This window comes from Cellulosimicrobium composti, assembly GCF_009711085.1.
Taxonomy (GTDB): domain Bacteria; phylum Actinomycetota; class Actinomycetes; order Actinomycetales; family Cellulomonadaceae; genus Cellulosimicrobium; species Cellulosimicrobium composti.
This window is the reverse complement of sequence record NZ_WMKA01000007.1, coordinates 55,052-112,722: the sequence shown is the minus strand read 5'-3', so window position 1 is coordinate 112,722 and position 57,671 is coordinate 55,052. Positions and strand designations below refer to the sequence as shown.

At 73.3% G+C, this 57,671-nt stretch carries 49 protein-coding genes, 2 tRNA genes and 1 pseudogene (2 of these 52 running past the window's edge); 35 read left to right on the top strand and 17 right to left on the bottom strand.

Annotated features, from left to right (window positions below):
- On the bottom strand, positions 1–1,067 hold the 5' portion of the coding sequence (locus tag GJV82_RS05225) for a CCA tRNA nucleotidyltransferase (RefSeq protein ID WP_115943435.1). Its footprint begins 517 nt before the window's first position; only the first 1,067 of its 1,584 coding nucleotides appear in the window; it begins with the start codon at positions 1,065–1,067; its stop codon lies off the left edge, out of view.
- Between GJV82_RS05225 and GJV82_RS05220 the strand changes: the two are divergent.
- The 8 genes and pseudogenes from GJV82_RS05220 to GJV82_RS05185 all read left to right on the top strand — a co-directional run.
- Positions 1,066–1,653, top strand: a pseudogene (locus GJV82_RS05220) (NUDIX hydrolase); the annotation flags it as partial. The gene GJV82_RS05225 and the pseudogene GJV82_RS05220 sit on opposite strands and share 2 nt — an antisense overlap.
- 128 nt (positions 1,654–1,781) lie before the next feature.
- Positions 1,782–4,253 carry a DUF6049 family protein gene (locus GJV82_RS05215; protein WP_155098467.1) on the top strand — a complete coding sequence of 824 codons (2,472 nt, stop codon included), beginning with the start codon at positions 1,782–1,784 and terminating at the stop codon, positions 4,251–4,253.
- Positions 4,250–6,169 carry a murein biosynthesis integral membrane protein MurJ gene (murJ, locus tag GJV82_RS05210; protein WP_318657300.1) on the top strand — a complete coding sequence of 640 codons (1,920 nt, stop codon included), beginning with the start codon at positions 4,250–4,252 and terminating at the stop codon, positions 6,167–6,169. Before GJV82_RS05215 ends, murJ begins: the two co-directional genes overlap by 4 nt.
- Before the next feature lie 109 nt (positions 6,170–6,278).
- The gene (locus GJV82_RS05205) at positions 6,279–8,177 is read left to right on the top strand and encodes a protein kinase family protein (protein WP_318657299.1); all 1,899 of its coding nucleotides are present in this window, start codon (positions 6,279–6,281) and stop codon (positions 8,175–8,177) included.
- A 676-nt stretch (positions 8,178–8,853) separates the two neighbouring features.
- Positions 8,854–9,882, top strand: coding sequence for a thioredoxin-disulfide reductase (gene trxB, locus GJV82_RS05200; protein ID WP_115943437.1), 1,029 nt, complete (start codon positions 8,854–8,856; stop codon positions 9,880–9,882).
- Between the two features lie 78 nt (positions 9,883–9,960).
- Positions 9,961–10,293 carry a thioredoxin gene (gene trxA, locus GJV82_RS05195; protein WP_024841569.1) on the top strand — a complete coding sequence of 111 codons (333 nt, stop codon included), beginning with the start codon at positions 9,961–9,963 and terminating at the stop codon, positions 10,291–10,293.
- Between the two features lie 134 nt (positions 10,294–10,427).
- The gene (locus GJV82_RS05190; RefSeq protein ID WP_318657298.1) at positions 10,428–11,756 is read left to right on the top strand and encodes an aminotransferase-like domain-containing protein; all 1,329 of its coding nucleotides are present in this window, start codon (positions 10,428–10,430) and stop codon (positions 11,754–11,756) included.
- Between the two features lie 191 nt (positions 11,757–11,947).
- Positions 11,948–12,892: a D-alanine--D-alanine ligase family protein gene (locus tag GJV82_RS05185; protein WP_115943438.1), complete on the top strand. Its 945-nt coding sequence runs from the start codon at positions 11,948–11,950 to the stop codon at positions 12,890–12,892.
- Positions 12,893–13,881: 989 nt separating this feature from the next.
- On the opposite strand, the gene GJV82_RS05180 is transcribed toward GJV82_RS05185, so the two are convergent.
- The 8 genes from GJV82_RS05180 to rpmH all read right to left on the bottom strand — a co-directional run bounded on the left by GJV82_RS05180 (position 13,882) and on the right by rpmH (position 20,176).
- Positions 13,882–15,252, bottom strand: coding sequence for a ParB/RepB/Spo0J family partition protein (locus GJV82_RS05180; RefSeq protein WP_024841572.1), 1,371 nt, complete (start codon positions 15,250–15,252; stop codon positions 13,882–13,884).
- Positions 15,249–16,418 carry a ParA family protein gene (locus GJV82_RS05175; RefSeq protein WP_455550360.1) on the bottom strand — a complete coding sequence of 390 codons (1,170 nt, stop codon included), beginning with the start codon at positions 16,416–16,418 and terminating at the stop codon, positions 15,249–15,251. Before GJV82_RS05175 ends, GJV82_RS05180 begins: the two co-directional genes overlap by 4 nt.
- Positions 16,419–16,541: 123 nt before the next feature.
- The gene (rsmG, locus tag GJV82_RS05170) at positions 16,542–17,195 is read right to left on the bottom strand and encodes a 16S rRNA (guanine(527)-N(7))-methyltransferase RsmG (protein WP_318657297.1); all 654 of its coding nucleotides are present in this window, start codon (positions 17,193–17,195) and stop codon (positions 16,542–16,544) included.
- Between the two features lie 411 nt (positions 17,196–17,606).
- The gene (locus tag GJV82_RS05165; protein ID WP_024841575.1) at positions 17,607–18,134 is read right to left on the bottom strand and encodes a Jag family protein; all 528 of its coding nucleotides are present in this window, start codon (positions 18,132–18,134) and stop codon (positions 17,607–17,609) included.
- Positions 18,135–18,173: 39 nt separating this feature from the next.
- Complete coding sequence (yidC, locus tag GJV82_RS05160) at positions 18,174–19,265, bottom strand: membrane protein insertase YidC (RefSeq protein ID WP_155098466.1); 1,092 nt, start codon at positions 19,263–19,265, stop codon at positions 18,174–18,176.
- A 66-nt stretch (positions 19,266–19,331) separates the two neighbouring features.
- On the bottom strand, positions 19,332–19,667 hold the full coding sequence (yidD, locus tag GJV82_RS20665) for a membrane protein insertion efficiency factor YidD (RefSeq protein WP_115941525.1): 336 nt from the start codon (positions 19,665–19,667) through the stop codon (positions 19,332–19,334).
- On the bottom strand, positions 19,664–20,032 hold the full coding sequence (gene rnpA / locus GJV82_RS05150; protein WP_318657296.1) for a ribonuclease P protein component: 369 nt from the start codon (positions 20,030–20,032) through the stop codon (positions 19,664–19,666). The genes yidD and rnpA overlap by 4 nt, the downstream gene beginning before the upstream one ends.
- Positions 20,033–20,038: 6 nt before the next feature.
- Positions 20,039–20,176: a 50S ribosomal protein L34 gene (gene rpmH / locus GJV82_RS05145; RefSeq protein WP_013885212.1), complete on the bottom strand. Its 138-nt coding sequence runs from the start codon at positions 20,174–20,176 to the stop codon at positions 20,039–20,041.
- 547 nt (positions 20,177–20,723) lie between these two features.
- On the opposite strand from rpmH, the gene dnaA reads away from it, so the two are divergent.
- The 5 genes from dnaA (at position 20,724) to GJV82_RS05120 (ending at position 27,564) form a co-directional block, all read left to right on the top strand.
- Positions 20,724–22,142, top strand: coding sequence for a chromosomal replication initiator protein DnaA (gene dnaA / locus GJV82_RS05140; RefSeq protein WP_024841577.1), 1,419 nt, complete (start codon positions 20,724–20,726; stop codon positions 22,140–22,142).
- Between the two features lie 1,324 nt (positions 22,143–23,466).
- Entirely contained in the window at positions 23,467–24,597 is a 1,131-nt protein-coding gene (gene dnaN / locus GJV82_RS05135) for a DNA polymerase III subunit beta (protein ID WP_024841578.1), read from the top strand.
- A gap of 55 nt (positions 24,598–24,652) precedes the next feature.
- Positions 24,653–25,591, top strand: coding sequence for a phosphogluconate dehydrogenase (NAD(+)-dependent, decarboxylating) (gene gnd, locus GJV82_RS05130; RefSeq protein WP_155098465.1), 939 nt, complete (start codon positions 24,653–24,655; stop codon positions 25,589–25,591).
- Positions 25,592–25,646: 55 nt separating this feature from the next.
- On the top strand, positions 25,647–26,951 hold the full coding sequence (gene recF, locus GJV82_RS05125) for a DNA replication/repair protein RecF (protein WP_155098464.1): 1,305 nt from the start codon (positions 25,647–25,649) through the stop codon (positions 26,949–26,951).
- Positions 26,938–27,564, top strand: coding sequence for a DUF721 domain-containing protein (locus GJV82_RS05120; RefSeq protein WP_024841581.1), 627 nt, complete (start codon positions 26,938–26,940; stop codon positions 27,562–27,564). Before recF ends, GJV82_RS05120 begins: the two co-directional genes overlap by 14 nt.
- A 156-nt stretch (positions 27,565–27,720) precedes the next feature.
- Here the strand turns inward: GJV82_RS05120 and GJV82_RS05115 are convergent, their stop codons facing one another.
- Positions 27,721–29,268 (bottom strand): hypothetical protein, encoded by a 1,548-nt coding sequence (locus GJV82_RS05115; RefSeq protein ID WP_155098463.1) that lies wholly within the window; start codon positions 29,266–29,268, stop codon positions 27,721–27,723.
- Between the two features lie 567 nt (positions 29,269–29,835).
- Between GJV82_RS05115 and gyrB the strand changes: the two genes are divergently transcribed.
- The 16 genes from gyrB (at position 29,836) to GJV82_RS05045 (ending at position 44,611) form a co-directional block, all read left to right on the top strand.
- Positions 29,836–31,914, top strand: a complete 2,079-nt coding sequence (gene gyrB / locus GJV82_RS05110; protein ID WP_312028501.1) for a DNA topoisomerase (ATP-hydrolyzing) subunit B — start codon at positions 29,836–29,838, stop codon at positions 31,912–31,914.
- 165 nt (positions 31,915–32,079) lie between these two features.
- The gene (gene gyrA / locus GJV82_RS05105) at positions 32,080–34,719 is read left to right on the top strand and encodes a DNA gyrase subunit A (protein WP_318657306.1); all 2,640 of its coding nucleotides are present in this window, start codon (positions 32,080–32,082) and stop codon (positions 34,717–34,719) included.
- Entirely contained in the window at positions 34,716–35,723 is a 1,008-nt protein-coding gene (locus GJV82_RS19915; RefSeq protein WP_225873101.1) for a DUF3566 domain-containing protein, read from the top strand. The genes gyrA and GJV82_RS19915 overlap by 4 nt, the downstream gene beginning before the upstream one ends.
- A 125-nt stretch (positions 35,724–35,848) precedes the next feature.
- Positions 35,849–35,922, top strand: a tRNA-Ile gene (locus tag GJV82_RS05095).
- A gap of 28 nt (positions 35,923–35,950) precedes the next feature.
- On the top strand, positions 35,951–36,070 hold the full coding sequence (locus GJV82_RS19910; RefSeq protein ID WP_216859231.1) for a DLW-39 family protein: 120 nt from the start codon (positions 35,951–35,953) through the stop codon (positions 36,068–36,070).
- A gap of 39 nt (positions 36,071–36,109) precedes the next feature.
- A tRNA-Ala gene (locus tag GJV82_RS05090) sits at positions 36,110–36,185 on the top strand.
- 217 nt (positions 36,186–36,402) lie between these two features.
- Positions 36,403–37,107, top strand: coding sequence for a thioesterase domain-containing protein (locus GJV82_RS05085; protein WP_155098461.1), 705 nt, complete (start codon positions 36,403–36,405; stop codon positions 37,105–37,107).
- Positions 37,104–37,946, top strand: coding sequence for a helix-turn-helix transcriptional regulator (locus GJV82_RS05080; RefSeq protein ID WP_024841587.1), 843 nt, complete (start codon positions 37,104–37,106; stop codon positions 37,944–37,946). Before GJV82_RS05085 ends, GJV82_RS05080 begins: the two co-directional genes overlap by 4 nt.
- Before the next feature lie 59 nt (positions 37,947–38,005).
- Complete coding sequence (locus tag GJV82_RS19390; protein WP_179151518.1) at positions 38,006–38,755, top strand: MBL fold metallo-hydrolase; 750 nt, start codon at positions 38,006–38,008, stop codon at positions 38,753–38,755.
- Positions 38,756–38,839: 84 nt separating this feature from the next.
- Positions 38,840–40,309 (top strand): MFS transporter, encoded by a 1,470-nt coding sequence (locus GJV82_RS05075; RefSeq protein WP_155098460.1) that lies wholly within the window; start codon positions 38,840–38,842, stop codon positions 40,307–40,309.
- The gene (locus GJV82_RS05070) at positions 40,306–41,322 is read left to right on the top strand and encodes an AvrD family protein (protein ID WP_155098459.1); all 1,017 of its coding nucleotides are present in this window, start codon (positions 40,306–40,308) and stop codon (positions 41,320–41,322) included. The genes GJV82_RS05075 and GJV82_RS05070 overlap by 4 nt, the downstream gene beginning before the upstream one ends.
- Positions 41,323–41,356: 34 nt before the next feature.
- Positions 41,357–42,058 (top strand): AAA family ATPase, encoded by a 702-nt coding sequence (locus GJV82_RS05065; protein ID WP_115941534.1) that lies wholly within the window; start codon positions 41,357–41,359, stop codon positions 42,056–42,058.
- Positions 42,051–43,187 (top strand): beta-ketoacyl-ACP synthase III, encoded by a 1,137-nt coding sequence (locus GJV82_RS05060; RefSeq protein ID WP_318657295.1) that lies wholly within the window; start codon positions 42,051–42,053, stop codon positions 43,185–43,187. The genes GJV82_RS05065 and GJV82_RS05060 overlap by 8 nt, the downstream gene beginning before the upstream one ends.
- Positions 43,138–43,419 carry a phosphopantetheine-binding protein gene (locus tag GJV82_RS05055; RefSeq protein ID WP_024841593.1) on the top strand — a complete coding sequence of 94 codons (282 nt, stop codon included), beginning with the start codon at positions 43,138–43,140 and terminating at the stop codon, positions 43,417–43,419. Before GJV82_RS05060 ends, GJV82_RS05055 begins: the two co-directional genes overlap by 50 nt.
- A complete protein-coding gene (locus tag GJV82_RS05050; protein WP_155098458.1) occupies positions 43,416–43,970 on the top strand; it encodes an ATP/GTP-binding protein in 555 nt (184 codons plus the stop codon). The genes GJV82_RS05055 and GJV82_RS05050 overlap by 4 nt, the downstream gene beginning before the upstream one ends.
- Positions 43,967–44,611, top strand: a complete 645-nt coding sequence (locus GJV82_RS05045; protein WP_155098457.1) for an HAD family hydrolase — start codon at positions 43,967–43,969, stop codon at positions 44,609–44,611. The genes GJV82_RS05050 and GJV82_RS05045 overlap by 4 nt, the downstream gene beginning before the upstream one ends.
- Positions 44,612–44,629: 18 nt before the next feature.
- Here the strand turns inward: GJV82_RS05045 and GJV82_RS05040 are convergent, their stop codons facing one another.
- Positions 44,630–45,793, bottom strand: coding sequence for a hypothetical protein (locus GJV82_RS05040; RefSeq protein WP_024841596.1), 1,164 nt, complete (start codon positions 45,791–45,793; stop codon positions 44,630–44,632).
- 141 nt (positions 45,794–45,934) lie between these two features.
- On the opposite strand from GJV82_RS05040, the gene GJV82_RS05035 reads away from it, so the two are divergent.
- Positions 45,935–46,474: a peptidylprolyl isomerase gene (locus GJV82_RS05035; protein WP_024841597.1), complete on the top strand. Its 540-nt coding sequence runs from the start codon at positions 45,935–45,937 to the stop codon at positions 46,472–46,474.
- A 107-nt stretch (positions 46,475–46,581) separates the two neighbouring features.
- Positions 46,582–47,394 carry a rhomboid family intramembrane serine protease gene (locus GJV82_RS05030; RefSeq protein WP_312028497.1) on the top strand — a complete coding sequence of 271 codons (813 nt, stop codon included), beginning with the start codon at positions 46,582–46,584 and terminating at the stop codon, positions 47,392–47,394.
- A 69-nt stretch (positions 47,395–47,463) separates the two neighbouring features.
- Here GJV82_RS05030 and GJV82_RS05025 read toward each other — a convergent pair whose 3' ends face one another.
- Positions 47,464–47,715, bottom strand: coding sequence for a cell division protein CrgA (locus GJV82_RS05025; RefSeq protein WP_115941538.1), 252 nt, complete (start codon positions 47,713–47,715; stop codon positions 47,464–47,466).
- Positions 47,716–48,012: 297 nt separating this feature from the next.
- On the opposite strand from GJV82_RS05025, the gene GJV82_RS05020 reads away from it, so the two are divergent.
- From GJV82_RS05020 to GJV82_RS05005, 4 genes are read left to right on the top strand one after another with little or no spacing between them, the layout of a single operon-like run.
- On the top strand, positions 48,013–48,810 hold the full coding sequence (locus GJV82_RS05020; protein WP_318657294.1) for a DUF881 domain-containing protein: 798 nt from the start codon (positions 48,013–48,015) through the stop codon (positions 48,808–48,810).
- The gene (locus GJV82_RS05015) at positions 48,807–49,586 is read left to right on the top strand and encodes a class E sortase (protein ID WP_162289157.1); all 780 of its coding nucleotides are present in this window, start codon (positions 48,807–48,809) and stop codon (positions 49,584–49,586) included. The genes GJV82_RS05020 and GJV82_RS05015 overlap by 4 nt, the downstream gene beginning before the upstream one ends.
- Complete coding sequence (locus GJV82_RS05010; RefSeq protein WP_115941539.1) at positions 49,586–49,780, top strand: hypothetical protein; 195 nt, start codon at positions 49,586–49,588, stop codon at positions 49,778–49,780. The genes GJV82_RS05015 and GJV82_RS05010 overlap by 1 nt, the downstream gene beginning before the upstream one ends.
- Positions 49,777–50,436, top strand: a complete 660-nt coding sequence (locus GJV82_RS05005; RefSeq protein WP_115941540.1) for an aminodeoxychorismate/anthranilate synthase component II — start codon at positions 49,777–49,779, stop codon at positions 50,434–50,436. The genes GJV82_RS05010 and GJV82_RS05005 overlap by 4 nt, the downstream gene beginning before the upstream one ends.
- Before the next feature lie 120 nt (positions 50,437–50,556).
- On the opposite strand, the gene pknB is transcribed toward GJV82_RS05005, so the two are convergent.
- The 5 genes from pknB to GJV82_RS04980 all read right to left on the bottom strand — a co-directional run.
- Positions 50,557–52,626 (bottom strand): Stk1 family PASTA domain-containing Ser/Thr kinase, encoded by a 2,070-nt coding sequence (gene pknB / locus GJV82_RS05000; protein WP_318657293.1) that lies wholly within the window; start codon positions 52,624–52,626, stop codon positions 50,557–50,559.
- A 110-nt stretch (positions 52,627–52,736) separates the two neighbouring features.
- Positions 52,737–54,416, bottom strand: coding sequence for a serine/threonine-protein kinase (locus GJV82_RS04995; protein ID WP_155098454.1), 1,680 nt, complete (start codon positions 54,414–54,416; stop codon positions 52,737–52,739).
- The gene (locus GJV82_RS04990; protein WP_318657292.1) at positions 54,413–55,873 is read right to left on the bottom strand and encodes a peptidoglycan D,D-transpeptidase FtsI family protein; all 1,461 of its coding nucleotides are present in this window, start codon (positions 55,871–55,873) and stop codon (positions 54,413–54,415) included. Before GJV82_RS04990 ends, GJV82_RS04995 begins: the two co-directional genes overlap by 4 nt.
- On the bottom strand, positions 55,870–57,519 hold the full coding sequence (locus GJV82_RS04985) for an FtsW/RodA/SpoVE family cell cycle protein (RefSeq protein ID WP_155098453.1): 1,650 nt from the start codon (positions 57,517–57,519) through the stop codon (positions 55,870–55,872). Before GJV82_RS04985 ends, GJV82_RS04990 begins: the two co-directional genes overlap by 4 nt.
- On the bottom strand, positions 57,519–57,671 hold the 3' portion of the coding sequence (locus tag GJV82_RS04980; RefSeq protein ID WP_318657291.1) for a Stp1/IreP family PP2C-type Ser/Thr phosphatase. The gene runs 1,254 nt beyond the window's last position; the window shows 153 of its 1,407 coding nt (coding positions 1,255–1,407); the start codon falls outside the window, past its right edge — the gene reads right to left on this strand; it ends in the stop codon at positions 57,519–57,521. Before GJV82_RS04980 ends, GJV82_RS04985 begins: the two co-directional genes overlap by 1 nt.

The following is a 57,671-nucleotide window of genomic DNA, read 5'->3' as shown; positions in this document are numbered from 1 at the left end:
CCGCCGTCCTCGAACCGGCGCGTCGGCGGCTTGCCGACGTCGTGCAGGAGCGCGGCGAGGCGGAGCACGAGGTCGGGGGCGGGGACCGCACCGTCGGGCCCGGTCTCCTGGGCGATGGCCTGGTCGAGCACGGTGAGGGAGTGCTCGTAGACGTCCTTGTGCCGGTGGTGCTCGTCGATCTCGAGCTTGAGCGCGGGGAGCTCGGGCAGCACGTGGTCGGCGAGGCCGGTGTCGACGAGCACCTCGAGGCCGCGGCGGGGCGACGCCGCGAGCAGGAGCTTGGAGAGCTCGTCGCGCACGCGCTCGGCGGACACGATCTCGATGCGCTCGGTCATGAGGACGAGCGCGGCGAGGGTGCCGCCGTCGACGTCGAACCCGAGCTGGGCGGCGAACCGCGCGGCGCGCATCATGCGCAGGGGGTCGTCGTCGAACGAGCGCTCGGGGGCGATCGGGGTGCGCAGCACGCGCCGGGCGAGGTCGCCGAGCCCGTCGAACGGGTCGACGAACGTCATGTCGGGGACGCGCACGGCCATCGCGTTGACGGTGAAGTCGCGGCGCGACAGGTCGCCCTCGAGCGTGTCGCCGAACGCGACGACGGGCTTGCGCGACGCGGGGTCGTACTCGTCGCTGCGGTACGTCGTGACCTCGACGACGAGCTCGTCGCCCGGCCCGCTGCGGCCGAACCGCTTGGCGCCGATGGTGCCGAACTCCTTGCCGATGTCCCAGTGCGCGTCGCCCCAGCGCGCGAGGATCGCCTCGCTCTCGTCGGGGGACGCGGACGTCGCGAAGTCGAGGTCGTTGCTGGCCCGGCCGAGGAACGCGTCGCGGACGGGTCCGCCGACGAGCGCGAGCTCGTGTCCGGCGGCGCGGAACGCCTCGCCGAGCTCGATCGCCGCGGGCGCCATCTCGGCGAGCACGGCGAGGGCCCGGCGCTGCAGCTCGAGCGCTGCAGGGGTCGGCTGGGGGGACGAAGGGTGGGGCACGGCAACCAAGCCTGCCAGATGCGCCGCCCGTGCCCGGGACGGGCTCCCAGGAGGGGCGTCCCGCACTCGGTAAAGTTGGGACATGTCCACCCCTGCGCGCGCCGACGACCCCCGGAGGGATCCGGTGGGCGGGAGCGGCAGCGGGCCCGGGCACTCCCCGCCGGTGCCGGCCCCGCCGGGCGGTCACGCCCTGCGCATCGACCCGCGCTCCCGACCGGCCCCCGCTCCGGCGCCGCTGCCGGTGGTGGACGAGGTCTCGGCCGGCGGGCTCGTCATCACCGTGCTGGGCGGCGAGCCGTGCGCGGCGGTCATCGCGCGGCGGAACCGCGGCGGTCGTCTCGAGTGGTGCCTGCCGAAGGGGCACCTCGAGGGCGAGGAGACGCCGGAGGAGGCGGCGGTCCGCGAGATCGCGGAGGAGACGGGCATCCGGGGCGCGGTGCAGGAGCCGCTCGGCGTCATCGACTACTGGTTCACCGGCGACGACCGCCGTGTGCACAAGGTCGTCCACCACTTCCTCCTGCGCGCGACGGGCGGCTACCTCACGGTGGAGGGCGACCCGGACGGCGAGGCGGAGGACGTCGCGTGGGTCCCGGTCGTGGATCTCCCGGACCGGCTCGCGTACCCCAACGAGCGGCGGATCGCGGCCGTCGCGCACAGCGTGCTCGAGGGCCGGCGGACGCGGTTCCACGGGGTGGTCGAGAGTAGGGTGACCCGGACGATCGTCCGCTCGCCCGGCCGTCCGCACGACGGCCGCGGCGGCCCGGCCCCGCCCGCCCCACGGAGCTCGACCGACCACTCATGACGCCCTCCCCCAGCAGCGGCGCGCGCCCTCGCGGCGCCGCGCCGGTCCCGCTCCTCGCCCCGCCCGCGCGACTCCTCGCCGTCCTGGTCGTGCTGCTGGTCGTGGTGGGAGGCGCGGTCCTCGGCGGCGTCGCGGCGGCGCCGGCCACGGCCGCCGTCCCACGTGCCGCGGAGGAGGCGGACGACGCGGTGACGGTCGAGGTGACCTCGCTGCAGCCGACCCGCCTCTCCCCGGGCGACACCCTGACCCTGGCGGCGCGCGTCACCAACGGGACGGCCGAGACGCTCGCGGCGCCCGCCGTCGCGCTCGGCATCGACGGGCGCGCGCTCGCGACCCGCTCGGCGCTCGAGAGCTGGGCGACGACGGGGGTCGACGGGCGCGTGGGCATCGGTGTCACGAGCGAGGACCTGGGCGGGCCGCTCGCCCCCGGCGCGAGCGCCGACGTCACGCTCTCCGTGCCGGTCGCGGAGCTCAACCTCAACGCGGGGAGCTCGTGGGGCCCGCGCGGCGTGTCCGTCACGGTGTCCGACGCCGGCGCGCGGCTCGCGGTCCAGCGCACGTTCGTCCTGTGGGCGCCGTCGGGCGACGTGACGCCCGTCCGGCTCAGCGTGGTCGCGGCGATGACGGGCCCGCCCGTCGACCCCGACCCGACGGCGTACGACGACGCGCTCGCCGCGGCGACCGGCGCCGAGGGCCGGCTCGGGCGCCTGCTCGCGGCGACCGCGGAGGCGACCGAGGTCGGGTGGGTCGCGGACCCCGCGCTGCTCGCCGCCGCGGCGGGCTCCGAGGACCCCGCGGTGACCGCGTGGGCCGACGACGTCCGGGCCGCCTCCGCGGGGCGCTCGACGTTCGCCCTGCGCGCCTACGACCCCGACGTCTCCGCGTTCGCGCACGCCGGCCTGCCCCTGCCCGAGGGGACGCCGCTCCCGGCGCCGCCGTCGGACCCCGCGTCCACGGACGCCGAGGACGGGTCCACGACAGGCTCCGGGGACGGCTCGGGCGACGAGGGCGGTGGCGACTCGGCGGGCGGGTCCGGCGAGGAGTCGGACGACGCGTCCGCGGGGGACGCGGGCAGCGGGGACGCGGACGCCGGGACGGACGGGTCCGCGACGGGCACGGGCGACACCACGGGCTCCGCGGTTCCCGGCGACCTGACGGCCGGGTGGCGCACCGACCTCGCCTGGCCCGGCGACGCGGTGCCGGACCTCGCGACGACGACCCTCGCCGCGGCGTCGGGCGCGACCTCGACGATCGTCGGCCCGGGCGGGCTCGTCCCCGACGAGTCGCTGACCTACACCCCCTCGGGCGTCGCGCAGGTGGCCACCGACGCGGGGCCGGTCACGGCGCTCGTCGCCGACCCGGTGCTCACGGCGCTGCTCTCGGCCGGCGACGGCTCGGGCGTGAGCGCGACGCAGCGCGTCCTCGCCGAGACCGCGGTGATCGCGCGCGAGCGCCCCGCCGAGCAGCGCCACGTCCTCGTCGCGCTGCCGCGCACGTGGGACCCCGAGCCCTCCCTCTTCACCGCGCGCCTCGACGCGCTGCGGTCGGCCCCCTGGGTCGACCTCGCCCCGGTCGACGACCTCCTCGCCTCCGTACCGCCCGACGTCGTGCGGACGCCCCTGCCGCGGGACGTGCCGGGCGCGGGCGAGATCACCGAGGCGCAGCTGCGCGCGCTCGACCGCTCGCGGGCGGACCTGGCGGCGTTCGCGACGGTCGTGGCCGACCCGGCGACGGTCACGAGCCCGCTCGAGCCCGGTTTCGTCACACCCACGGCGGTCGCGTTCCGCGCGGCCGAGCCCTTGCGCGTGCTCGCCGTCCAGCACGCCGAGCAGCGGTCGGGCGCGGTCCGGCAGAGCCTGTCGGTGCAGACGCGCGCGCCGTTCCTCTTCGTCGCGGAGCAGGAGGACCTCCCGGTCCGCGTGCGCAGCACCCTCGAGCAGGACGCGACCGTGCAGGTCGTGCTGCGCCCCGACGACCCCCGGCTGCGAGCGCCCGAGCGGCGGACCGTGACCATCCCCGCGGCGACGCGCGACGACGACGGCGACCTCGTGGCCACGGAGACGAGCGTCGGCGTCCCGGTCGAGGGGTTCGGGAGCGGGAACGTCACCGTCGAGGTCGAGCTCGTGAGCGCGGCGCAGCCGCAGGTGCGCGTCGCGGAGCCGCAGGAGTTCGTGGTGCGCGTCCGCGCCGACTGGGAGTCCGTGGGGACGGTCGTGGTGGCCGTGCTCCTCGGGATCGCCCTCGTCGCCGGGATCTGGCGCACCGTGCGGCGCGGGCGGTCGCCGCGCCGTCTGGCAGGTGCCACGGTGGACCAGCCCGCCGCGCCCGGGCAGGGTGGGACGTCGGCCACGCCCGGAGAGGCCGGCACGCCCGGGCAGGCTGCCGCGACGTCGCCCGAGCCCGGGCCGATGGCGACGGCCACCGCCCCCGACGGGCCCGCGCGTCGCGACGAGGGGCGCGCGGAGTGAGCCCGGACCAGCCGCGGCACGTGCGTCCCACCGGCGCGGGGCGCGGGCCCCGACCCGGGACCGCGCGCGACACGACCGTGCCCGCCGGTGCCTTCCCGGGCGACCCGGCCGCCCCCGGGACCCCCGACGAGACCGCGGAGGCGGGCGCGACCGACGCCCCGGCGCCGCGCAAGGGCGGGCTGGGCCGGTCGTCCGCGCTCATGGCGTCCGGCACGTTCGTCTCGCGCGGCCTCGGCCTCGTCCGCAACGTCCTGCTCGTCGCGGCGATCGGGACGACCGGCCTGGTCGCCGACGCGTTCGACGTCGCGAACAAGATCCCCAACGTCCTCTTCGCGATCCTCGCGGGCGGCGTCCTCAACGCGGTGCTCGTGCCGCAGATCGTCCGCGCGTACCGCGCCCACAACACGCAGGAGCGGCTCGACAAGCTGCTCACGCTGTCCGGCGTCATCCTCCTCGCGCTCTCGGCGCTGCTCACGGCGGGGTCGAGCATCCTCGTCGCGCTGTACACCGGGCCGGGATGGACGGGACCGCAGACGTCGCTGGCCGTCGCGTTCGCGTTCTGGTGCACGCCGCAGCTGTTCTTCTACGGGCTCTACACGCTGCTCGGGCAGGTGCTCAACGCGCGCGGGCAGTTCGGGCCGTTCATGTGGGCGCCGGTCCTCAACAACGTCGTGTCGATCGTCGGGTTCGGCGCGTTCATCGCGCTCTACGGCCCGGCGGCGGTGGGGAACGTCGACGACCTCACGCAGTGGGACGCCACGAAGATCACCCTCCTCGCCGGGACCGCGACGCTCGGCGTCGCCGCGCAGGCGCTCATCCTCGTCCTGCCGCTCTGGCGGGCCGGGTTCCGCTGGCACGTACGGTTCGGCCTGCGCGGCATCGGCCTGCGCTCCGCGGGCCAGGTCGCCCTGTGGACGTTCGCCGCCGTGCTGCTCGAGCAGGTCGGCGTCCTGTTCACCACGCGCTTCGCGAGCGAGGCGCCGCGCGCCGCGCTCGCCCGCACGTTCGGCCCCTACCGGGACGACCCCGGGACGCTCGGCGCCGTCACGGGCCTCGTCATCGGCGCGCCCGACGCGTTCTCGGGCTCCCTGGCCGTCGCCGGCAACGCGGCGTACACGCAGGCGCTCATGATCTACCTGCTGCCGCACTCCCTCGTCACCGTGTCGATCGCGACCGCGCTCTTCACCGGCATGAGCGCTGCGGCCCACGCGGGCGACCTCGCCCGGGTGCGCCACGACCTCTCGCGCGGCGTGCGGACCGTCGGCGTGTTCACGGTGTTCGCGACGGCGGTGCTCGTGGTCCTCGCGCTGCCCGTCACCAAGCTGCTCGTCCCGTCGGTGGACGCCGCGTCGGGCGAGGCCGTGTCCATGGTGCTGCGCGCCATGGCGCTCGGCCTCGTGCCGCTGGGCGGCATGGTGCTCATGAAGTGGGTCTACTACGCGTTCGAGGACGGCAGGACCGTCTTCTGGATCCAGGTCCCGGGCACGATCGTGCTCGTCGGCGTGTCGTGGCTCGCGACGCAGGTCCTCACGCCCCCCTTCTGGGTCGTGGGCATCGGCCTCGCGATGAGCCTGTCCAACGTCGTGGCCGTCGCCCTGCGGACCGTCGGCCTGCGCCGGACGCTCCAGGGGCTCGACGGCGCCCGCATCCTGCGCCTGCACGTCAAGGCCGTGCTCGCGGCCGCGGTGAGCGCGGTCGCCGGGTGGGGCGTGCTCCGTGCGTTCGTGGTCGTGACGGGCGACGCCGCCGACGGCATCTACGGGCTCTCCTGGTGGGAGTCGGTCGTGCTCGTGGGCGTCGCCGGCGTCGTCATGACCCTCGTGTACGCGGGCGGCCTCAAGCTCATGCGCGTGCGCGAGCTCGACCAGCTCGCCGGCCCGGTCGTACGCCGCGTCCGGCGACTCGTGCGCCGGTGAGCCCTCCCACGGGCCGCGCGGCGGCGCCCGGAGCAGATCGGGTGATACGAGGGCAATCAGGGCCCGCGTACCATGGTGTGTCGACCACGAGTCCCACGGAGGAGGTCCGGTGAACGGCGTGGCCCCAGGAACACTGCTCGTCGCGCGGTACCGGCTCGACGAGCAGCTCGCGTCAGACCTGTCCGACGTGACCGCGTGGTCGGCGCACGACCAGATCCTCGACCGGCCCGTCCGGGTCTCGCTCGTCAGCGGCGCCCACGTCGCCGAGGCGCTGGACTCCGCACGGCGCGCCGCGCTCGTCGTCGACCCGCGCCTCACGCGCGTCCTCGACGTCGGGTCGGAGGACGACGTCGCCTACGTCGTGACCGAGCGGTACACGGGCATCACGCTGAGCGAGGTCGTCGCGGGCGGCATCGTGGACCCGCAGCAGGCGCGCGCGATCGTCGGCGAGGCCGCCGCCGCCCTGGAGGTCGCCCGCCGCCGCGGGGTGCACCACCTGGCGCTGCGGCCCGACGCCATCCGGGTCGACGGGAGCCGCGTCCTCGTCACGGGCCTCGGGCTCGACGCGGGCGTGGCCGGGCACGACCAGCACGACGCCGACCGCACGTCGCGCGCCGACGCCGTCGGGCTCGTCGCGCTCCTCTACTACGCCATGACGGCCCGCTGGCCCGGGCCCTCGCTCGACGTCCCGTGGATCGCGCAGGACGCCATCCACCCGCTCCCCGCGCAGCGCGCCGGGGACGACGTGCTCCCGCTCTCGGCCGTGCGCCCCGACGTCCCTGCGGAGCTCGACGCGCTCTGCACCGCGACGTTCTCGGGCGCGCGAGGCACCGCGGGCGAGTGGACCGCAGCCGCACCGGGCGACGGCCCGGCGTCGCCCGCCGACGTCGTCGCGGCCGTCGAGCCGTGGGGCGAGGTCTCCGTCGTCGCCGCGCTCCCCGCGTTCGTCCAGCCCGCCGCGGCCGGCGTGAGCCGCCAGTCCGTGCGCAGCGCGTTCGACGGCGCGACGAGCGCCCCTCCCGGGACGCCGCCGCCCGCCCCGCCCGTCCGCCGTCCCACGACCGGACGCATCCACCGCGTGGGCGCGGTCCCCGGCTCGGCGGGGCCTGCGGCCTACACCGGCGCGACCCAGGCGGTCCCTCCGCCCGCGGCCTACACCGGCGCGACCCAGGCGGTCCCGCCGCCCGCGGTCCCGCCGCCGACGCCCGTCGCCGCACCGGGCGGCCACGCCGTGCCCCCGCCCCCGACGGGGTACGACGCCGGGACCGCGCCGCTCGCCTACGCGACGGGCGAGCCGACCCCGGCCGAAGCCCCGCAGGCGTGGAGCGAACCCGCTCCCCGGCGTCGCGGTCCGCGACGCTTCAACGCCACGCCGATCGTCCTCCTGCTCGTCCTCGGCCTCGTGGTGTGGGGCGTCGTGTGGGCCGTCAACACCGCGTTCGACGGGTTCGGCCCCGCCCTGCAGGCGGGCGAGGAGCAGACCGGTGAGGAACCGGGCGAGCCGTCCGCGGGCGAGGGCGGCGAAGGAACCGACGCCGGGCAGGAGGCTCCCCCCGTGACGGAGGTCCGGCCCGTCATCGCGTCCGGGCAGGCGCTCGACCCCGAGGGCGACGCCGGCGGCAACAACGACGGCGAGCACCCCGAGCTCGCCCCGCTCGCCTACGACCAGCAGCCCGACACGACCTGGATCTCGCGCCGGTACAACGCCGCGAACTTCGCCGGCCTGCGCACCGGCATCGGGTTCGCGGTCACGCTCGAGGAGAAGGCACCCGTCTCCACCGTCGTGCTCGACACCGCCGTGACCGGCGGGAACGTCGAGATCCGCGCGACGAGCCCCGACGCCCCGACCGACGGCGAGGTGCTCGCGTCCGGGCCCCTCGCGCCGGGCGTCGAGTTCTCGTTCGACCAGCCCGTCGAGGCGGAGTCCATCGTGCTGTGGTTCACCGAGCTGCCCCAGAACCCGTCCGGCGAGTACCGCGCGGAGATCAACGAGATCCTCGTCTCCTGAGCCCGGTCCCGGGTCGCGCGGGGTCTGATTCCGGGTCTGATTCCGGGTCTGAGTCTGGGTCCGGTCTGAGTCTGGACCCGGGTCCGGGTCCGGGTCCGGGTCCACGTCCGAGCTCCCGGTCTGGTCCGGGTCTGGGTCTCTGACGGGCTCTCCGTGTGCGGGTTCGCGTCGCGAGCGGGCCCGGACACGCTGAGCCACGCGTCGTCGTGCCGCGGAGTGGCGCGTGCGGGTGGTCGGCAGACGCCGTCGCTCGAGAAAGACGCCCGCCGTGGGACTCGGCGAGAAAGACGCCCGCCGTGGGACTCGGCGAGAAAGACGCCCGCCGTGGGACTCGGCGAGAATGACGCCCGCCGTGGGACTCGGCGAGGAGTGCGTCCGTCTCGGAGCTCACGGCGAGCCCGGCGAGGTCGGCACCGTCACGGGAGCCCACGGCGGGGAGCCGGCGGGAAGCGCCGTCTCGCGAGCCCTGACGTGTGAGCCGTTGCAGAAGCCCGACCGGGGGACCCGACGAGCACGCGGGACGGACTGGCCCGTCGCACCCGGTGGACGACGTACACGCCGGCCGCCCGGTGCCCGTAGCGTGACCGACACCCGTACCGTGGAACAGAAGCCGCCCCGGCGGCGTTCACACTCTCGCGTGGTCGGCCGCCACGCACCGAGCATCGAGGAGCAGCACGTGACCGAGCAGTCAGCCGTTCAGAACCTGATCGTCGTCGGGTCCGGTCCCGCGGGATACACCGCGGCGATCTACGCGGCGCGCGCGGGCCTGGCCCCGCTCGTGCTCGCGGGCTCCGTGACCGCCGGTGGCGCGCTCATGAACACGACCGAGGTCGAGAACTTCCCGGGCTTCCCTGACGGGATCATGGGTCCGGACCTCATGGAGAACATGCGCAAGCAGGCCGAGCGGTTCGGCGCGCGCATCGAGTGGGACGACGCCACGCTGCTCGACCTCGAGGGGCCCGTCAAGACGGTCGTCACCGGCAACGGGGAGACGTACCGGGCGCGCGCGATCATCCTCGCGACCGGATCCGCCTACCGTGAGCTCGGCCTCGACGACGAGAAGCGCCTGTCCGGCCGCGGCGTCTCGTGGTGCGCCACGTGCGACGGCTTCTTCTTCCGCGACCAGCACATCGCCGTCGTGGGCGGCGGCGACTCCGCGATGGAGGAGGCCACATTCCTCACGCGCTTCGCGGACAAGGTCACGCTGGTCCACCGTCGTGACGAGCTGCGCGCGTCGAAGATCATGGCCGACCGCGCGCTCAACGACCCGAAGATCGAGTTCGCGTGGAACAGCGAGGTCGCCGGAATCCGCGGCGAGAACAAGGTCGAGTCCCTGATGCTGCGCGACACCGTGACGGGTGAGGAGCGCGAGCTCGCCGCGACCGGCCTCTTCGTCGCGATCGGCCACGAGCCGCGCACCGAGCTCGTCAAGGGGCAGATCGACCTGGACGACGAGGGCTACATCCAGGTGGTCGGCCGTTCCACGGCGACCAACATCGAGGGCGTGTTCGCCTGCGGTGACGCGGTCGACCACACCTACCGCCAGGCCATCACCGCGGCCGGCTCCGGCTGCGCCGCCGCGCTCGACGCGCAGCGCTTCCTCACAGAGCTCGCCGACGCCGCCGGCCTGGAGGACCTCGCGGGTACCCCGCAGACCCCGAACCCGGACGAGCTGCCCGAGGCGCTCGCCGAGATCCAGGCCTGATCCACCGCCCGCGACGCCGCCGGGCTCCGCCCGCGCGCCGCTGGCGTCCGTCCCAGCCACATCTTCCAGGAGGTCACCATGCCGACCGTTCCGGTCACCGACGCCACCTTCCGCAGCGAGGTCCTCGAGTCTGACGTCCCCGTCCTCGTCGACTTCTGGGCCACGTGGTGCGGCCCGTGCCGCCAGGTCGCTCCCATCCTCGAGGAGCTCGCCGAGGAGTACGGCGACAAGATCAAGATCGCCAAGCTCGACACCGACGCCAACCCCGAGACCACGGGCGCCTACGGGATCGTGTCGATCCCCACGCTCAACGTCTACGTCGGCGGGGAGCTCCAGAAGTCGATCATCGGCGCTCGCCCCAAGCGTGCGCTGACGGAGGAGATCGACACGGTCCTGGCCACGACCGCCTGACCCGAGACCGCGCGTCGAGACACTCTCGCCCCCGTCGCGGGGGGCGCACCGCCGGAGGGCGGGCCACGGACGCCGTGGTCCGCCCTCCGGCGTCTTCACGGGATCCCCCGATCCCCCGTGCGACACTGGGAATCGTGACTGGTCCGACGACTCCCCCGCAGCAGCCCGCCCCCGGCGGCACCCGCCTCGACCCGTGGTTCGGTGCCTACGCAGAGCGAGCGCACGGGATGCGAGCGTCGGAGATCCGCGCGCTCTTCGCCGTCGCGAACCGTCCCGAGGTCGTGTCCCTGGCCGGCGGCATGCCGTACCTGGAGGGACTCCCCCTCGACCAGATCGCCGACACCATGCAGCGTCTCGTCGCGACGCGCGGTGCTACCGCGCTGCAGTACGGGTCCGGGCAGGGCGACGAGACGCTGCGAGAGCGGATCCTCGACGTCGTCCGTCTTGAGGGCATCGACTGCCACCCCGACGACGTGGTCGTGACCACCGGCTCCCAGCAGGCCCTCGACCTCGTGACGCGCATCTTCATCGATCCCGGCGACGTCGTCGTCGCCGAGGCTCCCAGCTACGTCGGAGCGCTCGGAGTCTTCCGCTCGTACCAGGCGGACGTCGTCCACGTGCCCCTCGACGAGCACGGCCTCGTCCCCGACGCGCTCGAGGAGACGCTCTCCCGCCTCGCCGCCGAGGGTCGGCGCGTCAAGCTTCTGTACACCGTGCCGAACTTCCACAACCCGGCCGGCGTCACGCTCACCGCGGAGCGCCGCCCGCGCGTCCTCGAGATCGCCCAGCGGTACGGCGTGCTCGTCATCGAGGACAACCCCTACGGCCTCCTCGGCTTCGACGGCCAGACGCTCCCCGCGCTGCGGTCGCTCGACGAGGACGGCGTGCTCTACCTCGGGTCATTCTCCAAGACGTTCGCGCCCGGGTATCGGGTCGGGTGGGTCGTCGCGCCCCACGCGGTGCGCGAGAAGCTCGTGCTGGCCAGCGAGTCCGCGATCCTGTGTCCCTCGAACGCGTCGCAGCTCGCCATCGCGTCGTACCTCGACACGTGCGACTGGAAGGGCCAGATCAAGCAGTTCCGCGAGCTCTACCGCGAGCGACGCGACGCGATGGTCGGGGCGCTCTCCGAGCACCTGCCGTCCGCGCGCTGGACCGTCCCGGACGGCGGCTTCTACACCTGGGTGCAGCTCCCCGAAGGGCTCGACGCGCGGTCCATGCTCCCCCGTGCCGTCACCGCGCGCGTCGCGTACGTCCCGGGCACCGCGTTCTACGCGGACGGCACCGGGTCGAGCCACGTGCGTCTCTCCTACTGCTTCCCGACCCCCGAGCGCATCCGCGAGGGCGTCCGCCGCCTGGCGGGTGTCGTGAACGCCGAGCAGGAGCTCGTCGAGATCTTCGGCACCAACGCCGAGCTCGACCCCGACGTCACCGACGTCGAGAACCCCTCGCCGAACCTGGCCTGAAGCACCCATCACGACGCCGGCTGGCACCCCACCGGGACGCGCCGGCACCGAACAGGAGTCCGTCAACAGTGGACACGACCACGGGTACCCCGACCACGGCGGCGACCGACGACGAGGGCGCCGAGATCTCTGCCCCCGACGCCGCACAGCGCGCTGACCAGCACCTTCACCTCCTCCGGCCCGACGACGACGTGCCGCCCGGCGGCCACGTCACCATCCTCGCGGGCGGGCTCTCGCACGAGCGGGACGTGTCGCTCCGGTCCGGGCGCCGCGTCGCGGAGAGCCTGCGGGCAGCCGGTCTCGAGGTCACGGTCCACGACGTCGACGCCGACCTGCTGCCCTTCCTCGACGCGAACCGTCCCGACGTCGTGTGGCCGCTCCTCCACGGCGCGAGCGGCGAGGACGGGTCGATCAGGGACGTGCTCGAGCTCGTCGGCGTCCCCTACGTCGGCACGGGACCGCGCGAGAGCCGTGCCGCGTGGAGCAAGCCCGTCGCCAAGAGCGTCGTGCTCGGCGCCGGCCTGTGCACCCCCGAGTACGTGACCCTCCCCCAGAGCCTGTTCCGCGAGCTCGGGGCACAGCCCGTGCTCGACGCCGTCGTCGCCCGCCTGGGCCTCCCTCTCGTCGTCAAGCCCACGCACGGCGGGTCGGCGCTCGGAGTCACGCTCGTCGAGCGCGCCGACCAGCTCCCTCGGGCGATGGTCGACTGCTTCGCCTACGGGGAGGTCGCGCTCATCGAGCGTGCCGTCCGCGGCGTCGAGCTCGCGGTGAGCGTCGTGGACCTCGGCCACGGTCCTGAGGCCCTCCCCCCGGTCGAGATCGTCACGAGCGGACCCTACGACTTCGACGCCCGGTACAACCCGGGCCGGACCGAGTACTTCGCCCCCGCGCGGCTCGACGAGGACGTGCTCTCGATCGTCCGCGCGGTCGCCGTCCGCGCACACGAGGCGCTCGGCCTTCGTGACCTCTCGCGCACCGACGTCATCCTCGATCCCGACGGCGTCGTGCAGTTCCTCGAGGTGAATGTCGCCCCGGGAATGACGGAGACATCCCTCCTCCCCCAGGCGGCCCGCGCCGCTGGTCTCGACCTCGGCCGCCTCTACCGGTCGATCGTCAACGCGCACGTGCGCCACTGACCGCGGTCTCGGCGACGCGCGGCGATCCACTTCGGTTCGGAACGTGTTCCCATCCCCGGTGTCAGGTACCCCACGTTCGTGACCGACACCGTCGCGACGACGGACACTCGATCTACCAGGACGACATCGCCCCTGCCTCCCACGTTTCACGTGAAACCTGACCCGCGCCAAACGCCCAGAGACCTCGGTGCGCCTCGCGGTGTCGAGGCAGCGCCGTGCAAGCACATGATTGAAGCTCGGTTTCGAGCCACCACGGTTGCCACGGCAGACGCGCACGTTTCACGTGAAACGGGTTGGCCCCGCCCGGCGCGGTTCCACGTGAAACACGGCCTCGGCCCGACCAGCACCCCCGCGACGAGCGCGAGAGCACCGCGGAGCGCACGGGTGTCTCCCCTGGAGGGGCCCTCTCACTGTGTTCACGCCGGGGCGGTCGACCTCTGGCTACTGGGCCCACGAGATCCCGGGCTTCTGTCGGGGCGCACACGGCGGCGGGGCTCTGTGTGTTTCACGTGAAACCTCCCGGCCGAGTTCTGTGCCCTTGCCCGACGGCACCACTCTTCCGTCCAGAGGTTTCGTGCCCCTGCTGCTGTCCTTCGCTCAGGCCCGAGACCTGCGTTCGGACCCGGCGGTCTCACGCTGTCCAGGCGTCGATCCCGCCCCGTGACCCATCTCGGCCTCGGTCCCGCGGCGGCTCGAGAGTGCGTGCCGAGGCGGGACCTTTGGGTCGAGCTGTTCCGCGCCATGGGCCGCGTCCCATCGCGCCCGGCTAGCCACACGAGGCCCCAATCCTGGAGGGGGCCCGCTCGAACCCGAGCGCCGTGTCGGGCGCCGCATCTCAGGCCGCTCCGTGCTCGCTCTGCGCACCTGAGGGAACGTCTTCCGCCCACCAAGGTCGCGCCGGACAAGACAGCTGCGGCCGGATCCAGCGCCATCGCGCACGGATCCGGCCGCATGCCGGTGCTCGACCGCCGACCACGGCGGGTGGGGTCTCAGTGCCGCAGGAGACCGGGGTCGTCGGGTGCCATCACGTCCAGGATCCGGTTGAGATCCTCAACGGACGCGAATTCCACGGTGAGGCGGCCCTTCTTGGCTCCGAGATCGACCTTGACGCGGGTCTCGAAGCGATCGGACAGTCGGTGCGCCAGCTCGTCGATCGCCGCCGAGCGCTGCCCGGCTCGCGGAGCCCGAGGCGCACGTCGCTGACCGTCGAGCCCGCCCATCGCGACGATCTCCTCCGTCGCTCGTACGGACAGCCCCTCGGCGACGATCCGCTGCGCGAGGCGCTCGATCTCCGCCCCGTCGGTGAGACCGAGCAGCGCTCGGGCATGCCCCGCCGAGAGCACTCCAGCGGCGACTCGCCGCTGGACGAGCGGAGGGAGTCGCAAGAGACGCAAGGTGTTGGAGATCTGCGGGCGGCTCCGGGAGATCCGATCGGCGAGCTCCTCGTGCGTGCATCCGAAGTCGTCGAGAAGCTGGCGGTACGCTGCGGCTTCCTCCAGCGGGTTGAGCGCGCTGCGGTGGAGGTTCTCCAGCAGTGCGTCGCGCAGGAGGTCGGCGTCGCCCGTCTCGCGGATGATTGCGGGGATCACATCGAGTCCCGCGGCCTGCGTCGCGCGCCAGCGCCGCTCCCCCATGATGAGCTCGTACGACCCATCCTCTCCCGCGACAGGACGCACGACGACCGGCTGCAGCACGCCGATCTCGCGAATCGACCCGATCAGCTCGTCCAGCTCGCCCTCGTCGAAGACGGTCCGCGGTTGACGCGGATTCGGGCGGATCGAACCCGTCGGAATCTCGGCGAAACGTGCGCCCGGGACGGGGACCAGATCGTCACCAGCGCCGCCCGCCCACTCCTCCGTCGCGTGTGCTGCCGCGGGGTCGCCGGCGGCGGGTGCCAGGGCGTCGTCGCTCGGTCCTGCCTCGTTCGGCGCGCTGGCCGCGGTTTCACGTGAAACATCCGTACCGGGAGCGTCGCGCTCCGGCGCGGTACCTTCGGGCTCGCTCGTCGAGGGTTCGGAGTCGACGGAAGGCGCCTCGTTCGCTCCCTCCGCGGCACCCGTACCGCTACTCACCGCGTCCAGCTCCGCCAGGTCCGACTCCGAGAGCGCGGTGAGAACGTCGACGTCGGACGGGCCGGACGGCGCATCGGCGACCAGCGTCACGACGGGCGTGACATCAGCGCTCGAAGGGTGCGCGTCTGCCGGCAAATCGGCGAGGTCGGCTCGAGTGTCGGCTTCGTCGCGCGGCGACTCCTCAGCCGGAGCGCTCGGAAAGAAGACGTCCACCGGACGCTTTCCCTCAGAACTGGTGGGAATGAGGGCACCGAGCCCACGTCCCAGCCCTCGACGCTTCTCGCTCATCGCTGCTCCTCCTGGCGCATGCCGGGACCACCGATGGTGCCGGCGAACTCGTGATCGGTACGTGCGGACGGCGCTGGCTCGTCTGCTGGCGACATCGGCGCGGCGCCGTCGGAGTGGTGGTTCTCGAGCCCGCGGTCCTCCGCGCGGTTCTCCGCACGCTGTGTCAGCTCGCGAGCCGCCTCAAGGTAGGCGAGCGCACCCGTCGACCCGGGGTCGTACGTCATGACCGTCTGGCCGTGGCTGGGCGCCTCCGAGATGCGCACCGAGCGTGGCACCGTGGTGCGCAACGTCTGGTCAGGGAAGTGCTCGCGCACTTCCGCAGCGACCTGCTGTGCCAGGTTCGTCCGGCCGTCGTACATGGTGAGGAGGATCGTCGAGACGTGCAGCCCCGGGTTGAGGTGCGACTTGATGAGCTCGATGGTCTTGAGGAGTTGGCTGAGGCCCTCGAGCGCGTAGTACTCGCACTGGATCGGGATCAGCACCTCGCGGCCGACCACGAAAGCGTTCACGGTGAGCAGGCCGAGGCTCGGAGGGCAGTCCACGAGGACGTAGTCGATCGGCTCAAGACCTTCACGCGCGCGCTCCGCCAGATACTCGTCTAACGCACGACGAAGCCGTGTTTCACGTGAAACAAGCGAGACGAGCTCGATCTCGGCGCCAGACAAGTCGATCGTCGCGGGGACGCACCAGAGCGTGGGGATGTCCGGACACTGCTGCACCGCGCTGGAGAGAGGGTCGCCGTCCACGAGGACTTCGTAGATCGACGGCGTCCCCGCTCGGTGCTCCACGCCGAGGGCCGTCGACGCGTTGCCCTGAGGATCGTTGTCGATCACGAGGACATTGAGACCTGCCTGGGCGAGTCCGGCGGCAAGGTTGACTGTCGTCGTGGTCTTTCCGACGCCGCCCTTCTGGTTGGCGACGGTGATGACTCGCGTGGACACAGGTCGGGGGAATCGTCGGCCCTGCAGATCGATGCGGCGACGGGCGTCCTCCGCGAGCTGGGCGGCCAGTGGCGTCGTCTCGTCAGTGGCCGGGAGGCTCGCCATCAGAGCTGCTCGGCGGTCGTCGTCCGTCTTCACCCCAGACATGTCTCCCCCGTCCAGCGAGATCGGCTGTGGGGTCGCCAGATCCTGACGTCCCTCCGGCTCGACAGGCCGTTCCGTCACGCGTCTCATCCTCTCGGTCGTCGCGTCCCCAGCATGCGTCGAAGCGTGCGCCGCACAGCGGAGGTCGAGAACTGTGTTCCTCCGTGTCGCGGTCGCAGCATGAGCGAACCTCGCTCGGTGGACTCAGCGAGCCCCAGTCTGCCGCACGATCCGCACCACGGTCGTCGTCTCCACACCCGGGAGCGTGGGCGCGTCGATGATCTCGGGCTCGGACCCCTTGAGGCGGCGCAGGACCTTACGTGCCGGCTCGACCTCGCGGCCCACGTTGCGCCCCTTGAGGACGATCATCTCGCCGCCCGCACGGACCAGCGGCAGGGACAGCCGAGCAAGCTTGTCCAACGCCGCGACAGCACGGGAGGTCACGGCGTCGCACTCGAACGCTCCGTGGTACTCCTCGGCACGCCCGCGCTTGATCTCGACGTTCGACAGGTCGAGATCCTCGGCGACCTCGGCGAGCCACGCGCAACGCCGCTCCATCGGCTCGATCAAGTAGATCTCTGCCTCGGGGCGCATGGCCGCGATGACGACACCGGGAAGGCCCGCACCGGAACCGATGTCCGCGATCAGACCCGTCGTCGGAAGAAAGGGCACCACGGCGGCGGAGTTCAGGATATGGCGGTCCCAGATGCGCGACACCTCACGCGGGCCGATGAGTCCCCGCAGTTCGCCCTCGTCACGGAGCCGCTCGGCGAAACGATCGACCGCGGGGAACGCGTCGCCGAAATACTCCGCCAGTTGCTCCCTGGAGATCTCCGGCTCGCTGTTCTCTTCCGACACTCGTGCATCCTCTCCTCGGTCTTCTCGCTGAACCGGAGCCATCGTTTCACGTGAAACACGGGCCAGCCGCTCGTCGACCACACGATGGTCGTGCCCACTTCACGCTCTGGAGCCGAGCGCGTCGTCCACCCTCGTCCTCCGTCTCGGCGCACGACGTCATGAGTACCGGCCGACACGCAGAGGGCAGCACGCCGGCGTGCTCAGCGGCGCGCACGGAGCGGACGCGCGCACGTCACCGTGCCCCACACCGCCGTCGCCCCGCCAGCCGAGCAGTCGGGGCACCGACAAGCGTCGGTGCGTTCTACCTCGCTGGGTCGTGGACGGCTCCACGGCTCGTGTCCGCAGCCCCGACACGACGACGCCCCCCGTTTCACGTGAAACGAGAGGCGCCGGCCCGTGCGACGGGTGCGATCAGTCTGCGGGGTGGATCACCACGTACCGCTGCGGCTCCACGCCCTCGGAGTCGCTGCGCAGGCCCGCCGCCGCGACGGCGTCGTGCACGACCTTCCGCTCGAACGCGTTGAGCGGCTCGAGCGAGACCTTCGTTCCCTCGGCACGGACACGAGCGATCGCGTCCTCCGCCAGTGCGGTGAGCTCACGACGACGGTCGGCACGGAACCCGGCGACGTCGAGCATGAGGCGGCTCCGCTCGCCGGTACGAGCCTGAACGGCCAGGCGGGTGAGCTCCTGGAGAGCATCGAGGACCTCGCCGTCGGTGCCGACGAGGGATCGGAGGTCAGCCGGGTCGTCGGCGACGATCTCGACGGCTGCACGATCGTGCTCGACGTCGATGTCGATGTCACCGTCGAGGTCGGCGATGTCGAGCAGTTCCTCGAGGTAGTCAGCCGCGATCTCGCCCTCCTCCTCGAGGCGGGTGGTGTCGGGCGTCGTCGCGGCGGCCGCGGCCTCTTCGGGCGCGGGGGTCTCGGTAGGCGTCATGGCGGTGCTCCTCACGGCAGGGTGCGCTCGGGCGCAGCTCTACTTCTGCTTCTTCTTCTTGGGCGCGGGCTTCGAGCCCCCGGACGCCGGCGCGCCGCTCGACGGACCGGTGCTGCCCGGCGCGGCGTCCTCGACGGGCGCGTCCTCGACCGGCGCATCATCACCGTGGGCGGCCGGTGACGAGGCTGCGGGGCGCGGGGTGCCCTTCTGGCGGTCCTTGCGCTTCGGCTGCTGGCGCTGCCCGCGGGGCTGCTCGATGACCGGCGTGGCGTCCTCGACGATGCCCTTCGCAGCGCGCTTGCGTGCCTGGCGCTCCTTGAGCTGGCGCTCGGCCTCGGATCCCGGGGCGGGCATGCGGCGGATGGTGTAGAACTGCTGACCCATCGACCAGAGGTTCGTCGTGGTCCAGTAGACGAGGACACCGACGGGGAAGTTGACGCCTGACACGGCGAAGATGAACGGGAAGACGTAGAGCATCATCTTCTGCGTCGACGCCATCGGGCCCTCGAGCGCGGCCTTCGGCATGTTCTTCATGGTGAGCTGGCGCTGCGTGAAGAACGTCGTCGCGCACATCGCGAGGATGAGCACGCCGATGACGATCCTGGTCTGCAGGTCGTCGGTGCGCAGGAAGATGTCGGACAGCTGGGCGCCGAAGACCGACGAGCTCTCGATGTCGCTCGCGACCGACGCGTCGATCGGGCCGATCGGGTTGTCCGTGCCGTTCGAGATCGGCACGAGGCCGTTGAGCACGCGGAAGAGGGCGAAGAAGATCGGCGACTGCAGCAGGATCGGCATGCACGACGCGAACGGGTTCGTCCCGTGCTTCCGGTACAGCTCCATGGTCTCGCGACTCATGGCCTCACGAGAGGCGGGGTCCGTCTTGCCCTTGTACTTCTTCTGGATCGCCTGCATCTCGGGCTGCAGCATCTGCATCCCGCGCGACGCCTTGATCTGCTTGAAGAACAGCGGGATCAGCAGGATGCGGATGATGATCACGAGCCCGACGATCGACAGGACCCACGCGGGCCCCGGACCGTCGGAGAACCCGAGGAACTCCAGCCCCTGGTGGCACAGATACATGATCCACGCCACGACCCACTCGATCGGGGCGAGGAACGCGAAGAAGTCCATCGGTGACTGCTCCCTCAGACGGATGACAAAGAAAAGATGGTGAACCGCCCGCGATCGGGCGCCGGACTAGTGCGTGTGTCGAGCCGGCGGAACGTCGTCGACCCCACCGAGGCTCCAGGGGTTGCAGCGCAGCAGCCGCCAGAGGGCGAGGCCCGTTCCGCGCAGGGCGCCGTGACGACGCACCGCCGTGAGGGCGTACTGGGAGCAGGACGGGTAGTACTTGCACGTCGGCCCCGTCATCGGCGAGATCACCGACTGGTAGGCACGGATCATGCCGATGAGCGTGAGCGCGGGGACCCGGCGGAGGACGTCGAGAAGTCGTCGCGCCGCGCTCGGCACCGCAGGTGCGTCGACCCCGGCGGGACGTGCGTCGTGCTCGGCGGCAGGGTGCGTGGTCGTCATCGACCCGCGCCGGTTCGCTCGTGCAGACGCTGCGCGGCGCGCTCGAGGCCGCGCGTGACGTCGGTGCTCAGCTGGTCGAACGTGGCGTCGGCGGACGCCGGGAGCGCCCGCACGACGGCGCGTGCGCGCGCGGGCAGCACCTCGAGGCGTGCCGCGGTGGCGGCGCGCAGACGACGCTTCACGAGGTTGCGGTGCACCGCGTTCCCCACCGCCTTGGAGACGACGAAGCCGACCTGCGGCTGCGCGGCGCCCTCGGAGTCCTCCGAGAGGTGCACGACCACGGTCGACCTACCAGCACGCACGCCGCGGCGCACCGCCCGCTCGAAATCGACGGAACGGCGCAGTCGGTGCGCCGCGGGGAGCACGTGGGATCAGGCAGAGAGCTCGCTGCGGCCCTTGCGACGGCGGGCAGCCAGGATGGCGCGGCCGGCGCGGGTCCGCATGCGCAGCCGGAAGCCGTGGGTCTTCGCCCGGCGCCGGTTGTTCGGCTGGAAGGTCCGCTTGCTCACGAGGTACTCCAAGAACGTCGGGGAGGTACACCGTCTATGTCCTCGACGATGCAATGACGGGCGCCGGATGGTGCCCGTCGGTGGTTCAGGTCGTGCGCCGGTCGGTCGCCCGTCCGGCTGCGCCCCAGGCGCACGGATCGGGTGGGCCATTGCTGGGGGCACCGGGTCCATGCAGGTCGTTCGCGACACAGGGCCTCGTGTGGAGCTTCCTCCACGCGGGCGCGCCAAGAACACCTGGAACGGCTGTCTGACGGTACGCTGCGCGACCCCTCCGGGTCAAACCAGCGCGGGTGAGGTTCACCGCACGGCGGCGCGGTCGCGGCGGCCGCCGACGGGAGGGCCGTCGAGCGGCCCGGGCGACCCCACCCTACAACCCACAGCCTGTGGACAACTATGTGGACGAGGGGTTCCCGTGGCACGATCGACCTCAGCATCACCACACCCGTGACCGTCTCTCGTCGGCGCACCCCGCCCCTGGCCCGTCAGCACGCGCTCGACGGCCTGGTCGCTCGTGCCCGGCGCCCCCTCGACCCGTGAGGAACTGCCCGTGGCCAACCCGGACGAGAACATCGCCGACGTCTGGTCGCAGACCCTGAGCATCCTCGAGGCGAGCCCGGACATCACGCCCCGGCAGATCGCGTTCATCCGCCTCGCCAAGCCCCTCGCGATCCTCGACGACACGGTGTTCATCGCGGTGCCGCACGAGCAGACCCGTACGTACCTCGAGACGCGTGTGCGCGACGAGCTCGTGACGGCGATGTCGTCGTGCCTCGGCCGTGACGTCCGCTTCGGGATCACGGTGGACCCGGAGCTGAGCTCCGACCCGGTCGTGGCGCCCGCGTCGCGGCCCGCCGTCGAGCGGCCGTACATCGAGCCCGACGACGGGCTGCCCGACCTCGTGCCGCCTCCCCCGCCGCGGCCGCAGGCCGAGCCGAGCAGGCTCAACCCGAAGTACGTCTTCGAGACGTTCGTCATCGGGTCGTCCAACCGCTTCGCGCACGCCGCGGCGGTCGCCGTCGCCGAGGCGCCGGCCAAGGCCTACAACCCGCTGTTCATCTACGGCGACTCCGGGCTCGGCAAGACGCACCTCCTGCACGCGATCGGGCACTACGCGCACAACCTCTACCCCAACGTGCGCGTGCGCTACGTGAACTCCGAGGAGTTCACGAACGACTTCATCAACTCCATCGGTGAGGGCAAGGCGGGCGCGTTCCAGCGCCGCTACCGCGACGTCGACGTCCTCCTCATCGACGACATCCAGTTCCTGCAGGGCAAGGAACAGACGATGGAGGAGTTCTTCCACACGTTCAACGCCCTCCACAACGCCAACAAGCAGGTCGTCATCACGTCCGACCTGCCGCCCAAGCAGCTCAACGGCTTCGAGGACCGCCTCCGGTCGAGGTTCGAGTGGGGGCTCATCACCGACGTCCAGCCGCCGGACCTCGAGACGCGCATCGCGATCCTCCGCAAGAAGGCGTCGAGCGAGCGTCTCGCGGCCCCCGACGACGTGCTGTCCTACATCGGCTCGCGCATCTCGACGAACATCCGCGAGCTCGAGGGCGCGCTGATCCGCGTCACGGCCTTCGCGAACCTCAACCGCCAGCAGGTCGACCTCCCGCTCGCGGAGATCGTGCTCAAGGACCTCATCACGGACGAGGACAGCGCGGAGATCACACCGGCGGCGATCATCGCCCAGACGGCCGCGTACTTCGGACTCACCATCGACGACCTGTGCGGAAGCTCGCGCTCGCGCGTCCTCGTGACGGCGCGGCAGATCGCGATGTACCTGTGCCGCGAGCTCACCGATCTCTCCCTGCCCAAGATCGGGCAGCAGTTCGGGGGCAGGGACCACACGACGGTCATGCACGCGAACCGCAAGATCACCGAGCAGATGGCCGAGCGCCGCTCGACCTACAACCAGGTCACCGAGCTCACGAGTCGCATCAAGCAGCAGCACCGCGGCTGACCTGCCCCATGGCCCGGACCGTGCACCGCGCCGATACCCCGGCTCGTGCGCGCCCGCGGCGACGCTCGCTCGCACGGTCCCTCCCCGGGCGTCGCGACGGAGCACCGCCGCGCACGGTGGTCCACGACCGCATGCTCGCGGCCGCGGCGCAGGGAGCCACGCACTCCGTCACGCTGCACGTGACGGTGCGCGAGGCCGTGATCGACCGCGCGGGGTCGCACCAGGAGCCTTCCCGCGACCCGTACCGACGACGGGTGTCCGGGTCCTTGCACGACCCCGTCCTCCGGCACCAGAGGCCCGGCGCGCTCCTGTCCGGTCCGCTCGCGCGACGCGACGGCGGCCCGACGACGTTCTCCGGACCGGTTCTCCACCCGCTCGTGCGAGGTCTTCGTCACGCGGCGGACGGCGACCGAGCACAGACCCGTCCGCGCCTCACGCACCGCCCCGACCATCCACAGAGTTCCCCACCTGGGTGCGCGAATCTGTGGATATCGGGCCACCGGCTCTGCCGAGCCCCGTCCCGAAGCCCACGAAGGTGGTTCGTACACAGCGTGTGGGCCGAGTTGTCCACAGTCATCCACAGGGTTGCTGTGGGTTGTGACATCCGCGTGATCCCGGGGCACGGCGCCCGGCCACAACCACGCACTCAGATCGAGGACCCGTGGATTCCTGCGCGGTTTTCCCGTGCTCGATGTGGACGGACATCCGCGTACACAGTCTGTGGACGCACCGGATTTCCCATCCCTGTGCGCCGTTCTGTGGATAACTGTGGACGACGGCCGTGTTCGTGTGGACGGAGCACCCCATCTCGGTGGACGACGTGTGGGGACAGAGCGGCCGCCCACAGGACGCGCGACTTTCCCACACAGCGACCACCAGCCCGTCCACACGGCATTTAGTGCTCTGACCTGCGGAAACGTCGGTTTTCCACGAGTTCCACAACCCCTATGACGATGACGACAGTGATCTAGCAGGGGGAATTCACACGCCTTCATCAGGCACCGGCGGCCGACCGTGACCTCCGCGCCGGCCGATCGACCGAGCATGCTCCGACGGCCGACCCCGTGCACGCGCACGGACCGTTCCACAGCGCCGTCCCCAGGGACGTCGTTCCAGTTCCTCCGGACCCGCACCTCGCGTAGGGTTCATGCACGACGCGTGTGCGCGGACCTGCGGACCGAGCTCGTCGCGTCCTGGAGGAACCGGGCTCGCCGCACGGTCGCCCGGGGCGCACCGCTCGACGACGAGCCGGGCACCGGGGCGCAGCCGGACGGCACATGTGAAGATCGAGTCCGATCAGGACGTTGGGACGAGAGGGTGTGGGATGAAGTTCCGGGTTGAGCGTGATGTCCTGGCCGACGCGGTGACCTGGACGGCGCGAACCCTGCCGACGCGCCCGCCGGCCCCTGTCCTCGCGGGCGTGCGGCTCGAGGCGGACGCGACCGGGACGATCGGCCTGTCGAGCTTCGACTACGAGGTCTCCGCCCGCTCCGAGATCCCCGCCGAGGTGAGCGAGCCGGGCACCGTGCTCGTGTCGGGCCGGCTCCTCGCGGAGATCTCCCGCGCGCTGCCCGCGAAGCCCGTCGACGTCGTCCTCGAGGGCAACAAGGTCATCGTCACGTGCGGGGCGAGCCGCTTCACGCTCCTCACCATGCCTGTGGACGAGTACCCGGCCCTGCCCGCGATGCCCGAGCTCTCGGGGACGGTCTCGGGCGACGAGCTGACGAACGCCGTCGCGCAGGTCACCGTCGCCGCGAGCCGCGACGACACGCTGCCCCTCCTCACGGGTGTAAGGGTCGAGATCGAGGGCGAGAAGATCACGCTGCTCGCGACGGACCGCTACCGCCTCGCGCTGCGCGAGCTCACCTGGACGCCGGTGACGCCGAGCTACTCGGCCGTCGCGCTCGTGCGCGCGCGCACGCTCAACGACGTCGCGAAGTCGCTCGGCGGATCGGGCCTCGTGAACATCGGCCTGAACACCGGCGTCGGGGTCGACCTCATCGGCTTCGAGGCGGGCGGCCGCCACACGACGTCGCAGCTCGTCGACGGCGACTACCCCGCGGTGCGCCGGCTCTTCCCGGACGAGACCCCGATCCACGCGGTCGTCCCCACCGCCCCCCTCATCGACGCGGCGAAGCGTGTCTCCCTGGTCGCGGAGCGCAACACGCCCATCCGGCTGTCGTTCACGGACGGCCAGGTCGTGCTGGACGCCGGGCAGGGTGACGACGCGCAGGCGTCCGAGGCGCTGGAGGCCGTGCTGGTCGGCGAGGACATCTCCGTGGCGTTCAACCCGCAGTTCCTGCTGGACGGCCTGGGTGCGCTGGGGACGGACTTCGTCCGCCTGAGCTTCACGCACCCGAACAAGCCGGTCGAGTTCACCGGTCAGGACTCGCTCGACGGCGAGGACTCGTCCCACTACCGCTACCTCCTCGTCCCGATCCGCTTCGCGGGCTGAACCGCCGAGGTCGCCCGTCCCGTACCCGCACGCCCGACCCCACCGGAGGACACGCATGGTCACGCGCATCGGACTCGTCGGTCTCGGCAAGATGGGCAACAACATGCGGGCGCGCATCCGCGCGGCCGGGATCGAGGTCGTCGGGTACGACCCGCGGCCCGAGGTCACGGACGTCGCGAGCCTCACCGAGCTCGTCGCGGCCCTGCCCGACGACGGCCCGCGGATCGTGTGGGTGATGGTCCCCGCGGGCGACCCGACCCGGAGCGTCGTCACCGAGCTCGGCGGACTGCTGGGTGAGGGCGACGTCGTCATCGAGGGCGGCAACTCCTACTACGCCGAGGACCAGGCGCGCGCCGGCGAGCTGGCCGAGAAGGGCGTGGGCTATCTCGACGTCGGCGTCTCGGGCGGCGTGTGGGGCCTCGAGAACGGGTACGGCCTCATGGTCGGCGGCGACCGCACCTACGTCGAGGCCGCGATGCCGATCTTCGACGCGCTGCGCCCGGAGGGCCCGCGCGAGGAGGGCTTCGTGCACGCGGGCGAGGTGGGCGCGGGTCACTTCGCGAAGATGGTCCACAACGGCATCGAGTACGGCCTCATGCAGGCGTACGCGGAGGGCTACGAGCTCCTCGCCGCGAAGAGCGAGCTCGTCAAGGACGTCCACGGCACGATGAAGGCGTGGACGCGCGGCACCGTGGTGCGCTCGTGGCTCCTCGACCTGTTCGTCAAGGCGCTCGAGGAGGACCCGCAGCTCGCCGCGATCGACGACTGGGTCGACGACTCCGGCGAGGGTCGGTGGACCGTCGACGAGGCGATCGACAACGCCGTGCCGCTCCCGGTGATCTCGGCGGCGCTGTTCGCCCGGTTCGCGTCGCGTCAGGAGCAGTCGCCGGCGCTCAAGGCCGTCGCGGCGCTGCGTCAGCAGTTCGGCGGGCACGCCGTGAAGGCGGCCGGACCGGCGTCCCCGGGCGCGGGGCCGCTCGAGCCTCCCGCCTGACGGCGGGCCGGCCCCCGCGCGTCCTCGTCCCTCGCCCCCGGACCTCCTCGCACCGATGTACGTCTCGCACCTGTCCCTCGTCGACTTCCGCTCGTACGAGTCCGTCGACGTCGAGCTCGTCCCCGGCGTGAACGCCCTCGTGGGGCAGAACGGCCAGGGCAAGACGAACCTCGTGGAGGCGATCGGCTACGTCGCGACCCTCGCCAGCCACCGCGTCGCGGGTGACGCGGCCCTCGTGCGAGCGGGCGCGACCCGCGCCGTCGTGCGCACGCGTGTGGTCCGCGGCGACCGCGCGAGCACGGTCGAGCTCGAGATCGCGTCGGGCCGCGCGAACCGGGCGCGCATCAACCGCTCGCCCGCGAAGCGGCCGCGCGACGTGCTCGGGATCGTCCGCACGGTCCTCTTCGCGCCGGAGGACCTCGCCCTCGTCAAGGGCGACCCGGACGGGCGACGCCGGTTCCTCGACCAGCTCGCCGTTCTCCTCGTGCCCCGCGTCGCCGCGCTGCTCGCCGACTACGACCGCGTCCTGCGCCAGCGCGGCGCGCTGCTCAAGTCGGCGACGGCGCTGCGGGGTCGCGGCCGCGGAGCCCGTCGTGCCGCCGTCGAGCCGCCGCCCGAGGACGACGCACCCGAGCAGGCGGCCTCCCCGCTCGCGACGCTCGAGGTGTGGGACGCGCGCCTCGCGAGCCTCGGCGCCGAGATCACAGCACTGCGGCTGCAGCTCGTCGCCGCCCTGATGCCGTACGTCGCGGAGGCGTACGAGCAGGTCAGCGCGGGGCAGGGCGAGGCGCGGATCGCGTACCGCTCGTCCGTCGACGAGGTGCTCGACGAGGACGCGCCGTCGTCCGCGACCCCGGCGGCAGGCACGGACCCGCAGGACGACGCCGACGCGCCCGCCCTTCCGGACGTCGCGACGCTGGAGAAGCGCATGCTGGATGCCATGCGGGTGGTGCGGGCGAAGGAGATCGAGCGCGGGGTGAACCTCGTGGGGCCGCACCGCGACGACGTCGTGCTCACGCTCGGAGGCCTGCCAGCGAAGGGGTACGCGAGCCACGGCGAGTCGTGGTCGTTCGCGCTCGCGCTGCGCCTCGCGTCCTACCGCCTGCTCAAGGACGGGGCGCCGGCGGGCCTCGACTCGCTGCTGTGGGCGGACCAGTGGGGTCCCGACGGCGAGCCGATCCTCGTGCTCGACGACGTGTTCGCCGAGCTCGACGTCCGCCGGCGCGAGCGTCTCGCGGAGCTCGTCGCCGGCGCGGGCCAGGTCATCATCACCGCGGCCGTGCCCGACGACGTCCCGGCGCTCCTCGAGGGTGCTCGCTTCTCCGTGCACGACGGGACGGTCAGCCGTGTCGAGGACTGAGGCCCGCCCGGGCGACGACGAGCCGGGTCGCCGGGCGCCGTCGTCGCGCGCGGACGCGGGGGACGTCGACGCGCCGGAGCCGCGGTCCACGGGCGTCCCCGTGGGGCACGTCGTGGACCTGACGCCGCCGGCGGAGGTCGCGCGGCAGGCGCTCAACCGCGCGAAGGCGGCGGCGCGGGCGAAGGGTCTGCGTCCGGGGCAGGAGCCGCGGCGCCGGATCCTGGCCGACACGCCGACGTCGGGAGCGCGCCCGGGCGGGCGCGACCCGCAGCTCCTGGGGGACGTCGTCGCGCACCTGCTGCGCGAGCGCGACTGGGTCGCCGACGTGTCCGTGGGAGGCGTCGTCGGGCGGTGGCGCGAGGTCGTCGGGGACCAGGTCGCGGACCACTGCGAGCCGGAGACGTTCGAGGACAAGGTCCTCGTGGTGCGCGCGGACTCGACGGCCTGGGCGACGCAGGTGCGCCTGCTCGCCCCGCAGCTGCTCGAACGGCTCGCGCGCGAGGTCGGCGAGGGCGTGGTCGAGACGGTGACGGTCCTGGGGCCGGCGGGTCCGAGCTTCCGGCGCGGCAAGCGGTCCGTCCGCGGACCCGGGCCGCGGGACACGTGGGGCTGAGGCCGCGCGAGACGCGGGGCTGAGCGCCCGACGGCGGACCCGCGCCTCCCGATGAGCGGCGGCGTCCCGCGCGCGGCGGGAGGACGAGGCCCGCCGCGACCGGGGACGCGGCGGGCCTCGTGGGGTGCAGGTGACCGCGAGGGTCACCTGGTCGGGTCAGGCGTGCGCGCGACGGCGCAGCCAGAGCACCAGGGCGCCTCCGCCCACCAGCAGCGCGGCGAACGCCGCGGCGCCGGCGACGGTCGCGCCGGTCGTCGCGAGCGCGGGTCCGCCCGGCTCGGCGGGGCCCGCGACGTCCTCGACCGCGACGGGCGCGACCGGCGGGTTGGCGCACGCGCTCGTCGCCGGCGGGTAGTCGACGACGGTCGAGTACGACGGGTTGACCTCGAAGAGGACGCTCACGCCGTCGCGCGTCCACGCGTAGTTGCCCTCGGTCTCGGTGTACGACCCGTCCTCGTTGCGCACGAACCCGGGCCACTGCTTCGGCTCCTCGGCGGACGCGCCCGGCCAGAGGATGGTCCCGCTGAGCGGCTGGTCGGTCAGGACGTAGTCCTCACCGCCGTTCGGGTGCAGGAACGTGATCGTCAGCGGGTTCTCCTCGTCGACGGTGACGCCCTCGGGTAGCGCGACCTCGTAGCCCAGGTAGGGCACGTCGCCCTCGCAGACCGCGGCGATCTCACCGGGGACGAGCGCGCACTCCTCCTCGGAGGGGACGAGGTCGGCGAGCGGGAACAGCGCGCTGCGCCCGTCCTCGGCGACCACGTAGCCGAGCCCGGCGGTCTCGTCGGAGAACGTGACGCTCGCGTCCTTGGGCTCGACCACGACGCCCTCGGCCGTCGCCGTGTAGCGGAACTCCTCGGACTCGGCGGGGACGTCCTGCGGGGTGAGCTCGGCGCCGCACACCTCGAGCGCGGTCGGGACGACCGGGGTCGAGGGGGCGGCGACGTCCTCCGCGGGGCGCTCGGGGGTGTCGCACTCGCCCTCGGGGAAGAGGTTCGCGAGGTCCTGGTGGTCCCAGGAGATCAGCGTGCCGTGCGGGAACTCGCCGAGGTGGTCGCCGTCGGGCGAGTAGCGGATGTCGGTGGGGAGGTCGTCGAGACCGCCCGGCAGGTCGACGAGGTCCTGCTGCACGGCCCACGCGGTGCACAGGTCGGCCGTCGTCACGTCCGGCTCGATCGTGCGGGCCACCTCGCGCACGGCCTCGAGGTCGAGCGGCGTGACGAGCCAGGTCTTGTCCCACGGGCGCTCGGGCAGCGGGAGCTCGCCGCTCGTGACGATCCGCTGCGGGCCCGAGTTCTCCCAGGCCGCGGGGCGGTCGGCGTCCAGCTTGGGGTACACGTAGACGCCGACCTGGACGGGGCTCTCCTCCTCGGGAGCCTCGCAGGCCGTTGTGGAGCCGTTCCAGGACCGGTCGTAGCGGTCGTGGTCGGCGGCGTCGACGGCGACGCTCCAGGTGTGGTCCTGGGTCGGGTCGAGCGGGTACGTCTTGCGGAAGCGCCCGTCGAAGCGGCGCGGCTCGAGGGTCTGGCCGTCGACGACGACGGTCAGACCGTTCCCGTTCGCGTACGCCCAGAGGTCGACGGTGAGGCTCTGGCAGTCGGCGATCGGCTCGCCGCTGTGGGCGGAGGCGGGGGTCGCGGTGGCGACCAGCAGTCCGCCGAGTGCGAGCGCTGTCGCTGTCGCGCTCGCGAGAAGTCTCTTCACGGGGTGAGGGTCCCTTCGTGGGTCGGGCCGCCCGCACGCCGATCACTCCTGCGCGGACGACGCGCGAATCATGATTGTGTGTGGTATTAGACCATCCTCTCCGCGAAATGCCGATTCCGGACTTGTCGCGTCAATCAACCATCGGCCGCAGGTGACGGCGCGCCCGCCCGAGGGGTCCACGGGGACCGCGTCGAGGGCCGGCCGGAGCGCCGCGCACTGGCCCTGTGGACAACCGTGTGGAGAACCTCTCGACGGCGGCGCGCGGATCGCGTCGGGAATGTCGCGCCGACCGCCCCGGAGAGGGCCACAATCCGCGGAATTCGGCTCGTGGCGGGTAGACTGGTGAGGTCATTCCGGGTCTTGTCACCACTCGCTCGCGCCGCCTCACGGAGGTGGTGCGACCAGTCCCCGACCGGTGGGTCGTCACCCCGCCACCGAGGGCTGGGGCCGACGGCGGTGCGGGCCCGGAACCTTTGAGCAGCAGCGACCCGATCCGCACGAACGCGGGCGCAGCGCGCACGACGACGAGGAGCAGTCCTGCCCGTGGCAGACCACACCGACACCGCCATCTCCGACCCGACGGCGTCCGCGGAGGCGGCACCCACGGCGGGCGGCGGCTACGACGCGAGCAACATCACCGTCCTCGAGGGCCTCGAGGCGGTCCGCAAGCGTCCCGGCATGTACATCGGCTCGACGGGTGAGCGCGGCCTCCACCACCTTGTGTACGAGGTTGTGGACAACTCTGTGGACGAGGCGCTCGCCGGGCACGCCGACTCGATCGACGTGACGCTCCTCGCCGACGGCGGGGTCCGCGTCGTCGACAACGGTCGCGGCATCCCCGTCGCCATCCACCCCACCGAGGGCCGCCCGACGGTCGAGGTCGTCATGACGATCCTCCACGCGGGCGGCAAGTTCGGCGGCGGCGGGTACGCCGTCTCCGGCGGTCTCCACGGCGTCGGCATCTCCGTCGTCAACGCGCTCTCGACGCGCGTCGTCACCGAGGTCCAGCGCGACGGCTACGCGTGGCGCCAGGAGTTCGCGGACGGTGGCAAGCCCGTCGGCGAGCTCCAGCGCGGCGAGGCGACCGACGCCACCGGGACGACGCAGACGTTCTGGGCCGACCCGGAGATCTTCGAGACCACCGAGTTCGACTTCGAGACGCTGCGCGCGCGCTTCCAGCAGATGGCGTTCCTCAACAAGGGCCTGCGCATCACCCTGACCGACGAGCGCCCGGCCCACCTCGACACCGGCGACGAGGTCACCGGCGGCGAGGACGCGGCGGCCGACGCCGACGGCGTCGCGGCCGCGGACGGCTCCCCCGCGTCCGGGGCGGCGACGCCGGCGCGCACGGTCACGTACAAGTACGACGGCGGCCTCGTCGACTACGTCAAGCACCTCAACGCGGCGAAGAAGGTCGAGCTCGTCCACCCGGACGTCATCGACTTCGAGTCCGAGGACACCGAGAAGCGCATCTCGGTCGAGATCGCGATGCAGTGGACGACCGCGTACTCCGAGTCCGTCCACACCTACGCGAACACGATCTCCACGACGGAGGGCGGCACGCACGAGGAGGGCTTCCGCGCCGCGATGACCTCCCTCGTCAACCGCTACGCGCGCGACAAGGGCATCCTCAAGGACAAGGACGACAACCTCACGGGCGACGACATCCGCGAGGGCCTCACCGCCGTCGTGTCCGTGAAGCTCGGCGAGCCGCAGTTCGAGGGCCAGACGAAGACCAAGCTCGGCAACACCGAGGCGAAGACGTTCGTCCAGCGCGTCGTCCACGAGCAGCTCACCGACTGGTTCGACGCGCACCCGAACGAGGGCCGCGACGTCATCCGCAAGGCGATCCAGGCGTCGCAGGCGCGCATCGCGGCCCGCAAGGCGCGCGAGGCCACCCGCCGCAAGGGGCTGCTCGAGTCCGGCGGCATGCCCGGCAAGCTCCGCGACTGCCAGTCGAACCGTGCCGAGGAGTGCGAGATCTTCATCGTCGAGGGCGACTCCGCCGGCGGCTCGGCCGTCCGCGGCCGCAACCCGCAGACGCAGGCGATCCTGCCGATCCGCGGCAAGATCCTCAACGTCGAGCGCGCGCGCCTCGACCGGGCCCTGTCCAACCAGGAGGTCCAGTCGATCATCACCGCGTTCGGCACCGGGATCGGCGAGGACTTCGACATCACGAAGCTCCGCTACCACAAGATCGTCCTCATGGCCGACGCCGACGTCGACGGCCAGCACATCGCGACGCTCCTGCTCACGCTCCTGTTCCGGTACATGCGGCCGCTCATCGAGAACGGGCACGTCTACCTCGCGCAGCCGCCGCTGTACCGGCTCAAGTGGTCGAACGCCCCGCACGACTACGTCTACTCGGACAAGGAGCGCGACGCGTTCCTCGCCGCCGGGCAGGCCGCGGGCAAGCGGATCCCCAAGGAGAACGGGATCCAGCGCTACAAGGGTCTGGGCGAGATGGACTACTCGGAGCTGTGGGACACGACGATGGACCCGGAGCACCGCACGCTCAACCAGGTCACGCTCGACGACGCCGCCGCGGCCGACGAGATCTTCTCGGTGCTCATGGGCGAGGACGTCGAGTCCCGGCGCAGCTTCATCCAGCGCAACGCGAAGGACGTGCGGTTCCTTGACATCTGAGCCGTCGCGCGGCTCCGCAAGGAGCCTGAGGACCGCCGGTACCGGGCTCCCCGGGGCGGCCGTGCGCACCACGATGCACGAAGAGACGAACGAACGAGGTAGAGCGTGACCGACGACCAGAACCCCGAGATCGAGCCCGCGGCTCCCGGCGACGCGGCCGACGAGATCGTGCACGCGGACGGGACGGCGGTCGCGGTGCACCACGGGCGCATCGAGCAGGTCGACCTGCAGCTCGAGATGCAGCGGTCGTACCTCGACTACGCGATGAGCGTCATCGTCGGCCGTGCGCTGCCGGACGTGCGCGACGGCCTCAAGCCGGTGCACCGGCGCGTGCTGTACGCGATGTACGACGGCGGTTACCGGCCGGACCGGTCGTACTCGAAGTGCTCGCGCGTCGTCGGCGACGTCATGGGCAAGTTCCACCCGCACGGCGACAGCGCCATCTACGACGCGCTCGTTCGCCTCGTGCAGGACTGGTCGCTGCGCTACCCGCTCGTCGCGGGCCAGGGGAACTTCGGCTCGCCGGGCAACGACCCGGCCGCCGCCCCCCGGTACACGGAGTGCCGCATGGCGCCGATCGCCATGGAGATGGTCCGGGACATCGACAAGGACACCGTCGACTTCCAGGACAACTACGACGGCCGCACGCAGGAGCCGTCGGTCCTGCCGTCGCGGTTCCCGAACCTGCTGGTCAACGGCTCGGCCGGCATCGCCGTCGGCATGGCCACGAACATCCCGCCGCACAACCTGCGCGAGGTCGCCGAGGGCGTCAGGTGGCACCTGGAGCACCCGGACGCGACCCGCGAGGAGCTCCTCGCGGCGCTCCTGCAGCGCATCAAGGGCCCCGACTTCCCGACGGGCGCGACGATCCTCGGCCACAAGGGCATCGAGGAGGCGTACCGGACCGGCCGCGGGTCGATCACGATGCGCGCGGTCGTCAACGTCGAGGAGATCCAGGGCCGCGTGTGCCTGGTCGTCACCGAGCTCCCGTACCAGGTGAACCCGGACAACCTCGCCGCGAAGATCGCCGACCTCGTCAAGGACGGCCGTGTCCAGGGGATCGCGGACATCCGCGACGAGACGTCCGGACGCACGGGCCAGCGCCTCGTGGTCGTGCTCAAGCGCGACGCCGTCGCGAAGGTCGTGCTCAACAACCTCTACAAGCACACGCAGCTCCAGGACACGTTCGGCGCGAACATGCTGGCGCTCGTCGACGGCGTGCCGCGCACGCTGAGCCTCGACGCGTTCGTGCGCCACTGGACGACGCACCAGCTCGACGTCGTCGTGCGCCGCACGCAGTACCTGCTCGCCGAGGCGGAGCGCAGCATCCACATCCTGCGCGGCTACCTCAAGGCGCTCGACGCGCTCGACGAGGTCATCGCGCTCATCCGTCGCTCTCCCGACGTCGACCAGGCGCGCGCGGGGCTCATGGAGCTGCTCGGCGTGGACGAGGTCCAGGCGACCGCGATCCTCAACCTCCAGCTCCGCCGTCTGGCGGCCCTCGAGCGGCAGAAGATCCTCGACGACCACGACGCGCTCGAGCGGCAGATCCTCGACTACCAGGACATCCTCGCCAAGCCCGAGCGCCAGCGCGCGATCGTCGGCGACGAGCTCGCCGAGATCGTCGCGCGGTACGGCGACGAGCGCCGCACGACGATCCTGCCGTTCGACGGCGAGGTCTCCGTGGAGGACCTCATCGCCGAGGAGGAGATGGTCGTCACCATCACGCGCGGCGGGTACGTCAAGCGGACCCGCAGCGACAGCTACCGCGCGCAGAAGCGCGGCGGCAAGGGCGTGCGTGGCGCGCAGCTGCGCGAGGACGACATCGTCGACCACTTCTTCGTCACGACGACGCACCACTGGCTGCTGTTCTTCACGAACCTCGGTCGCGTCTACCGCGCCAAGGCGTACGAGCTGCCCGAGGGCGGCCGCGACGCCAAGGGCCAGCACGTCGCGAACCTCCTCGCGTTCCAGCCGGGCGAGCGGATCGCGCAGGTGCTCGACCTGCGCGACTACGACGCCGCGCAGTACCTCGTGCTCGCGACGCGTCGTGGCCTCGTCAAGAAGACCCGCCTGGCCGAGTACGACTCGCCGCGCTCGGGCGGGCTCATCGCGATCAACCTCCGCGAGGACGAGTCGGGCACGCCCGACGAGCTCGTCGCGGCGCTGCTCGTGGACGCCGACGACGACCTCATCCTCGTCTCGCGCAAGGGCCAGTCGATCCGCTTCCACGCCGACGACGACACGATGCGCCCACTGGGCCGTGCGACGTCCGGCGTCACGGGCATGAAGTTCCGCGACGGCGACGAGCTGCTCTCGGCCGACGTGGTCGAGGAGGGATCCGACCTGTTCGTCGTGACCGAGGGCGGGTTCGCCAAGCGGACGCGGATCGACGAGTACCGCGTCCAGGGACGCGGCGGTCTGGGCATCAAGGTCGCCAACCTGGTCGAGGCTCGTGGAGATCTCGTGGGGGCTCTGGTGACAGAGGCCGACGACGAGGTGCTCGTCATCATGGAACGCGGGAAGATCGTGCGGTCCGCGGTCGACGAGGTGAACCTCACGGGCCGCAACACGCAGGGGGTGACGTTCGCGAAGCCCGACAAGGGCGACCGCATCATCGCGGTCGCGCGGAACGTCGAGCGTCGCCTCGGAGAGGATCGGGATACCGTGGAGGGCGAGGACGGGACCGGCACGGCCCCGGGCGGCACCGACACGAGCAGCGCACCGACCACCGACGCGGCCGCCTCGTCCGACGGGGCGAGCGCGACCGAGCCGGCCCCCGGAACCACCGAGGAAACCAGATGAGCAGCGAGAACAACGCCCCGCCGACGATCACGCCGCGGCTGACGGTGCCGCGTCCCGACACGGACGCGTCGTCGCGCACCGGCGCCCCGGCCCCGGCCCGGCACGGCGAAGCGGACGGCTCCTCCTCGAACGGGACCTCCGGCGGGTCGTCGAACGGTGCCTCGAAGGCGTCGTCGAACGGCGCGGCCGCCAGTGCGGTGCCGCCGCCGCCCCCGCCTCCCCCGGCGACCACGCGCGACGTCCCCGCGCCGGCCGTGGACGACGACGGCATGGAGCGCGCGTCGGGCGAGAGCCGGGTCGCGGTCGCGCGCGCGGGTGCCGTGAAGGCCGCCGCCGCCGCGATCGCCGCGGCCAAGAGCGCCGCGAAGAAGGTGTCGGCCGCGGTCCCCGCCGCGCCGGCGGAGACGGAGCCCGCTCCCGGGCACGACGAGATCGACGACGAGACGGTGAGGCGCGTGCCCACGACCACCTCGGCGGCCCCGGCCGGCTCCGCGGCGCCCGCCGCGACCGCCCGTGCCGCAGCAGGCTCCTCGATGCACTACTCCGCGGCGGGCGTGACCGGGACGGCGACCCACGTCACGGGCGCGACGCCGGCCGTCGGCACCGCGACGGGCGCGACGCCCGCGGTCCGGCACGACGGCGGTCCGCGCCGCGTGCGGCTCGCAGTGTCGCGGATCGACCCGTGGTCCGCGATGAAGCTCGGCTTCCTCCTCGCGGTCGCGATCGGGATCATGACCGTCGTCGCGACGGCCGTGGTCTGGTACGTGCTCGACGGCATGCAGGTGTTCTTCAAGATCGAGGAGCTCTTCACGCAGATCGTGGGGACGGAGACCGACGTCGACATCCAGCAGTACGTCGCGTTCGGCCGCGTCATCTCGATCGCCACGCTGCTCGGCGTCGTGAACGTCGTCATCATCACCGCGCTGTCGACGATCATGGCGTTCCTCTACAACATCGTCGCGGCGCTCGTGGGCGGCGTGCACCTCACGCTCACGGACGACTGACGAGAACGCTCCGCACCCGGGGCCGCGGACCTCTCGGTTTGGGTCTGCGGCGCCCGGTGGGGTAACCTCAAGCGCTGCCTGCGAGCGGAGCGGACCCCCGGGGCTGTCCGGCGCGAGGCACGAACGGGCCTATAGCTCAGACGGTTAGAGCGCTTCCCTGATAAGGAAGAGGTCAGAGGTTCAAGTCCTCTTAGGCCCACTGCCGAACCCACTCGAGGGGGAACGTCATGAAGAAGCTTCTCGTCCTGCTCCTCGCCGCCGGCGCCGGATACGTCCTGTGGCGCAAGTACACGGAGGACAACGCCGAGCGCGACCTCTGGGCAGAGGTCACCGACACCTTCGAGTGAGCACGACTCGCTCATGACCGGCCCCAGGCCGCGTCGCCCGGGGCCATGGCGCAATTGGTAGCGCACCTGCTTTGCAAGCAGGGGGTTGGGGGTTCGAGTCCCCCTGGCTCCACCACCGCAAGACCAGGACCGATCCGTCGGGCCTGGTCTTCGTCGTTCCCGGGACCGTCTCGCCTCGTCGGAGAGCCGTGGCGGTCCGGGCCGTTACGTCGTCTCGCGCTCTGAGCGCCCGGGGGTGAGGCTCCTCACCCGCCTTGTCGCACCCGTGCCGCCCGCATAGTCTCCGAGTCGTCGTCCCTGGTCGGGACGGTCGTCGCGAAGGGGGTCACGACGTGGGCAGCACCGGTGTGCAGGGCACCATGCTCCATTGTTTCCATCACGCGGGCGGGGACCGCCGTGCCTTCCGGCACTGGGCGCGCCTGGGCCCGCAGGTCCGGGTCGTCGCGTACGACGACGACGCGAGCGGTCCGGAGCCGATCGTGGCCACGGCGCGCCGATGGTGGCGCGGCGTGCCCGACCCGTCAGGCGTGTACTACGGCCACAGCATGGGCGCGCTCGTGGCGTACGAGGCGGCAGCCGCGGCGGAGTCGCTCGGCGGGGTCGGTCCGCGCGCGGTCGTGCTGGGCGCGCCACCCGGCCGCCACGCGCGGCGGTGCCTGGACCGCGTGGGTGGGCGACCGACCGACCGGCTGACGCGCGACCTCGCACGGGTCCGCCGGTACGTGCCGTCGCGCGCCGCGCTGCGCGTGCCGGTCCACGTGGTGCGCGGCACGCTCGACGACGTGGTCGGCGAGGCCGACGCGCTCGAGTGGACGGCGCGCGGCGGCCCCGGTTCGCGCCATCACCGGCTGCCCGGCGCGGGTCACCTCTTCCACCACGTGCCCGACGACGTGCTCACGGACCTCGTCCGCGCTGTCGCCGCGACGCCGACCGGACCCGACGCCCTCGTCGGACCGGACGCGTCCGACGGACCGGACGCGCTCGCCGGTCTCGACGCGCTCGTCACGGACCGCGGGTCGGCCGGAGCGGTCGCGTGACCGCCGTCGCGACGGACCGCGCGCGGGCGGAGTCGTTCCGCCGCACCGAGCTCGCGAGCTTCCTGCGGCGCCGGCGCGAGGCGACGCGGCCCGAGGACGTCGGCCTTCCCGCGGGCGGCCGCCGTCGTACGCCCGGGCTGCGGCGCGAGGAGGTCGCGGTCCTCGCCCACGTCGGCGTGTCCTGGTACACGTGGATCGAGCAGGGCCGGGAGCTCTCGGTGTCCCCGGCGGTGCTGGAGGCGATCGCCGGGGCGCTGCGCCTCACGCCGCCCGAGCGCCGCTACCTCTTCGAGCTCGCCGGGCTCGGGGGCCCGGTCGACGACCACGGCGACGACGACGCCACGGGCTCGGCCTCGCGCCTCCAGGCGCTCGTCGACGCGGTCGAACGACGCCCGGCGTACGGCGTCGACCGCTACTGGAACGTGCTCGCGACGAACGCGCTCGCGCGCTACGTGTTCGGGATCGAGCCGGGCAGCAACTGCCTCGTCGACTTCTTCGTGGACGCGTCGACGGCGGGGCGGTTCCCGCTGCGCGACGTCGTCGGCCCGATGCTCGTCGCCCAGCTCCGCGAGCAGGCGGCGCGGTACGCGGGGGACGACGGGTTCACCACGATCGTGCGCGACCTGTCGGCGGTCTCGGAGGACTTCCGCTCGCTGTGGGACGCGCACGTCGTCGGCGTCGTGCCGCACGTCGACCTCGTGTACGACCACCCGAGCCTCGGGCGGCTGAGCTTCGAGCCGTCGGTCCTCACGCCGTTCCAGGGCGGCGACCAGCGCGTGTTCGTCTACATCCCCAAGGCGGCGACGTCGACGGCGGACGCCCTGGCGCGGGTCGTGTGAGCGCCGACGTGCACCGGTGGGCGAGGCCGGGCCGGCGGCGCACGCTCACCGCGGGGGGCGTGCGCGCCACGTACCTCCCGGACGGTCACGTCGGGCTCCACCCGCGGCGGTGGTTCTCGCTCGACGACCGGCCCGACGCCCCGGACCTCGCGTGCACGCGGCCGGACCTGCTCGACGCGGACGGCCTCCTCGTCGCCTCGATCGGCGCGCTCCTCCTGGAGGGCCCGGACTGGCGCGTCCTCGTCGACGCCGGGCTCGGCCCGGTCCACGTGCCCGCGGACGCGACGCACGCGTCGATCGGCGCGATGGTCGGCGGGGGGCTCGTCGAGCACGCCGACGTCGTGGGCACCGTCGACGCGGTCGTGCTCACCCACGCGCACGACGACCACGCGGGGTGGGCGCTGCGCGGGTGGCCCGGGTTCGCCGGCCTGGACGACGTGCCGCACCTCGTGGGCGCGGGCGAGCGCGCACCGGCGGGCTGGCGCCGCGTCAGGGAGGGCGACGAGGTCGTGCCGGGCGTCCGCGTCCTCGCGACGCCGGGCCACACCGCGGGCCACGTGAGTCTCGAGGTGACGCACGCGCAGGGCCGGATCCTCGTCGTCGGCGACGTCCTGCACAGCGTCGTCCAGCTCGAGCACCCGGGGTGGGGGTCGTGCTTCGACGTGGACCCCGTCGCGTCCGAGCGGTCGCGGCGGCGCGTCCTCGACGCGCTCTCCGTCCCCGGCACGACGGCCGTGGCGACCCACCTCGCGGACGTGCCGTTCGGCGTCGTGCGGGACGGGCGCTGGGAACCGGTCGGCGACGACTGACCCTGGTGGTCCGACCACCAGCATCCGCGCACCTACGTCCGCGCGAGTCTGGATGGGGCCCCCGCCCGCCGGGAGGGTGGCCGCATGGCCCTCCACTCCCCGACCGTCTCGCGCCGCGACACCGGCGTCCTCGTCGTCCTGCTCGCCGCCCAGTTCATGTTCGCGCTCGACTTCTCCATCGTCACGGTCGCGCTGCCCGTCATCGGCGCCGACCTCGACATGGGACCGAGCCAGCTCTCCTGGATCGTCACGCTCTTCGCGCTCTCCGCCGCGGGGCTCATGCTGCTCATGGGCCGCGTGGGCGACTACTACGGGCGCAAGAAGCTGTTCCTCCTGGGGATGGCGCTCCTCACCCTCGGGTCGCTCGTGGGCGGCCTCGCGCAGGATGCGTCGGTGATCTACGCGGCGCGCGTCGTCCAGGGCGTGGCGACGGCGATCACGACGCCGTCCGCGCTCGCGCTCCTCACGACCTCGTTCCCCGAGGGCCCGGCGCGCAACCGGGCGCTCGGGCTCAACGGCGCCCTGCTCTCGCTCGGGTTCGCGGCGGGGTCCGTGCTCGGTGGCGTGCTCACCGAGCTGCTCGGGTGGCGCTTCACGTTCTTCATCAACGTCCCGGTCGGCATCGCCGTCCTCCTCGTCGCGCCGTTCCTCATCCGCGAGTCGTCGGAGCCGTCGCGGCGCCGCCTGGACGTCCCCGGGGCGGTGACCATCACGCTCGCGCTGCTCGCGCTCGTCCTCGGCCTCACGACGGCGGAGGACGCGGGCTGGGCGTCCCCGACGACGATCGGCCTCCTCGCGGCGTCGGCCGCGCTGTTCGTCGTCTTCTGGGTCATCGAGTCGCGCTCGTCGCACCCGCTCGCCGCGGTGACGATCCTGCGCCGACCGTCCGTCGCGCTCGGCAACCTCGCGGGGCTCGCGACGTTCGCGATGGAGAGCGGCAAGGTGTTCCTGCTGACGATCTACCTCCAGCAGGTGCTCGGCGCGTCGGCGCTGCAGACGGGCGTCGCGTTCACCGTCCTCGGCGCGGGCGCGTTCACGGGAGGCGTCGTCGCCGCGCGCATCATCAACCGCGTCGGGGCCCGCGCGACGCTCGTGCTCGGGCTCGTGCTCCAGGGCGCGACGGCGCTGAGCTTCCTCGCGCTGGGCCACGGGTTCGCCTCGGGGTACGCGACGATCCTCGCCGCGACGGCCGTCGGCGGGTTCGGCCACGTGCTCGTCATCGTCTCCTACACCGTCGCGGTGACGTCCGGCCTGCCGGACGAGGAGCAGGGCCTCGCGACGGGACTGACCGCGATGACGCAGCAGGTCGCCTTCACGCTCGGGACGCCGGTCCTCGCGGCGGTGGCGATCGCGGCGGGGGTCTCCGTCACGGCGACGCCGGACCAGTACCTCGCCGGCGTCAAGACGGGGCTCGTCGTGGACGCGCTCGTGCTCCTCGTCGTGGCCGGGCTCGTGCTCGCGCTGTACCGGGTGCCGCGGCCCGCCGCGGCGAGCGCGTCCGCCGCACCGCAAGACGCCGCTGCGGCTCACGACTCGGAGGTGGGGGCGCGGTGACCGCACCGACCCCGGTCGTCGCGCGCTCGTCGGGCGCGTGGGCGCACGTCGACGACGTCCTCGGCCCGTCGCGGACCCGGTTCTTCGGCTCGGGCTACCGGCGCACGACGCCGCGCCTGCGGGACCTGCGCGTGACGCACCGGGGCGATCGCTCGACGCTCGAGGCGCTCGGCTCGCTCGACGTCGAGGGCACGTGGTCGCGCAAGGACGGGCGCGAGCAGCGTCAGCACCTCGCCACGACCGACGCCCTCGCCCTCGCGGCGCAGAGCGTGACGGCGCTGCTCGCGACACGGTTCGCCCCGGAGACGGCCGCCGCCGCCGCGGTGACGGAGGTCGAGGTCCGCGCGTCCGACACCCCGCTCGAGGACGCGCTCGACGCGTTCACGGTGACGGCGGGGATCGACGCCGGGGACGGCGCCGCCACGCACGCGTTCGACGCCGCCGTCGGGCCGCTCGCCGTGCGGGGCCGCGTCCGCCGCCCGCTCGCGGTCGAGAGCCTGGCCGACCTCTCGTCGGTCGGTGCGCTCGCGGCCCTGTGCGGCGAGGGCCAGACGTACGGGTCGGGCATCGTGGACCACGCGGTCGAGCTGCGCGACGGCCGACGGGACGGGGACGACCTCGTCGCGCGGTGCGACGTGCACGCGGACGAGGACGCCGTCCGCCTACGCGGCCTGGAGGCCGACCGCCAGCCGACCCTCACGCTGCTCGACGCGTTCGTCGCGGCGCTCCAGCTCGGCCAGGTGCTCCTGTACGACCTCGACGACCTCGACCGCGCGCGGTCGAGCACGCTGTGGATGCGCCGCACGACGGTCCGGGCGTCCACCGCGCCGCGCGGCACGGGCCCGTTCACCGCCCGTGCGCGGCTCGCGCGCGCCCGCGTCGTCGAGCGCGACGGCGTCCCGTGGCGCCTCGCGGACGTCGTCGCCGGGGTCGGGCCCTACGAGGTCGTGTGCGCGGTCGCGCACGCGCTCCCCGTCGCACCTGCCACGGGCGACCCCGTCCCCGCCCCCTGATCGACCCCTCCCCGACCGTCACGAAAGGACCGTCATGCGCCTCGCCGTCTCCGGCACCTACTCCACCGGCAAGACCCTCACGACCCTCGCGCTGTCGCACTACACCGGGATCCCGCGCAGCGCGGCGAAGACCATGCGTGAGCTGCTCCCCCTCTCCGTCCCGGGCAAGACTCTCGAGGAGTGCACGGGCGCGGAGATCCTCATGCTCATCACGCGCCGCAACACCGAGCGCGCGGTGAACGAGTCGCACCTCGGCGACACGTTCATCTCGGACGGCTCGTCGCTGCACGAGTGGATCTACGGCACGGTGCGCGTGCTCGTCGGCATCAACCCGACCGCGACCGCGACGCTCGACACCGTGGAGCGCACGCCGGAGCTCGCGTTCTTCGAGGAGGTCATCACGCAGCTCGGTGTCCCGGCCAAGCAGCACGCGAAGGCCGGGTACGACGCGTTCGTGCGCCTGCCCGTCGAGTTCCCGATGGTCGCCGACGGGCACCGCCCCGTGAACGAGCGGTTCCGCGTGCTCGCCGACACGATGATCCAGGACGAGGTCGACGCCCTCGGGATCCCCACGCTCACCGCGGGCGGGACCGTCGCGGAGCGGCTCCGGACCATCACCGCGCACTTCGACCTCCCGCGCGTGATCCCGCTCGACGAGGCGCTGCGCCGGGCCGAGGCCGACTACGCCGCGATCGACACGCGGTCCGAGCTCGAGCGCGAGCCCGTCGGTGTCTGAGCGCGCCGCGCTGGTCGCGGGCTGGGGCGCGTACGTCCCCGAGCGGGTCGTCACCAACGCGGACCTCGAGCGCGCGCTCGTCACGACCGACGAGTGGATCACGACCCGGACCGGCATCCGGGAGCGCCGCTGGGCCGACCCGGGGACGTCCACCGGGGACATGGCGGTGCACGCCGGCCGCGCCGCGCTGCGCACCGCGGGTCTCGACCGGGTGGACCGCGTGGTCCTCGCGACGACGACGCCGGACCACCCGTGCCCGGCGACGGCCCCGTGGGTCGCGCACCGCCTCGGCCTCGGGACCGTCCCGGCGCACGACGTGGGCGCCGTCTGCTCGGGCTTCGTGTACGCCCTCGCGAGCGCGCGCGACGCGATCCTCGCGGGGTCCGCGGAGTCGGTGCTCGTCGTCGGCGCGGACCGCTTCAGCGGCATCGTCGACCCGTCCGACCGCACGACGGCCGTGATCTTCGGAGACGGCGCGGGCGCGGTCGTGCTCGTCGCGGGGACGCCCGGCGCGCCCGGGACGGTCGACCGGGTGCTCCTGGGGTCGGACGGGTCGTGCGCCGACCACATCGTGGTGCGCGCCGGCGGGTCCCGGCTCCCCGTCGACGCCGCGACGCCGACGGCTGACCGCTACTTCACGATGCGCGGCGGCGAGGTGTTCACCGCGGCGGTCTCGCGGCTCGCCGAGGTCGCGGCGAGCGCGCTCGCGCACGCGGGGTGGTCCGCGGACGACTGCGACTGGCTCGTCGCGCACCAGGCGAACCGCCGCATCCTCACGGCGGTGGCCCGAGCGCTCGGCCTGCCCGACGCCAAGGTGGTCGACGACCTCGGGCGGTTCGGGAACACGTCGGCCGCGTCCGTGCCGCTCGCGCTCGCCCACCACGCCGACCGGTTCGACCGCGGGGACCGGATCGTCGTCGCCGCGTTCGGCGGGGGCACGACGTGGGGCGCCACGACCCTGACCTGGCCGGGCGACCCGGCCGCCCGCACGACGCACGCCCGCGCGACCCGCGACCGGCACGTGCCCGCACGCCACCACCACGGCTCGCCGACGGCGGGCCCCGCGAGAGGAGACCACCATGCCGACCTCGTCACCCCGGCTCCCGCCGGCCGACCTCGGCACGCCTGAGATCGTCCGCTCCATCACGGACGTCGTGCTCGAGATCCCGGCGGACCTCCCGCACGACGCGCGCTTCGACGACCACGACGTCGACTCGCTGGTGCTCGCCGAGGCGGCGGTCGTCGTGACGCGCCTCTACGGCGTCGAGGTCCACGAGTGGGAGCTCCGCGACGCCGGGACGCTGCAGGGCGTGGCGGACGTGGTGCGCGAGCGCGTCGCCGCGCACCGGGCCGGGCGGTGAGCCGCGGGTCGCGTGTCGCGGTCGTCGGTGCCTACGGCGCGGGGAAGACGACGCTCGTCCGGGCGCTGTCCGCGCGGCTCGGTCTCCCGGTCGCGGCGACGACCGCGATGCGCGACCCCGTGCCGGGAGTGCCCCGGGCGCTGGAGGACTGCTCCCCGGAGGAGGTCTTCCAGCTCGTGCTGCGGCGCTTCGACGAGCGCGTGCGGGGCGAGACCGCCCTCGGGGACGGGCTCCTCTCCGACGGCTCCGTGCTCCACGAGTGGGTCTACCTCGCGGGCGTCGCGGCGGCGCGCCGGGAGGGTGCCGACCTCGGGCCGCTCGCGCGCCGCGCGACGTGTGAGCTCGCGCGGGGCCTCGGCAGACGGTACGACCTCGTGGTGCACGTGGCGCCCGAGGTGCCGCTGCCGCCGGACGCGCCGATCGACGCCACGTTCCAGGCGGCGCTCGACCGCCGCACGCGCGCTGCTCTCCGGCTCTCCGGCGTCCGGGCGGTCACGGTCACGGGCGACGTCGAGGAGCGTGTCGCGGGCGTCGTGGGACGGCTCACGTGACGGCCGTCGCGGTCTACACGGACGTCGACGGCACGCTGCGCCGCGGGAGCACGATCTTCGACCTCCTGCGGTACGACGCGGACCGGTCCGGGCGCGTCGCGGAGGGCGAGCGGTTCCTGCGGTCGCTGCGCGAGGCCGCGGCCGCCGGGACGCCGCGCGAGGTGACGAACCGGCGGTACTTCGCGTGGTGGCGCGGTCGTGCCGTCGACGACGTCGTCCGGGTCGCGCGGGACTGGGCGGCCGCCGGGGGGCCGTGGGCCGAGCAGCCGGTGCCGCCGGTGCTCGCCGCGGTCGAGCGGTACCGGCGTGCGGGCGCGCGCGTGGTCGCGGTGTCCGCCGCGTTCGAGCCCGCGCTCGTCGGCGTCCGGGAGCGGTGGGTCGAGGCGGACGTCCTGGCGACCCGGGCCGTCGTGCGGGACGGCCGCTACACGGGCGACGTCGTCGAGCCGCTCGTCGGCGAGGCGAAGGCCCGGGCGGTGCGCGCCCACGCGGCGACGCACGGGATACCCCTGGAGCGCTGCGCCGGGTTCGGCGACCACGCGTCCGACCTGCCGTTCCTGCGCGCCGTCGGCACGGGGACACGGGTCGGCCCGGGTGACCGGCTCGTGCCCGTCACCCGGGCCGTGACCCGGACGCTCTGACGCGTCAGCGCGGACCGCTCACTCGCCGCCCGCGTCCTTCGACTTCTCGACGGCCTCCTGCGCGGCCTCCTCGGCGGCGTCCCGGGCCTTGCGGCCGGCGTCGCCGAGGTCGTCGGCCGCGTCCTTGGCCGCGTCCTTCGCCGCAGCGGCGTCCTTCGACGCCGCGGACGACCCGCCCCGCGCGGACCCGCGGGAGCGGCTCGACGCCTTCTTCGCCGCGTCCTTCGCCTCGGAGACCGCCTCGCTCACGCGGTCGCTGACGTCCTCGCGCACCTCGGCGGCGCGCTCGGCGAGCTTGTCCGTGGCCTCACGGCCCTTCGCGACGGCGGCGCCGGCGGCCTCTCCGAGGGTCTCGGCGGCGTCGCCGACGGCGTGCCGCGCCTCGCCGACGACGTCGTCGAAGTGCACCTGCTGCTGCTCCTGCTCCCAGGGCTCGGCCCACGGGTCCGTCGCGGGCTGCGCGCGGCGGTAGAGCACGTAGCCGACGCCGGCGGCGGTCATCCCTCCGGCGATCCACCACATCGTGCGGCCCTTGCCCTTCGAGGCGTCGGCCTCGGCGGCCTTCGCGGCGGCCTTGTCCGCGGCGGCCGCGAGGCGAGCCGCCGCCTTCTCCGCCGCCTTGTCGGCGTGCTTCGCGGCCTTCTTGCCGGCCTTGTCCGCCGACTTCTTCGCGTGCTTGGCCGCCTCGGTCGCGGCCTTCTCGGCCTGCTTCGCGAGCTTGCGCGCCTTCTTGCCGGTCGCCGCGGCGGCGGCGACGGACGCGGCCGCCGTCGCCTTCGCCGCGTCGTCGGCCGCGCGCGTGGCGGACTCCGCCGCGCTCGCCGCTGCCGCGTTGAAGCTCGCGACGATCTTCGGCAGAACCTCGTCGACGAGCTTGTCGTGCGCGGTGTCGATCGCCGGAGCGGCCTTGACGGCGGCCTTCTCGACGCGCGGCGCGGCCGCCTGGATGCTGTCCTGCCACGCCTTCTCGACGCGCGGCTGGAGCCACTCCAGGAAGGCCTCGACCTTGGGCGTGCCCCACTCCTTGGCCTGCACCGCCGCGTCCTTGGCCTGGTCCGCGAGCTGGGTCGCCGCGTGCTGGGCGGTCGCGGCGGCCTGCGCGGCCTGTTCCTTGAGCTTCTCGGTGTCGATCGACTCGAGCGTGTCCTTGACGGAGTCGCTCGCTGAGCGGGTACGGGTCATGCGTGCTCCCCGGGGTCGTCGTCCGACGGGACGATATGGCGGATGCGTGGGCGTTTCCGACCACTCTGCCACCACCCCGCCCGCCCCGCGAGACATCCCGTCGGACGGGTCGCGAGCGGGTCTCGTGGGAGGATAGTGCCCATGTTCGCAACCCTCCACACGACCGCAGGTGACATCCGGATCGAGCTCCTGCCGAACCACGCCCCGAAGACGGTGGCGAACTTCGTCGGGCTGGCGAAGGGCACCACGACGTGGTCCGACCCGCGCACGGGCGCTGAGCGCACCGAGCCGTTCTACGACGGCCTGATCTTCCACCGGGTCATCCAGGACTTCATGATCCAGGGCGGCTGCCCGCTGGGCACCGGCACCGGCGGCCCCGGCTACACGTTCGACGACGAGATCCACCCCGAGCTCCAGTTCGACCGCCCGTACCTCCTCGCCATGGCGAACGCGGGCCTGCGCCGCAACCCCGTCACGGGCGAGGCCGAGGGCACGAACGGGTCGCAGTTCTTCATCTCGACGGTCCCGACGCCGTGGCTCAACGGCAAGCACACGATCTTCGGCGAGGTCGCGGACGACGAGTCCCGTGCCGTCGTCGACGCGATCAACGCGACGCCGACGCGCCCGGGCGACCGCCCGCAGGAGGACATCGTCATCACGTCCGTGACGATCGAGGACTGACCATCTCGACGACGCCTCCCGGGCCTCCTGGTCCGCCCGCGTACGGGACGGCCGGGCCGCACGACGGCCCCGCCGTCCCGCCCGTGTGCCCGCGGCACCCGGACCGGGTGTCGTACGTGCGGTGCCAGCGCTGCGGCCGTCCCGCGTGCCCGGAGTGCCAGCGCCCGGCCGCGGTCGGCGTCCAGTGCGTCGACTGCGTGCGCGAGGCGGCCCGGCAGGCGCCTGCGCAGCGCACCGCGTTCGGCGGGAGGGCACGCGGCGGCCCGCCCGTCGTGACGTTCACGATCATCGGGCTGTGCGTCGCGAGCTGGATCCTCCAGCTCGTCACGGGCGGCACGTGGACGAGCATGCTCGCGTTCGCGCCGTGGATCGGGGAGCTCCAGCCCTACCGGTTCCTCACGGCCGCGTTCCTGCACTCGACGAGCCCCGTCCACATCCTGTTCAACATGTACGCCCTGTGGGTCACGGGCCCGTTCCTCGAACAGCAGCTCGGGCGCCTGCGGTTCGCGGCGCTGTACCTGCTGTCCGCGCTCGGCGGCTCGGTCGGGTACCTCGTCCTCGCGGGCGGCCCGACGTCGGACGCGTGGGTGACCCCGGTCGTGGGCGCCTCCGGTGCGGTGTTCGGGCTCTTCGGCGCGATCCTGCTCGTCCTGCGTCGCACGGGCCGCAACGCGATGCAGATCGTCGTGCTCATCGGCATCAACTTCGCGATCGGCCTCTTCTTCGCGAACATCGCCTGGCAGGCGCACCTCGGCGGGCTCGTCGTGGGCCTCGCGCTGGGCGCCGCGTACGCCTACGCGCCCCGGGAGCGCCGCACGGCGGTGTCCGTGGGCGCGACGGTGCTCGTGGCCGTCGCGCTCGTCGCGGCCGCGTGGCTCACGTACGCCCAGGCGGACCAGTTCGGCCACCTCGTCGGATGACCCCGAGGAGTTATCCCCAGGGTTACTCACAGGTGTGGAACTACACCTGTGTGCTTCCCTCCGCCCGGGTCACTTCCAGCGCGTCGTGAGGGCGAAGCCCGCGATGATGAAGGCGAAGCCGACGGCGAGGTTCCACGCGCCGAGCGGCGGGACCGGGAGCTGCTTGGGGCCGCTGAGGTAGAAGAGCACGATCCAGGCGAGGCCGAGGAGCATGAGCCCGAGCATCGTGGGCACGAGCCAGCGCGGGTTGCCCGCCTCGGGCTTGGGCACGCTCGGCTGACGCTGCGGCTTGGGCTTCTTGCGCGACTTCGACTCGGGCACGAGGGAAGGCTCCTGTCCTGGTGGGGTCCGCTGCCGACGGCGCCGGGGCGCGCCGCGGGTGCGGACGCCTGCCGTCGTCGTGCAGGAACCGTGCATGGCTCGGGCGAAGGTCGTCGACGCGCCGCAAGGGCTCCGCGAGAGCACGGGTCCGTCACGATCGTGGACGACGTTCGTCGACTAGCGTAGTGGGCGCACACAATAGGCGCGGACACCGCGCGCGGGCAACGCCCGCCGCGCACCGCGGAAGACGGCACCGGCACGGTCGACGGACCTCGCCGCCAGGAAGGAGACGGTCGCGTGGACGACGCCACCCCCGCCTCCGTGACGTCCGGCGACCAGCCCGTCGCCGCCCCGGCGCAGCCCCCCGCGCCGCGCTCGCGCCGCCTCCGCTCCGCGGTGACGGTCGCGCTCGTCCTCGCGCTGTCCGGCCTCATGTTCACCGCGAACGCGCGCCTCGCGCGCGGCGACGACTCGCGCCACCCCGAGAACCTCGTCCAGCTCGTCGACCGCGAGTCGGACCGCGTCGCGGACCTCGCCGAGCAGGTCGACGCGCTCACCGCGGAGGTCGCGCGGCTGTCGAGCACGGGCGACGCGCCTGCGGGCGTGGACCCCGACCTCGCGGCGCGGACCGCGGTCGCGGCCGGCACGACGCCGGTCACCGGGCGCGGGGTGTCCGTGACGCTCGACGACGCTCCCCCCGAGGGGAACTACCCGCCGCAGATCCGCCCCGACGACCTCGTGGTGCACCAGCAGGACATCCAGTCCGTCGTCAACGCCCTGTGGGCGGGTGGCGCCGAGGCGATGACCCTGCAGGGCCAGCGCGTGACCGCGACGTCCGCGTTCCGCTGCGCGGGCAACATCCTCCTGCTGCACGGGCGTGTGTACTCCCCGCCCTACGTCGTCGAGGCCGTGGGTGACCCCGAGGCGCTGCGCGACGCGCTCGACCGCTCCCCCGGCGTCCAGGTGTACAAGGAGTACGTCGACGCGGTGAACCTCGGCTGGTCCGTCGAGGACGAGCCCGAGATCGAGATGCCCGGCTACCAGGGCGCGCTCGAGCTGCGCTACGCGCGCCCGGCCGGGGCGGTGGCGTCGTGACGGCCACGGCACCCGCCCCGGTGCGCCACGCCGGGCGTCGCGGCTCCGGGCGCGGCGCGGTCTCGGCGGTCGTCGGAGTCCTCGGCGAGCTGCTCATCACGCTCGGCGTGTTGCTCGGCCTCTACGTCGTGTGGCAGCTCTGGTGGACCGACGTCCAGGCGGACCGCGTCCAGGCCGAGGTGCTCGAGGAGATCGCCGCGCCCGTGCCCGACGCCGAGGACGTCGGCACGACCGTCCGCCGCGACGAGCCGCCCGTCATGGCGGCGCCCGGGCCCGGCGAGGTGTGGGGCACGCTCTACGTCCCGCGCTGGGACGGCAAGATGATGCCGATCGCCGAGGGCACGGACAAGCGCGCGATCCTCGACCAGGCGATGGCCGGGCACTACCCGGAGACCGTCATGCCGGGCGCGGTCGGCAACTTCTCGCTCGCCGGCCACCGGCAGACGTACGGCAAGATCTTCCACGACGTCGAGGAGCTGCAGGTCGGCGACCCCATCGTCGTCGAGGCCGGCGGGACCTGGTACGTCTACCGCGTGGACCACATGCAGGCGGTCCGGCCCGACCAGGTCGAGGCGATCGCCCCGGTGCCCTGGCAGCCGGGCGTCGAGCCCACCGAGCGGTACCTCACCCTGACGACGTGCCACCCGATCGGGCTCAACTCGCTCGTGGCGCGGTTCATCGTCAACGCGAAGTTCGACTACTGGATGCCGGTCGAGGACGGCACGCCGCCGGACCTCGTCGGGCAGACCGCACCGCCGGCCGAAGGGAGCGCGTGATGTACGGGGCGCTGTGGCGTGCGCTGCCCGGCCCCGCGTGGGTCCGGGCCCTCCTCCTGCTCGTCCTCGCGGCCGCCGTCGTGCTCGCGTGCTTCGAGTGGCTGTTCCCGCTCGTCTCCGAGTACATGCCGTTCAACGACCCCAACATCCAGACCGACGCCGCCGGCGCGGTGCCCGGGGAGGCCCCACGATGACCCACCAGACCCGCATCCTCGTCGTGGACAACTACGACTCGTTCGTCTACACGATCGTCGGGTACCTCGACCAGCTCGGCGCGCAGACCGTCGTCGTGCGCAACGACGCCGTGCCCGAGCCCGACGCCGAGGGCCGCTACCACGACGCCGACGGCACCGCCTTCGACGGCGTCCTCGTCTCCCCCGGCCCCGGCACGCCCAAGGAGGCGGGTCAGAGCGAGCAGGTCATCCGGGCGTGCGCCGCGTCGCGCACGCCGATGCTCGGCGTGTGCCTCGGCCACCAGGCGCTCGCCGAGGTGTACGGCGCGACGGTCACGCACGCGCCCGAGCTCATGCACGGCAAGACGAGCCTCGTCGAGCACGAGGGCGTGGGCGTGCTCGCGGGCCTCCCCGTCCCGTTCACCGCGACGCGCTACCACTCGCTCGCGGTCGTCCACGACACGGTGCCCGCGGAGCTCGAGGTCACGGCAGCCACCGCGGGCGGCGTGATCATGGGGCTGCAGCACCGCGACCTGCCCCTGCACGGCGTCCAGTTCCACCCCGAGTCCGTGCTCACCGAGGGAGGGCACCGGCTGCTCGCGAACTGGCTCGAGGCGTGCGGTCTCGACGGCGCCGTCGAGCGCTCGGCGGGCATGGCGCCCCTCGTGCGCCAGTAGCCGCCCACAGCCCCGACCTGCGCACGACGACGGGCCCTCACCTCCTCCGAGGTGAGGGCCCGTCGTCATGCGCCTGTGCTCCGGGCGGCAACCCGCCGGGGGTGGGCCGGCGAGGTGCGGTCAGCCGTCGCCGTCGTCGTCGCCCCCGCCGCCGCCGCCACCTGGGCCGCCACCGCCACCGGGGCCCTCGCCGCCCGACGGGCCGGGGCCCGTCGAGACGATGAGCGACACCTCGGTGCCGACCTCGACCTCGGCACCGCCGCGTGGGTCGGAGCCGATGACGGTCCCGGCGGGCCACTGGTCCGACTCCTGGTTCTGCTGGCGACCGGGGTTGAGCCCGGCACCGCCGAGCGCCTCCTGCGCCTGCTCCAGGGTCATGCCGACGAGGTTCGACGGGACGGTGGTCGTCTCGGCCGAGCGCGGGATCGCGACGTCGATGGTGACCTCCGAGCCCTGCGGCACGCTCCCGGCGTTGGGCCGCTGCGCGACGACCTGGCCCTCGGGCTCGTCCGACTCGACCTCGTTGACGACCGGCTTGAGGCCGAGGTCGGTGATCGCCTGCTCGGCCGCCGCGCGCTGACCGCCCACGAGGTCGGGGAGCGCGACGAGGCCGGACGACGTGTAGAGCGTGACGGTCGACCCGGCGGCGACGGACTGGCCGGCCGCGGGGTCGGTGCGCGTGACCGCGTCCTTCGGGACGTCCTTCGAGTCCTCGGAGCCGCCGGACGTGACGGTGAGGCCCTGGCCCTCGAGGATCTGCCGCGCCTCGTCCTGGGTCTTGCCCTTGACGTCCTGGATCACGACGGCGTCGGGCCCGGCCGAGAAGAAGGCCGTGACGGTCGAGCCGAGCTCCGCCTCGGTGCCGCCCGCGGGGTCCGTCCTGGTGAACGTCCCCTCGGGCTCCGTCGACTCCTGGTCGAGGGCCTGGGCGTACTCGAACCCGGCGTCGGTGATCGCCTTCTCCGCCTCCTCGGGCGTGATGGGCGCGGAGAGCGTGGGGACCGTGCCGGTGGTGGGCTCGTCCTCACCCTGGTTGGAGATGACGATCATCGTGATGATCGCGGCGAGGGCGAGCACGCCGACCGCGATGAGGGTCCACATGAGGCCCTTGCGGCTCTTCGGCTCCTCGTCGTCCTCCCCGGGCGGCTCCTCGCCGGGCGGGACGGCGGGCGCCGTGCTCGTCGCCCAGGGGTTCGGGGCGCCCGCGCCGGCGGGGGCCATGACCTGCGTCGCGGACTCCACCATCGTCGGCTGGAGGTCGGCCGCGGCGGCACCCGCGCCGAGCCCGGCGGCCGCGGCCGCGACGCCGAGCGCCGGGGCCGTGATCGCCCCGCCGCGCACGGCGTTCTCGAGGTCGGCGCGGAACTCGGCCGCGCTGGAGTAGCGCGCGGTGCGGTCCTTGGCGAGGGCCTTGAGCGTGATGCGGTCGAGGACCTCGGGCACGTCGGGGGCGACGGCGCTCGGCGTCGCCGGGGCCTCGCGCACGTGCTGGTAGGCGACGGCGACGGGCGAGTCGCCGATGAACGGCGGGCGGCCCGTGAGCAGCTCGTAGAGGAGGCAGCCCGTGGAGTAGAGGTCGGAGCGCGCGTCGACCGTCTCGCCGCGCGCCTGCTCCGGGGAGAGGTACTGCGCGGTGCCGATGACGGCCTGCGTCTGCGTCATCGTGGCCGCCGAGTCGGCGACCGCGCGCGCGATGCCGAAGTCCATGACCTTGACCGCGCCCGTGGGCGTGATCATGACGTTCGCGGGCTTGATGTCGCGGTGGACGATCCCCGCGTGGTGCGAGTACTCGAGGGCCGCGAGCACGCCCGCGGTGATCTCGACCGCCTCGTCGATCGGGACGGCCTGGCCGTCGCGCAGGATGTCGCGGACGGTGTGGCCCTCGACGTACTCCATGACGATGAACGGCACGTGCACGGAGTTGCCCGTGGCGTCCGTGTGCACGTCCTCGCCCGTGTCGTACACCGCGACGATCGCCGGGTGGTTCAGCGAGGCCGCGGCCTGCGCCTCGCGCCGGAAGCGGGCGAGGAAGGACGGGTCGCGCGCGAGGTCGGAGCGCAGGATCTTGATCGCGACGGTACGACCGAGGCGGTTGTCGTGCCCGATGTGCACCTCGGCCATGCCGCCACGGCCGATGAGCTCACCGACCTGGTAGCGCCCGGCAAGCACTCGGGGAGCGTTGTCCACCACTCATTCGTCCTTCGGTGTCGTCGGGGCCGCGGGCGCGTCCGCACGCGGCACATCTGGCGCAATCATCCCACTCGGGGGCCTGCGGGAGAGCGGGGAACACAACGATGTCGTCACGATGTCACCCGCTCGTGCGGGGTTCCGGGGACGCCGTCGACGACCACGACGGCGGCCGCGGGTCCGGGCGACGAGGCCGCGGCGTCGTCGCGCGCGCCGCGGTCTCCGAGGGACGCGAGCGTCGCGACGACCAGCACGAGGAGGAGGCCGAGCAGCGCCACGAGGGGCCACGTCAGCCCGTTCGGCAGGCCGCCGAGGCGCCGTCCCGTGGTCGTGGAGGTGCGACGTCCGGACGACGAGGCGCGCGACGGCGTCGCCTGGGACCGGCGCCGGGCCTCGGCGCGCGTCGCCGGCGCGGCGGACGACGCCGTCGCGCTGCGCTCGGAGACCGCGGCTCCCGACGGTCGTCCCGCCGCCGCGACGGCGCGCGCCCCGCCGCGTGCAGGCTGCGGGCGGCGCGAGGAGCGGGTGCCGCCGTGCATCTCGCGCCGCGGCGGGTACGACCGGGGTGCGCTCTCGCCGGCCGCCGTGGCGCCCGCGGGCACGGGTCGCTCCCACGGCAGCGCGGGCCCGGTGGCCGCCACCTCGTCCGGTGCCGCCGGTGCCGGGTCGTCGGGCGTCGGGGGCACGCCGTGCCGGCCGACGACCGGACCGGCGGACGTCTCCGGCGCGGGCGCGTCGGCGGGTACCTCGGTGGGCTGGGCGGCGTGCGCGGCCGGGCGGGGCTCGGGCGCGACCCACGGCGTCGCCGGGTCGGTGGCGTGCGGGTCCCGCACCGCCGCAGGGATGACGAGCGGGGTGATGACGGGCGCGGGGTCCGGCTCGGGCGCGGGGGCCTCCTCCGCCGTGCGCGCGCGGCGGGCCCGGCGCGTCGTGGGCGCGGGGGTCGTGGAGCGTGCGGACCACGGGTCGCTCGCGAGGCGCGCGCCGATCTCCTCGAAGACGCGCGCGAGGGCGTCGGCGGGGTGCGGCCGCGCGAGCGGGTCCTTGGCGAGCATGACCATGACGAGCTCGGCGAGCTCGGGGTCGACCGACGACGGCAGCGGCGGCACGGGCTCGTTGACGTGCGCGACGGCGATGTCGACGGGCGTGGACCCCGTGAAGGGACGGTTGCCCGCGATCGACTCGTACGCGACGATGCCGAGCGCGTAGATGTCCGACGCACCCGTCGCGGCCTGCCCGACGGCCTGCTCGGGCGACAGGTACTGGGCCGTGCCCATGACCATGCCCGTGGCGGTCATCGGCACCTGGTTCGCGGCGAGCGACACCCCGAAGTCGGTGATCTTCACCGTCCCGGCGCGGTCGATGAGGATGTTGCCCGGCTTCACGTCGCGGTGCACGACGCCGGACAGGTGCGCGGCGTGCAGGCCGCGCGCCGTCTGGGCGAGGATCGGCAGGAGCCGCGCAGCCGGGAGCACCGGCTCGCGCTCGAGGAGGTCCGCCATCGGCTCGCCCACGACGAGCTCCATGACGAGGTACCCGGAGCCGTTCGCCTCCCCGTAGTCGTACATCTGGGCGATGTTGGGGTGCGAGAGCGCGGCGCTGTTGCGCGCCTCGGTGCGCAGCCGGTTGAGGAAGTCCTCGTTCCCGGCGTACTCGCTGCGCAGCACCTTGACGGCGACCTCGCGGCCCAGGGCGTCGTCGGCCGCGACCCACACCTCGCCCATGCCGCCGACGGCGATGCGTCGCACGAGGCGGTAGCGGTTGCCGAGCGTCAGGCCCCGCACGGGCTTCATCCGTTCACCACCGCCTCCATGACGGCGCGTGCGATCGGCGCGGCGATCGCGCCGCCGGTCGCCTCGCTGCCGAGCGAGCCGCCGTTCTCGACGATGACCGCGACCGCGACCTGCGGGTCGTCCGCGGGCGCGAAGCTCGTGAACCACGCGTGCGGCGCGGCGTCCCCGCCGGTCTCCGCGGTGCCCGTCTTGCCGGCCACCTGCACGCCCGGGATCCGCGCGGCCTCGCCGGAGCCGTTCTGCACGACGCCGAGCATCATCTGCGTGAGCTGCTCCGCCGTGGCGGGCGACACCGAGGTGCGCAGGCGGCGCGGCTCGGACTGCCGCACCACGTCGAGATCCGGGTTGCGCACCGTCTCCACGGTGTACGGGGCCATCTGCACGCCGTCGTTCGCGATCGCGGCGGCGACCATCGCCATCTGGAGCGGCGTGACGCGCACGTCTCCCTGGCCGATCGCGGCGCGGGCCGTGGCGTCCGGCGTCGCCTCCTCGTCGTCCGGGAAGTGGCTCGCGGTGACGTCGAGCGGGATCGCGAGCGGCTCGTCGAACCCGAACGCCTCCGCCTGGTCGCGCAGCACGTCGTCGCCGAGCGTGACCCCGAGGTCGGCGAACGCGGTGTTGCAGGAGATGCGCAGCGCGTCGGCGAGCGTCATCTCGCCCGTCGGGGAGCAGCGCGACCCGCCGAAGTTCTTCATCGTGCGGTCGGACTGCGGGTACTGGTACTCGTCCGGCGCGGGGACGACGCTCTCGGCCGTGTACTGCCCGCTCTCGATCGCGGCGGCCGACGTGACGATCTTGAACGTGGAGCCCGGCGGGTACGTGTTGCCGCGGATGGCGCGGTTCGACATCGGGTTGCCGTCCGCGTTGAGCAGCTCCTGGTAGCGGTCGCGCGCCGCGGCCGTGTCGTGCGTCGCGAGCTCGTTCGGGTCGTAGCTCGGCTTGGACACGAGCGCGAGGACGCGACCGGTCTTCGGCTCGATCGCGACGACCGCGCCCCGCTGGTCGCCGAGCGCGTCCCACGCGGCCTGCTGCGCGGCCGGGTCGATCGTCAGCTCGACGGACGCGCCCTGCGGCTGCTTGCCCGTGAACAGCGCGCTGAGCCGGTCGAGCCACAGCGAGCTCGCCTGGCCGTTGAGGTAGTCGTTCTCCTTGTCCTCGATCTCCGTGCGACCGTTCGTGAGGGACAGGAAGCCCGAGACCGGGGCGTACAGCGGGCCGCTCGCGTACTGGCGCTGGAAGCCGAACGCGTCGTCCACGGGGGTCGACGACGCGATCACGTCGCCCGCGACGACGATCGGCCCGCGGAACTTGTTGTACTCGCGGTAGATCGTGCGGGCGTTGCGCGGGTCGTCGTTGAGCGAGTCCGCCTGGACGAACTGGATGTACGTCGTCGACACCATGAGCGCGAGGAACATGACGAGGACGACCGTCGCGACGCGACGCAGGGGGACGTTCACCGGGCTCCTCCCCAGGGGTCGTGCTCAGGGCGGGGCGGCGCGTCGGGACCCGGGCGGCGCACGACCTCGGTCCGCAGCTCGTCCGGGTGACCGGGGACCTCGCCGTCGCGCCCGACCGCCTGCTGCACGCCCGTCGTCGCGCGCGTGGGCCCGGTGGGCGGGCCGCCGACGGCGGGCGCGCCGATGGTGGTGGGGGCGTCGTCGGGCGCTGCGCCGACGGCGGGCGACCCGCCGCCGACGACCTCGACCGGGTCGGAGTCGGTGCGGGTCCGCGCGCCGCCGGGCGCGACCTGGCCGCGCACGGGCAGCGACGACGGCCGTCGTGCGTCGTCGGAGATGCGCAGGAGCAGACCGACGACGAGCCAGTTCGCGAGGAGCGACGAGCCGCCCTGCGCGACGAACGGCATGGTCAGGCCGGTGAGCGGGATGATCCGCGTGATGCCGCCGACGACGACGAAGAGCTGCCACGCCATGACGAACGCGAGGCCGCCCGCGAGCAGCTTGCCGAACCCGTCGCGCACGCCGATCGCGGTGCGCAGGCCGCGCTCGGCGAGCACGAGGTACAGCAGCAGGATGCCGATGAGTCCCGTGAGGCCGAGCTCCTCGCCGAGCGAGGCGTAGATGAAGTCGGAGAACGCGTACGGGACCGTGCGCGGGTAGCCCGCTCCCCAGCCCGTGCCGAACAGCCCGCCGTTCCCGAGCGAGAAGAGGCCGCCCACGATCTGCCCGGACCCGCCGGGGTTGCGCCCGTAGATCTCCGGGTCGAACGGGTGCAGCCACACGTCGACGCGCGCCTGGACGTGCCCGAACGTCGACGCGGCGAGGACTGCGCCGACCGCGATGAGCAGCAGACCGATGACGACCCAGCTCACGCGCTCGGTCGCGATGTAGAGCATCGCGACGAACAGCCCGAAGAACAGCAGCGACGTCCCGAGGTCGCGCTCGAACACGAGGATCGCGAGCGAGACGAGCCAGACGATGATGATCGGGCCGAGGTCGCGCAGGCGTGGGAGCTGGAGGCCGAGCACCTTGGGCCCGGCGAGGGCGAGCGTGTCGCGATTGGTGACGAGGTAGCCCGCGAAGAAGATCGCGAACGCAATCTTCGCGAACTCCGCCGGCTGGAGCGAGAAGCCGAACAGGTTGATCCAGATCTGCGCGCCGTTGATGCGCGCGCCCAGACCGGGCACGAGCGGGAGCGCGACGAGCACGATGCCCGCGATCATCGCCGTGTACGTGTAGCGGCGCAGCGTGCGGTGGTCGCGCAGGAACCAGACCAGCGCAAACGCGCAGAGGATGCCCAGCGCCGTCCACTGGAGCTGGCGCGGGGCCAGGTCCTGCGTGCCGCCCGTCACCTGCGACCCGAGGTCGAGGCGGAAGATCATCGCGAGCCCGATGCCGTTGAGCGCGACGGCGACCGGCAGGATCACCGGGTCGGCGTACGGCGCGCGCAGGCGCAGCAGCACGTGCGCGACGGCCGCGAGCACGACCGTGCCGATGCTGTACACGTAGAAGCGGCCCGGGAGCTCTCCCGTGAGCTGCAGGCCGACGAGCGCGTACGCGCCGATGCCGAGCGCGAGCGCGAGGACGAGCAGACCGAGCTCCGCGCCCCGGCCGGGACGCACCTCGGTGGTCTCCACCGTGGCCATCAGGCCCCCGAGCCGGCGCCGTCGGTGGGCGGCGCCGGGGTCACGTCGGGAGCCCCGGCCTCCGGGGTCCCCGCCGTCCCCTCGGTGGGCGCCTCGGTCTCGTCCGTCACCGGCGCGTCCGTGGTCGTCTCGTCCGCCGCGTCGGCGACGAG

Bases quoted from the DNA above. Each gene is read 5' to 3' on its own strand.
- GJV82_RS05215 (WP_155098467.1), top strand. From the start codon at position 1,782: ATGACGCCCTCCCCCAGCAGCGGCGCGCGCCCTCGCGGCGCCGCGCCG.
- trxA (WP_024841569.1), top strand. From the start codon at position 9,961: ATGCCGACCGTTCCGGTCACCGACGCCACCTTCCGCAGCGAGGTCCTC.
- GJV82_RS05180 (WP_024841572.1), bottom strand. From the start codon at position 15,252: ATGAGCGAGAAGCGTCGAGGGCTGGGACGTGGGCTCGGTGCCCTCATT.
- GJV82_RS05165 (WP_024841575.1), bottom strand. From the start codon at position 18,134: ATGACGCCTACCGAGACCCCCGCGCCCGAAGAGGCCGCGGCCGCCGCG.
- yidC (WP_155098466.1), bottom strand. From the start codon at position 19,265: ATGGACTTCTTCGCGTTCCTCGCCCCGATCGAGTGGGTCGTGGCGTGG.
- yidD (WP_115941525.1), bottom strand. From the start codon at position 19,667: ATGACGACCACGCACCCTGCCGCCGAGCACGACGCACGTCCCGCCGGG.
- dnaN (WP_024841578.1), top strand. From the start codon at position 23,467: ATGAAGTTCCGGGTTGAGCGTGATGTCCTGGCCGACGCGGTGACCTGG.
- gnd (WP_155098465.1), top strand. From the start codon at position 24,653: ATGGTCACGCGCATCGGACTCGTCGGTCTCGGCAAGATGGGCAACAAC.
- recF (WP_155098464.1), top strand. From the start codon at position 25,647: ATGTACGTCTCGCACCTGTCCCTCGTCGACTTCCGCTCGTACGAGTCC.
- GJV82_RS19915 (WP_225873101.1), top strand. From the start codon at position 34,716: ATGAGCAGCGAGAACAACGCCCCGCCGACGATCACGCCGCGGCTGACG.
- GJV82_RS19910 (WP_216859231.1), top strand. From the start codon at position 35,951: ATGAAGAAGCTTCTCGTCCTGCTCCTCGCCGCCGGCGCCGGATACGTC.
- GJV82_RS05075 (WP_155098460.1), top strand. From the start codon at position 38,840: ATGGCCCTCCACTCCCCGACCGTCTCGCGCCGCGACACCGGCGTCCTC.
- GJV82_RS05065 (WP_115941534.1), top strand. From the start codon at position 41,357: ATGCGCCTCGCCGTCTCCGGCACCTACTCCACCGGCAAGACCCTCACG.
- GJV82_RS05055 (WP_024841593.1), top strand. From the start codon at position 43,138: ATGCCGACCTCGTCACCCCGGCTCCCGCCGGCCGACCTCGGCACGCCT.
- GJV82_RS05040 (WP_024841596.1), bottom strand. From the start codon at position 45,793: ATGACCCGTACCCGCTCAGCGAGCGACTCCGTCAAGGACACGCTCGAG.
- GJV82_RS05035 (WP_024841597.1), top strand. From the start codon at position 45,935: ATGTTCGCAACCCTCCACACGACCGCAGGTGACATCCGGATCGAGCTC.
- GJV82_RS05010 (WP_115941539.1), top strand. From the start codon at position 49,586: ATGTACGGGGCGCTGTGGCGTGCGCTGCCCGGCCCCGCGTGGGTCCGG.
- GJV82_RS05005 (WP_115941540.1), top strand. From the start codon at position 49,777: ATGACCCACCAGACCCGCATCCTCGTCGTGGACAACTACGACTCGTTC.
- GJV82_RS04995 (WP_155098454.1), bottom strand. From the start codon at position 54,416: ATGAAGCCCGTGCGGGGCCTGACGCTCGGCAACCGCTACCGCCTCGTG.
- GJV82_RS04985 (WP_155098453.1), bottom strand. From the start codon at position 57,519: ATGGCCACGGTGGAGACCACCGAGGTGCGTCCCGGCCGGGGCGCGGAG.